Genomic DNA, 56,805 nt, shown 5'->3' on the forward strand with positions numbered 1-56,805 from the left:
CAATTATTACTGGCCTGCAAGCAAACAGCTAATCAATCAGGTAAAGGATTCTTGATAAAATCCCCCTCAGAACGTTTTATCAATGCGATTGAATTATTAGGAATGAAGGAATTGCTTAATTTGGCGGACTCTTCTGAATAGACACCCCACATTTGAGTTCACTCCTAACTCGGCCTACCCTTTTTTGTCACTGACGGCAATGAATAAGATGGAAAAAGAGCGCGAATTTGAATATTCTCGGGAAGATTTTAATTTCCTCAGAAGCTTATCAAATAATTATTCAGGCATTATAGCGAATGACGATAAATTCGATATGTTTTATTCACGTTTGGCAAAGCGCCTAAGAGTTTTACAGTTCAAGACATTTAAGCAATATTGTCAATATCTTGAAAACAATCATGAGCAGGAATTCAGTGAATTCATCAATGCCATTACGACTAATTTAACCGCTTTTTTCCGGGAAAAACATCATTTCGATTATCTGAAAAAGGTGTTGATTCCTGAATTGATTGTAAAAAAACAGACCAATAAACAGATTAAAGTCTGGTCAGCAGGCTGCTCAACCGGTGAAGAAGCGTATTCGCTCGCCATTACCTTATTGGAAAATCTGCCTCAGGATTTTCAAATTAAAATTCTTGCGACCGATCTCGATACTCAAGTTCTAAATGTTGCGAAAAACGGTGAATATCCACTTGAGCGAAGCTCGGGGCTTTCTGAAGAAATGTTGAAAAAGTGGTTTAAAAAAGGTATCGGCAAAAATCAAGGAAAAATAAAAGCAAAATCCGAATTACAGCATGTTATTCGTTTTAAACAGCTCAATCTTATGCACGAGTGGCCCATGACCGGGCCATTTGACTTTATTTTTTGTCGTAATGTACTAATCTACTTTGATAGAGACACAAAACAAAAATTAATTCAGCGATATCAGAGTTTATTACCGATCGGAACACGGTTGTTTATTGGGCACTCAGAATCATTGCATCAGCTTGACACCGGATTTGATTTGATCGGTAACACTATATATCAACGCAACCGATAGGATTGGCCATGAATAACAGGGAGATTCCGCCACCATCAGTACCCGGTTTTGAGCATATCAGACGTTATTGGGATCAAGAAAATGATATTGTCGCAGCCAAACTACTCCCCGGCGACTTTTATGTGACACGTGAGAACGAAATGATTACGACGGTGCTAGGTTCTTGTATTTCAGCCTGTATCCGCGATATTGAAACGGGTGTAGGAGGTATGAATCATTTTATGCTGCCACAAACAGGGAGTGCTAAATTACCGATACAGACTGATCCAGTGATAAGCCAGGCTTTACGTTATGGTAACTAGGGGCTGTTGCCGTTTTGAAAATCCCCCTTGAAATTCAATAACTCCGCCACATAGATTGTTTATTTTGACTCAAAAACAAGCAAACTATGCCCCGACAAATGCTTACGGATGAACTTTGGGAGAAACTGAAGATAATTATGTTGAAAATGGGAATTTATGACAAACCTTGTCTTCGAAAAACAGTCGAAGGTATTTTTATCGCTTGCGAGTAGGTTGTCCCTGGAGAGATTTACCCACGGCTTTTGGTAATTGGAATGCGGTATATAAACGATTCAATGACTGGTCTCGTAAAGAAAAACTGATGGGTATTTTTAACGCCTTGGTTGTTGATCCAGACCTGGAATGGGAATTTATTGATGGGAGTATTGTGAAAGCACATCAGCATAGTAGTGGTGCGGCCTGTGAACAAGAAACAGCGATAGGGAAATCTGTCGCCGGGAACACCAGTAAAATTCATATGGCCGTTGATGCCTGTGGTCTTCCTATTCATTTCTCAGTGACAGGCGGCGAAGTTCATGACTGTAAAGAAGCACCGAAATTAGTTGCAGAGCTCCCAAAAGGTGACTATATAGTTGCTGACAGAGGCTATGACAGTGAAGCATTACGTCTTCAAATTAAAGACAAAGGGGCTGTTCCTGTTATCCCAAGAAAAAGAATTCAACTCGGGAAATGATGAAATGGATTGGTGTCTCTACAAATATCGCCATCTCGTTGAAAATGTGTTTGCAAGACTTAAGCATTTCAGAGCGATCGCCACGCGATATGACAAACTCAAACGAAATTTTGAAGGCTCTATCGCTCTGGCTTGCGCCTTTTTATGGTTACCTATGTGAAATGGCAACAGCCCCTATGCGATGGAATATTTAATCCATACGATTTTAAGTTATGGCGGCAAACGGAAAAATCTGGAAGTAAAATTGTTTGGTGGGAGCAAAATTATCGCCTCATTGGGCGATATAGGAGAAAAAAATATTCAATTCGTGCTGGATTGTATTGACGCCGAGGCCTTGCATTTGGTTGCTCAGGACTTGGGCGACATCTATCCACGCAAAATCAATTATTTTCCACTAACGGGGCGAGCCAGGGTCAGAAGGATTAAAAGTCTGCATGAAGACCAGATTGTGGTTCAGGAAACACAGTATCAAAAACGTATTAATAATGAGCCTGTTGAAGGCGATATAGAATTATTCTAAATGACAAGAAAAATAAAAGTATTGATTGTTGATGATTCAGCGCTTATTCGAACATTGCTGACGAAAATCTTAAATGCGTCAGCAGAAATAGAGGTCATCGGGACTGCACCGGATCCGCTGATTGCACGTGAAAAAATAAAAAAATTGAATCCGGATGTTTTAACCCTGGATATTGAAATGCCTAAAATGGATGGCCTGACCTTTCTTGAAAAATTAATGCGACTGCGCCCCATGCCGGTTATTATGATTTCAAGTCTCACTGAAAAGGGAGCGGTGTCAACATTAAAAGCCATGGAACTGGGCGCGGTTGATTTTGTTGCAAAACCGAAGACAGATTTATCAAATGCCCTTACAGCGTATGCGAGTGAAATCGTTGAAAAAATCAAAATGGCGGCTAACGCCCATGTCCAAGCTTACGAATCACTTCAAATTAAACAACAGCCATCGCAACCGAAATTTACAACTGTAAAAAAAACTGGAAAAATCATTGCTATAGGTTCCTCAACGGGGGGAACCGAAGCCATTAAAGAGATTGTTCGAGCATTGCCCGCGACAACACCGCCTATCGTTGTGTCACAACATTTACCTGCAGCTTTCAGTCTTTCTTTTGCAAAACATGTTGATGCAGTGACGGCAATGCATGCATGTATTGCTCAAGACCTTCAGCCGATTGAACCGGGCAATATTTATATTGCACCCGGGGATAAGCACCTGGAAGTTGTACGTCAGGGAACAGAATATCTTTGCCGACTGAATGACGAACCTGCAGTCAATCATCATAAACCGTCGGTGGAAGTCATGTTTAAATCCATCGCGAACAATGTAGGGCCTGCGGCCATCGGTATTATGCTGACTGGAATGGGGGCTGATGGCGCCCGTGCGATGAAATTGATGCGAGATAACGGGGCTTGTAATATTGTGCAGGATGAAAGCAGTAGCGTAGTTTGGGGAATGGCAGGGGAGGCCTATAAATTAGGGGCGGCTGAATATGTTATGTCACTGGATAAGATCGCCAGCCAGATTCTGGCATTAACGTGAAGGTTTTAGAAGGGATATAAAAATGTCTGAATTTGTACGGCAGAACTGGATACCCTTTGTCATGAGCTTGCTGGTTTGGCTTTTCGGATTTTGGCTGCCAGAAAAAATCGTTATTGGGTTGACCGTGCCTGTCTTGATTGGAATATGGCTGATTCATATCCTTTACATACAAAAAATGCAAAATACGTCTATTGATGCCTATGACAGCAATGACGATGTTCAGCAGAATATCGATAGTTATCTGCTTGATATAAAAGATTGTGTGACGCAGGAAGAAGTTTCTTTTCAGCAACAGTTGGAAAATTTGAGTACAGCGTTAATTGATGTTTTATCCGCCTCATCACAAAATTTCAAGGATTTACATGATTTGATCAAGACACAATCGGAAAAAATTCATGATTTAACCCGCGAAAAAAATACCGTCAAGGATGGCGGTAAATCAGAAATAACTGATTTTAAAGAGTTTGTTGGGAAAATTGATACGGTATTCGAATTTTTTGTTGACCATGCTCAAAAAATCAGTCATCAAAGTAGGGAGATGGTAGGATTGATTGACGAAATGAATACACGAATGGGTGAAATTGAAGATTTATTGGGGAGTTTGCAAGAAATAGCCGATCAAACTAACTTATTAGCCTTGAATGCGGCAATTGAGGCAGCTAGGGCGGGTGATGCCGGACGCGGATTTGCCGTTGTTGCCGATGAGGTCAGAACCTTATCTAAAAATTCGGATGACTTCAGCGAAAAAATCAAAAAAGTCGTGACTCATTCCAAGCAAAATATTTCTGCGGCCCAAACGATGATTCAGCAAATATCCACACAAGATATGAACGAAGCGATTGCATCCAAGCGCGATATCGATGTCGTAATAAAAACGATGCAGCAGAAAAATATGGCAATAACGGAGGCGTTAAAATCTCTGTCGGAAGTGACCGCACAAATTGAACGCAAGGTTGATGATACGATAGAGTGTCAGGGTTTTGAAGACATTGCACAGCAAATTATTCGGTTTTCATATGAGACGATAAAAAGCCTTAAGGCTTTGATGGATGAAATGCAGTTTAGCTTAAGTGTTTTTAAAAGTCAGGACGAAAAATACTGGGTTAAGGAGCTGAAACAAGGCCGCAGTCGCTTAAAAGATTTAAAAAATAAAGTGGTGCTTTCAAAAAAATAAATACGATATATCCATATAAATCATTTCCCCGATTACAGTGAATGAATCAAAAGCAGCGTATTGATTAAATGACGCTGTTTTTTATGTCTTGGAGATAGCTCTTTCGGTTTTGAGATTGGCTTTCTTTGCCAGGTTTGATGTGCTAAAGTTGTGAATTGAGTAAGGTTATTATTTTATAATCTTACTTGTAATTATTCTTGAACTTGGACAGTTTAAATGATATAAGAATACTTAAATAAGAAAAATCGCATATACTAATACACTAAAAACAGGAAGGAATTATGAAAAAAATACACATCATGAAGTCTGCTTTAATTACAGTCTTAGGATTGCTGTTTTCTTCTGCTTTATGGGCCCATGGTGGTGCGGCAGGTACCGATACCGACCAATGTAAATTTGAGCTGGAAAAAGATCATTGGATCCACTATACCGCGTATCAGCCTCAAGCCTACCCGGCAGAAGAATTTTGCGGCAATTTACCTGCTCTGAACACATTGACCCAATTGGTTTTCGATTACCAGGACATTCGCTATCGTAACCGGGCTGTTGAATTTGAAGTTACAAAAGAACCCGAAGGCACACGTGTTTTCTTCGAGCCGGCTAAAAAACATAAATCAGGTACTGTTGTTTTATCACTCCCGAATGGCTTGCCCGAAAAAGGCAAATACTTGATCCATATTACCTTAATCAAGGATAACGGTGAGCGTTTAGATGCTCATATGGGCTTCAAAGCCGGTTATGGCGAACAGGTCAGCACAGGTAGCTTAGGCCTTTATGCGTTAATCATTTTAGCGGGTTTATATGTCTTCTATTTGTCAAACGAAGGATTCAAGAAAAAAGTTGATGAATTACTTGGCAAAGCTAAAGATGTTTAACCCTTTTTGAAAAGGTAAAAAAAATGCAGAAACTTTCCCTGAATTTGATTATGGGAACTGCTGTAATGCTGATGCCTTTGATGGCATCAGCTGCGGTGGATTTACCAAAGACTGTAAAAATCAATCCAGGTGTTGCTGAACCGGTTTGTGACAAAAACAACCCAGATTGGCGTAAGGCACAAGTGATTGAAGGTGTCAAAATCCAGGAATCATTGCGTTGTAGTCCTGACAACCCGGCTCAAATAGCCGCAGAGGTTAAAGGAACCAACAATATCTCCATGGAAACCCTGATGAACACCTATTTTGCCGCCGATGCAATTACCAAAAAAAATGACATGGATGGTGACGGTGACCCCGATTTGATTATCATTCGTTTGGAAGTTGCTGAATTAAATGGGCATTCACCTGATTTTGATGGCTTAGTACCTACGTTTGACATTGCGCCGGGTGTGCAGCCTGGCATGTGGGTGTTTGCACCAAAATCACGCGGCATGGCAACCAATAGTTTTGTTGGTACTGATGCGAATCCTCTTTTAAGAGCACCATCACCCGTCATTCGAGTTGAGCAGGGTGATATTGTCTGGATTCAATTGGAAAACAGTCATTACTTTCCACATACCATACATTTACATGGAGTCGACCACCCGTGGGTCGATAGTTCAGGCGAAGGTAATGATGGCGTTCCGCAAACCAGCGATAAATTTGTATTACCAGGGCAAAGTAAAACCTACGAAATTCGTCCAAGACAACCTGGAACTTTTGTCTATCACTGCCATGTTCAAACGCATGTGCATTTAGCCATGGGTTTGGTCGGTATGTTCATCGTCGAAGAAAACCGCCCTAATAACTGGGTGCAAACCTTCAATGTAGGCGCAGGGCAGGTTCGGCACCCTTCTAAAGCCGTTCTGGAAAAATATGATAGTGAATATGATTTACACTATCATGCAATGGATAAAGAATTAAACAATATTATCCAGAAATATAATGATCCTCGCCTGATTGCTAAAAAAATGAACCGGGAATATGATCTCACGGATGCAACCGAAGATTATCATACGCTGAACGGCCGTTCATTCCCTTATACTTTGCGGGAATCCATGATTGTTACCGAGCCAAATCAGGACATCAAAATCCGTATGTTTAATAGTAGCGGTGAATTATTGGCTATCCATACACACGGTCACAAAGCGACGATTACGCATTATGATGGTGTAGAACATAACCCATCGGCTCAAATCATGCGTGATGTCTATGACTTGGCACCTGCGCAACGTAATGACCTTCATATCAGTACTAAAGATGATGGTTTACATAGTTATGGCGAAGGAGTCTGGATTTTTCATGATCACCGCGAGAAAGGGATTACGACCGATGGTCAAAACCCCGGCGGTAATGTCAGTGCCCTCGTTTATAAAAAATATTTAAATGAACAGGGCTTGCCGAAAACAATTGGCGAAAGTATTGGCCCTTTGTTTACCAAAGCATTTTTTCAACGTAAATACCCTGTCTGGCAGGATATTGATGAATGGAATAGTTTAGGTGAAGCCGATGCTCGTGATTACACACCGCCGCCGGCAGCTATTCCTATCCCAGTTGAAGAAGGACCTAAGCCTTTAGGTGCAATGGATAATTCGACGGCTTCTTCAGATCAGGGTGTGAGTCCTTTTATGAAGTTGGTTATCGGTATTTTGTTAGGCATTGCGGCCTATCTGCTGGTTATCAATCGTGAAAAAGTCATGGCACTGATCTCATCATTTAAAGGAGGGAATTGATAATGAATAAAAATTTATCAATGACAGTCCTGGCTTTGCTGATTTCCTTGTCGGCTACGGTACATGGCAAGGAATTTATCAATCACACCAACATGATGAATCATGGCGATGGCCATATGATGGATATGGATGGCGCAATGATCATGGGCAATAATCCGGATACCTTGCCTGGCGGATGTGACAAAATATCGGCAACTAAGGAAATTACCGTTCATGCCGGTCATAAATATGCCAAAAAATTTCCGGGCCGTATCTTTGCATTTGATCAGCAAGAATGGCAATTTAAACCGTGTACCAAACTAACGGTTCATTTCATCAATGATGATGAGATTCGTCATCAATGGATGATGCATGGTTTGCCGAAATATTTATATCCAAAAGGTATGTTTCATCTGGAAGTGACAGGGCCGGGTGAAGTATCTGGAACCTTGATCTTTCCGCCTAATGATAAAACCTACCTCGTGCATTGTGATATTTCACAGCACATGGAAAAAGGCATGAAAGGGCAAATCAAAATTGGCAAGGGCAGTGGGGATTTACCTAGTATTCCGGGGATAACTGCTTATGTCATTCAAGATGACTATAGTGACAGCATTCCTGAGGTAAATCCAAATCCAGCGCCATCAAGTTCGGCAACGTCTGCACAAAATGGTGCAGATAATGCTAATGGTCAAGCTAATGATTCTTTGATCTCGGGACTTACTGTGATTGGAATTGTGCTGGGCTTTGCGATGGCACCGCTGTTAGCTAAGAAATTTAAAGGCATGTCGGCAGGGGAAATTATTGCTTATATTTTTGAGCTAGTGTCTCAAGCTTTGGGATTTGTATTCAATCTTATCGCAGGCTTGATTAAAAAGCTTACCCGTAAAAAAGCAATAGAATTGCCTCAAGACAAATAAAAGAGGTCATAAATCCCCTGGGGTCTTTTTGGCCTCAGGGGATTTTTTTTGCAGAGATGGAATTGGAATCATTCACCTTAACAGGGCTTTTTATTAGCGCCTTTATATCGTCAACGATTGCGCCGGGTGGTTCAGAGGCAGTATTGGCCTATATGGTCAGTAACACACCGGATATATTATTCAGTTTGATTGCTATTGCAACACTAGGGAATACCTTAGGTGCATTAACGACATGGTGGCTAGGCGCCTTTGCAACAAAGAAATTTCCACCTGACAAGATATTTTCAGCAAATAAACAGAAAAGCATTGCTCTCGTGAAAAAATGGGGCGGCTGGGCTTTGTTGTTTTCATGGTTACCCGTTATTGGCGATGGCTTGTGTTTTGCAGGGGGTTGGCTCAGGCTATCCTTCATACCTGCACTATTAGCTATTCTTATCGGTAAAGCGCTGCGTTATTGGTTGGTAGCCTATTCTGTTTCCCAATTTGTATAGACTAAAAAGTAGATAATGGAGAGTAAATAGTGCCTAAAGCAAGCGAATTAAAACAAGGGACAGCGGTCGAGATCAATGGCGAACCGTATACAGTGAGAGCTATCGAAGTCAGAAACCCAACATCACGGGGAGCCTCAACCTTATATAAAATCCGGTTTGCGCATATGAAAACTGGCCAAAAACTCGATGAAACCTTTAAAGGCGATGATTTTCTGAAGGAAGCTGATTGTGTTCGTGTTATGGTGCAATTTTCTTATCAGGAAGGCGATACCTATTACTTCATGAGTCAGGAAACTTACGAGCAATACAGTTTAAATGCCGATGATCTTGAAGGGCAGGTTCTTTATATTACAGAAGGACTAGAAGGTATTATTATGTTGTTACTCGATGATGTGGCATTAGGTATTGAATTGCCAACGTCCATTGTGATGGAAGTTATTGAGACCCCACCGGCCATGAAAGGTGCCAGTGCAACCAATCGGACCAAGCCCGCCAAATTGACGACAGGACTTGAAATTCAAGTGCCTGAATACATTGAAAGTGGGGAAATGATCAAGGTTAATTCAGATACCGGAAAATTCATGTCACGTGCCTGAATATCATCACGCAGCTTATATCAACGGAAGCTACGTTTTTTTTTGCGGGCGGCTTTTTTAGCTGCTTTAGCGGCACGGAGACGCTCGAGTTCAGCCTGTTCTTCGTTGACTATTTCGGGGCTTTCCCAGCTGATTTGGCCTAATTTTCCGCTACGAATTTCCTGTAACAGAATTTTACCGGTTTTATCCATGTCGATTTGTTTACCGGTTTTCAGGCAGCCTCTTTTTTGACCAATGAGAGACATCAATTCAACTTCTGTTTCAGGTAAGTCGTCAATTTGAAAGCGTTGTTTTAAACATTCCGGATACCGTGACAATAAATAGTCTGCGGCAAAAAAAGCCACATCATCATAATGCATGGCGGTATCTTTGATAGCGCCGGTAATCGCTAGGCGATAGCCACTATTGATATTCTCGACATTAGGCCATAACACCCCGGGGGTATCGGACAAAATAACATTTTGTCCTAAATTGATACGTTGCTGACGTTGCGTGACGGCAGGCTCATTTCCGGTTTTTGCGATAGTTTTGCCGGCCAGAATATTGATCAGGGTAGATTTTCCAACATTGGGGATGCCCATGATCATGGTTCGAATCACGCGATTGGCAGCGACTTTGTCGGCGAGCATTTTTCGGCATAAGTCAATAATCTGTTTGATTTTTTCAGGCTGATCGGTGCGAGTGGCCAAGGTCTTGACACCCTGTTCCTGCTCCAGAAAGGTTTGCCAGCGTTCGGTCAATGCCGGATCAGCCAAATCACTTTTATTTAATATTCGAATACACGGTGTCTCCTGTCGCAAATCGGAAAGCACCGGGTTTTGGCTGCTATACGGAATACGCGCATCGAGCACTTCAATGATTAAATCAATATGCGGCAAAGCCTCTTTAATTTCTTTGCTCGCCTTATGCATATGTCCAGGATACCAGTTTATTTTCATTGGCTTGATCGTACGATAAAACAGCTATTTTAGCGTATACTCTTCAAACAAGCTGAAATGATTATGGTGCTGAACATGCGGCACAGCAAATTTTGAGAATTATTTTAGGGTTTTTTCCAAAGCATGGATTAGGTTAGAATCTAGGCTCTTTTACATCAATCACGAGGAATCAAAATGGCACGATATAAATGTAAAACCTGTGGTCATATTTATGATGAAGAAAAAGGTGATCCAAAATCAGGTATTGCTCCGGGTACAAAATGGGAAGATTTGCCAGACGATTGGGAATGCCCGGCTTGCGGCGCAGCAAAAGTGATGTTTACGAAAATGCGCGATTAGCTAAGAATAGCTGAAATTCGGCACAAGGATGTGCATCAGCTGCGTTGTTTTTTATCTAAAAGGCTTAATGCATCCAGTTTTTGTTTAATCTTGATTTCCAATCCACGTTCCACTGGGAAATAATAGCGCTGATCTTTCAAAGCTTCGGGTAAATAGCGCTCACCTGCCGCGTAAGCATCGGGTTCATTATGCGCATAACGGTAATTTTCGCCGTGCCCCAATGATTTCATCAGTTTTGTCGGTGCATTTTTTAAATGGACCGGAACATCCAGCGAACCACTGTTTTTTGCATCTACCATTGCTGCCTTAAACGCCACATAAACAGCATTGCTCTTAGGCGCACAAGCCAAATAAACAACGGCCTGCGCCAGCGCCAATTCGCCTTCAGGCGAACCTAAACGCTCGAAAGCGGCACAGGCATTGGTCGTAATTTCCAACGCTCTGGGGTCGGCATTGCCAATATCTTCAGACGCCATTCTAACCAAACGTCTTGCGACATACAAAGGATCGCAACCCGCTTCAATCATGCGGCAAAACCAATATAACGCGCCATCCGGATTAGTTCCTCGAACCGATTTATGCAGTGCGGAAATCTGGTCATAAAACATATCGCCACGTTTATCAAATCGATTTAACTGTCCTTGCAAGACTTCATCTAGGACATTATGGCTGATCACCACGTCGGCCTCATCGCTGCTTTCACTTAAATCCACACAAAGCTGCAGAATATTCAGACAACGCCTGGCATCACCATCGGCAGCGCGGGCGATCAGATGAATCAACTCTTCATTGATGTGAATGTTTTGCCTTCCAAATCCTTTTTCAGGATGATTTAAGGCATTATGAATCAAATTGACCAGGTCTTTACTCTCGAGACTGCGCAAGACATAAACACGTAAACGTGACAGCAGGGCGTTATTTAGCTCAAAAGACGGATTTTCAGTCGTTGCGCCAAACAATGTGATGGCGCCATCTTCAATCGGAGATAACAAGGAATCCTGCTGATTCTTGGAAAAGCGATGAATTTCATCAATAAATAAAATTGTGTCTATGGCTTGTGCATATTTCAGGTTTTTAGCCTCTTCAACCGCTGCACGTATTTCTTTAACACCCGCGAGAACGGCGGATAACTCGACCATGCGAGCATTCGATGTTTTTGCGATCATGCGTGCTAGAGTTGTTTTACCAACACCAGGCGGCCCCCAGAACACTAAAGAGTGCAGAGAGCCATTGTCGATAGCGCGACGTAAAGGTTTTCCACTGGCCAAAAGATGTTGTTGTCCACAAAACTCATCCAGTGAATCGGGACGCATGCGTGAAGCCAGGGGGGCAAAGTCATTGCTATTGTCGAACAGATCATTCATAAGCTGAATTATATCGAAAAAAACAGAGCTACACGTTTATATGGCATAATATTGCATTCAATAACGGCTTGGAGACCGTTGCTGGTTTTAATTGAAAGAGCAGGTTTAGGCCTGCGGTTATACGATAGCAGACCGTCTCCAAATAAATATTTTTTAGAAAAAAGTACGCTTTTTCTATAAAATTATGCGCTTAACCTTATTGCCTGAAGACATGTCATGGACTTAAAATTTTTAGATTTTGAACAACCGATTGCCGAACTCGAAGCCAAGATAGAAGAGCTCAGAAAAGTTGAAATCGATAATGAAATCAATATTTCCGATACCTTGCAGGAACTGGAAAAAAAGTGTGAGATGCTTACCGAGAGCATTTTTCAGAATCTGACGGACTGGCAAATTTCTCAGTTATCTCGCCATCCTGGACGACCTTATACACTGGATTATATCGATTTGATATTTACTGATTTTCATGAGTTACATGGCGATCGGGCATTTGCCGATGATCCGGCCATAGTCTGTGGTTTGGCGCGCCTCGAAGGGCAACCGGTTATGGTCATAGGGCATCAGAAAGGGCGTGATACCAAAGAAAAAATCTATCGTAATTTTGGTATGCCACGGCCTGAAGGTTATCGCAAAGCCTTACGCATGATGAAAATGGCCGAGCGCTTTAAACTTCCACTCATTTGTTTGATTGATACACCGGGTGCCTATCCTGGCATTGGCGCTGAAGAGCGTGGGCAGAGTGAAGCTATTGCACGTAATCTGTTTGAAATGGCCCGTTTGAAAACACCGATTATCTGTGTCGTTATCGGCGAAGGCGGCTCGGGGGGCGCTTTGGCGATTGGTGTGGGTGATCGCTTGATTATGCTAGAATACAGCACCTATGCCGTTATCTCACCTGAAGGTTGCGCTTCCATTTTATGGAAAAGTGCAGATAAGGCGCAATTAGCCGCCGAAGCTATGGCAATTACCTCGGATCGGATTCGGGAGCAGGGCTTTTTGGACGAAGTGGTCAGAGAGCCTTTAGGCGGCGGGCATCGTGATTTTCAGAAAACAGCGATGAATTTGCGCGAAACCTTGCTGCGTCATTTGGATGAATTAAAACAACAAGCCGAAGATATGGAGCAATTACTGGAAACCCGCTACCAGCGTATTATGCGGCTGGGGTCTTATATTGACGAATCGGTCAAATAGCTCCCGTTCTACATGTTGAGTGGGTGGAAGCGGCAGCTTAAAAATCTATCATTCATACCCATCCTGTCTGTAAATGTACAATAAAGCCGACTCTGTCGGTTTTATTGTACTTACCTTCCATGCTAAACATTGACAGTATTGATCATCTGATTCCAAATTCGGTTGCAACGATTTATATCGGTTATAGCGGCGGCATGGATTCGCATGTCCTGTTGCATCTGGTTTCTCAATCACAATTTAAATCACGATTGTGTGCGATTTATATTCACCACGGCCTGCAACAACAAGCCGATGATTGGGAGCAGCATTGTCGACAACAAGCGCATAACCTCGGCGTTGATTTTCGTGCATTGCGTGTCGATGCCACACCCAGCCACCGGCAAAGCCCAGAAGAAGCTGCACGAGATGCACGTTTCGCCGCATTTGAACGCCTGCTGAATAAGGGCGATGTCTTAATGTTGGCACAACACCGGGAAGACCAGCTGGAAACGGTGTTATTACAGCTATTCCGCGGTGCTGGACTGCAAGGTTTGGCCGGTATGCCGGAGCGTATGCTCTTGGGGCAAGGGGAGGTGCTCCGGCCATTTCTCAATATTCCCGTTCAACGTCTGCGTACTTATGCCATTGACTATCAGTTGCACTGGATCGAGGACCCTAGCAATCAATGTACCGATTTTGACCGGAATTTTTTGCGTCAAGACATTATCCCTAAATTAAAACAGCGTTGGCCAGGTTTGGACAAAACTGTCGCCCGTTCAGCCCGGCATTGCGCCGTTGCCGCCGAACTGTTGCAGGCGGAAACGGCGAAACAGTTTCACAGGCTGTATGATAAAACACAAGCCAGGCTGGATATTGAACAATTAAGCCGGTTGCCAGAACAGCAGCAAATGCTGGTTATTCGCTATTGGTTCAAGCAGAATGGCTTGCACTATCCCAGTCAGAAACAACTGCATAAAATTCTGACCGATATTATTCGAGCGAGGGCAGATGCTAATCCGCAAATGACAATACAGAAACATTGTGTGCGGCGTTATCGTCAGGGCTTGTATCTACTTGAAGATAAGCAGGTTGAGCGTCAAAAAATATGGACGTGGCCCGCTTCTCAATCAGACTTGGCATTAGACAATACCGCACAATTAAAACGTGTGACCGCCGATTGCGGTATTCCAATCGCCGCTTGGGAGGCGGCGAAGATTACCGTGGCTTATCGACAGGGCAGCGAGAAAATTGCATTGCCGAATCGTAAGGGCCGCCATACATTGAAAAAATTATTTCAGGAATATGCGATTCCCCCTTGGGTCAGGGAAAATATGCCGTTGATTTATTTAGACGGTCAATTGGCGGCCGTAGGCGATTTATGGATAAGCGCAGATTTTTTCGGCCAATACGAGCAAGGGTGTTATCAGATCAAGTACAAACTATAATTTTAGCCGTGTTTCATGATGCGGGCCTTATCGCGTTGCCAGTCGCGGTCTTTAGCCGCAGCACGTTTATCATGCAGTTTTTTACCTTTGGCCAGGCCAATTTTGAGCTTGGCACGCCCCCGAACCCAATACATCGATAAAGGAACCAGGGTATAACCCTTACGTTCCACGGCGCCAATCAGTCTATTCAGTTCCTGCCGATGCAATAATAATTTTTTAGGTCGTAAAGCTTCCGGCACAATATGCGTCGATGCGGAAAGCAGAGGCGAAATATGCGCGCCATGCAACCAGGCCTCACCATTTTTAATCTGAATAAAGCTTTCTTTAAGCTGAACCCGGCCTTCACGCAGGCTCTTAACTTCCCAGCCTTGCAGTACTAAACCGGCTTCATACTGATCTTCGATGAAATATTCATGGGTCGCCTGGCGATTGACGGCGATGCTGTTATCCTGCAATTTATTTTTTTTTGATTTTTTCTTGGCCATACGGTTTTACAAGATTTAACCTGACTTCATGCTGATAATTTGTTATTTTACTCGATTTAAGAATAATTTTTCGATTAAAACCAGGACGGACACAAACATGTCAGTAAGCAAAAAATCCATTCATGGGGAATGGTCTTCGCGTTTCACTTTCATTCTTGCCGCAACCGGTTCTGCGGTGGGCTTGGGTAATATCTGGAAGTTCCCTTATATCACCGGGGAAAATGGTGGTGGCGCATTTGTACTGGTTTATCTGCTCTGCGTGTTGGCTATCGGTATTCCAATCATGATTGCTGAAATTATGATGGGGCGACGCGGTCGCCAGTCGCCGATAAATACCATGCAATTTCTGGCTGAAGAGGCGAGTGCGGATAAACGTTGGCATTTTTTAGGTTGGATGGGGGTTTTAGCCGGCTTTTTGATTCTTTCATACTATAGTGTCATTGCCGGTTGGGCATTATCGTATGTGCTCAAGGCCTTTCTTGGGAGCTTTTCCGGTGGCGATAGTGAGCACATAAAAAGTTTGTTTGACCAGTTTATTGCCAGCCCGTGGCAATTGATTTTCTGGCATACGGTTTTTATGGTTGCAACCATGGTTATCGTAGCGCGTGGTGTCAGTGGTGGTCTGGAAAAAGCGGTTCGATTCCTGATGCCGGCGCTGTTCGTTATTTTGTTGCTGCTGGTCGGTTATGCCATGACAACCGGGTTTTATGAACAAGGCCTGGAATTTATGTTTGATCCGGATTTTAGCAAAATTGATGGTGATGCCATCCTGACGGCAATGGGACATGCTTTCTTTACCCTAAGCTTAGGGATGGGAGCAATCATGGTTTATGGCTCGTATTTACCGAAACATGTTTCGGTTGCACAAACCGCGTTATATATTGCCGGGGCCGATACGATTGTCGCCTTACTCGCTGGCATGGCCATTTTTCCAATTGTGTTTGCCAATGGGTTAGAGCCGGGTTCTGGCCCAGGCTTGATTTTTCAAACACTGCCGATTGCGTTTGGTAATATGACGGCGGGCTGGTTGTTTGGCGTGATGTTTTTTGTGTTATTAGTATTCGCTGCATTGTCGTCTTCAATTTCCTTGATTGAACCTGCCGTCGCCTGGTTAGTTGAAAATAAAGATATGTCGCGCAGAACCGCGAGTATCTGGTCGGGTATTGTCACGTGGCTGGTCGGCGTTGCGGTAGCCTTTTCATTTAATATCTGGTCGGAGATTACCGTTTTTGACAAGAGTGTTTTTGATCTTTTGGACTATTTAACCGCAAATTTGATGTTGCCGATCGGTGGTTTCTGCATCGCTGTTTTTTCAGGATGGGTAATGAAAAAAGAACACAGCCAGGAGGAATTGGAATTATTCGGCTTGACTTATGATTTATGGCACTACCTGGTCAAATTTATAGCCCCTGCGGCTGTGTTTATTGTCTTTCTGCATGTTTTAGGGGTATTCTGAATATGGCAGAGGTTCATAAAAGTGCCCTGGTCAAGTTTTCCGCGCAACAAATGTTCGACTTAGTTGCCGATATTGAAGCGTATTCGGAGTTTTTACCATGGTGCAGCGGCAGTCGCGTTCTTCGGCGCGACGGCGATATTGTCGATGGCGAAATTGAAATTTCCAAGGCAGGGTTCAATAAAACCTTTGCGACGCGAAATCGCAATGTTCCCTATGAAAAGATTTACATGCATTTATTGAACGGACCTTTTTCTTCACTGGAAGGCGAATGGACTTTTTTACCTTTACGCGAAGACGCCAGCAAAATATCACTGGATTTAAATTTCGAAATCTCTGGCAGTTTGGCTAATCTGGCTTTTGGCCCGGTATTCAATCAAATTTGCAATACGATGGTCAGTTCGTTTATTCAGCGCGCAAAAGATGTCTATGGCTCCCGTGCTTGAGGTTGAAGTGGCCTATGCCAAGCCGCAGACGCAAGCGCTGATCGCCGTCACATTAACTGCCGAAGCAACAGTAGAGCAGGCCATTATAGCGTCCGGTATTTTAGAACGCTTCCCAGAAATTGATCTGAATACGACTAAAGTGGGTGTTTTTGGCAAAATCTGTCGGTTATCAGATTCTGTGAAAACGGGCGACCGGATTGAAATTTATCGGCCATTATCACAAAATCCGATGGAGGCACGACGACAACGTGCGATGACCGATAAAGTTAGATCAGGACGGGCTTGATTTGTCGCCGGATTTTTCAGATGGGGCTTGTTGCTCGTGAACTTGAAGCTCCGGCTCGTCGCTGAACCAGCCAGTTATGATTTCCCATAAGGTCTTCTCCAGGTCACGCTTAGGTACATCAATGGTGGTTTCTTTAGATTCAAATTTGACCGGTTTTGAGCTAGGTCTGAAATCACCTTGTAAACTACTGAGTTTTTCGTCTTTGAAAAACAGGGTTAAGCGTTTCTGAACCCGCGCCTGGCCACCAGGTTGTTTGGAATAAATATAGTCCCAGCGGTTTTTATGCAGGGCATCCACTAACATGGGCGAGCCCATAATATAGAGAACCTGGCGCTTGTTCATATTGGGACGCAATTGGTCCACCATGTCTTGATTGACAATATTGCCTTGTTCAATATCCAGAGTATAAACACCCGGCAGATTTTCCAAAAGTGTTGAGCAGCCAGGCAAGGCTAAGAAAAGCAGCAAGACAAAAACGGATTTTTTCATAGTGCAGTTAAGCAAAACTATCGATTTAAAGCTCTAATAATACCGTATGTGATACAAATATCCTACAAAACCACGCCATCGTGCTGCGATTAAGATTAAAAATCGTTACAATGCAGCATATGTTTAAATACAGCCATCGTTTTAAGGAGAATAAGCTTTGGAAAAACAGGATTTAAGAGATGCAGGCCTGAAAGTCACTTTACCAAGAGTCAAGATACTTGAAATTCTGGAGAAACAATCTGCTGAGGATCGTCATTTAACTGCGGAAAAAGTCTATAAAATTTTATTGAGTGAAGATGAAGAAATCGGCCTGGCAACAGTGTACCGTGTATTGACGCAGTTTGAAGCCGCAGGCTTGGTTACGCGGCACCATTTTGAAGGCGGCAATTCTGTTTTCGAATTGAATAAAGGCACCCATCATGATCATATTGTCTGTATGAAATGCGGTCGGGTAGATGAATTTACCGATGATGTGATTGAACAGCGGCAAAAAGCGATTGCCAAACAACTGCACTATGAATTGACCGATCATAGTCTGTATTTGTACGGAATTTGTCAGCAGTGTCAGAAAACGGGCTGATGCCTTCGAAATAGTATGGCAAAAATGGTGAATGGTGAGCAATACTCTGGAAAGAATAAAAAAGACTTGCCAAGGAAGAAAAAATTAAGATTTCTGAGCATGGCTATGATGAACTGACAAACGATGATCTTACTGCGCGTGAGATTATCGAGGGCGTTCTGTATTCCATATTGTTAGAAGATTATCCTGGCTATCCGAAAGGCCCTTGTGTACTCGTATTACAGAGCGCTAGAAATGGTGATCCTGTTCATGTGGTTTGGGGAATACCAAAAAATCACGTTCACCCAGCAATACTGGTAACTGCATATAGACCAGATCCAGAATTATGGGATGAAGAATTTATGAGGCGAAAGCAATGAATAAAATCAAACGAAAGAAGAAACTTATCCATGAAGGCAAATATGTAGCTGAAGTAGATGTGCAAGTTGTGGTAGATGATACAGAGTGGACTCCCTATCTTAGCTTGGAAGATGCTTATAAATTGGATGATATTCGTGATGCTTTGAAAAGAGGCGATATCAAAGAGGCATCAAAACAAGCAAGAGTATATGAATTACATCCTGTGGCAGTATAAAAACCAACAAGTCGTTTCACCTGACTGCAGTTCTGCTGGAGATCCACCGCAGCAGGTGAGCTTAAACGTTTTCGCTATACTTTATTTAAGCTCTTTTTGCCGGACACCCCATGTTTAAACCGCTTATTTTTTATATTGGCTTACGATATACCCGTGCAAAAAAGCGCACGCAATTCATTTCATTTATTACCCTAACATCTATCTTAGGCATTGCCTTGGGCGTGACAGCCCTGATTACGGTATTGTCGGTCATGAACGGCTTTCAGGATGAATTGCGCCAGCGTATTTTAGGGATGACAGCACACGCGACCATTACCGGCCGCAATGGTCAATTGCAGGACTGGTCTTTGTTAAAACAAAAACTCAAAAACACACCGCATATACAAGGTATGGCGCCTTTTGTGCGTGGCCAGGTCATGCTTAATTTTGACCGCCGCGTCAGTGGGTCTGTATTACGTGGCATCTTGCCAGATCAGGAACCACAGGTATCTGATGTCGGCAATAAAATGAAACTGGGGAATTTATCCAGCCTGACGGCGGGTTCATTCAACATCGTTTTGGGTAAAGAACTGGCAAATTACCTCGGCGTAATGCCTGGCGATAAGGTAACTGTCATCAGTCCACAGGTTAATTCCACACCGGCCGGTATCATTCCGCGTCTTCGTCGCTTCACTGTTAGCGGTGTATTTGAAGTCGGCATGTATGAATATGACCGTAATATGGCATTGGTACATATGCAAGATGCCGCTAAACTGTTTCGCTTAAGGGAGAATGTTTCAGGATTGAGACTCAAGCTAGATGATCTTTTTAATGCGCCGGTTATTAGCAAACAACTGGCCAATCAACTTTACCCCGAATATCGTGTCAGCGACTGGACGCGTGCACACAGCAACTTCTTTCGAGCTATACAGACCGAAAAACGAGTGATGTTCATTATTTTATTACTGATTGTTGCCGTTGCAGCCTTTAATATTGTTTCAACCTTGGTCATGGTTGTTACCGATAAACGGGGCGATATTGCCATTTTAAAAACTCAGGGCTTGTCTAATCCTGCGGTGATGGGGATTTTTATTGTGCTCGGCTGTGTTATCGGCATTATCGGCACTTTACTGGGAACTGCTGGCGGCGTATTGCTGGCTTTGAATGTGGAAACCATTGTTCCCGCCATTGAACAGCTATTTGGCGTACATTTTATGTCGGCTGAGGTTTACTACATCAGTGAAGTCCCGTCTAAGCTGGACTGGAATGATGTCTATCAGATTGCGGGTGTTGCGTTTTTACTTACACTAATCGCAACGCTTTATCCTGCCTGGCAAGCATCCCGAATCAACCCGGCCGAGGTATTACGTTATGAGTAAGATTATTTTACAAAGCCGAAATTTGCGTAAAACCTATCAGCAAGGTGATTTGCATGTTGAAGTATTAAAAGGCATTGATTTAGCCATTCAAAGTGGTGAACGGGTTGCCATCATGGGTGCTTCCGGTTCCGGAAAAAGCACATTGCTACATTTATTAGGTGGCTTAGAGCAACCGACAGCGGGTGAAGTTATTTTGGATGGCCAGAATCTCAACACAATCAATTCCAGGCAATTGAGCCGATTACGCAACCGCTCACTGGGTTTTATTTATCAATTTCATCACTTACTGGCTGAATTTACGTTGCTGGAAAATGTCGCGATGCCTTTATTGATTGGCGATAAGTCGGTCAAATTGGCACAAAACCAAGCCACTGAACTACTCAAACGGGTGGGTTTAGGACACAGAATACAGCACAAACCGGCGGAATTATCCGGCGGTGAACGACAACGGGCCGCCGTTGCCCGAGCGCTGATTAACACGCCGCATTGCGTGTTGGCCGACGAGCCGACTGGCAATCTGGACAGTAAAACTGCCGAACACATCTATCAACTGATGCTTGAATTAAATCAGGAACTCAATGTCAGCTTTCTAATCGTCACTCATGATCAGGAATTGGCCGCTAAAATGGATAAAACATTACACATGGAAGATGGCGTAATTTGTGATTGATTTTCACAATGAGAAAAGGGGGCGATAAAGATGAGAGCCAGTTTTATTATCACTAGTCTTCTCCTGTTGATCGCTGGCTTTTATCGTTATTATTTCTACCATATTACTCCGTGGTATCTGTTTTTTGCGTTACCATTCATTCTCTTAGGCCTATACGATATCATCCAGACTCAACACAGCATTCTACGAAATTATCCGATCATAGGGCATGTCCGCTGGCTGATGGAAAAAATCCGGCCGATGATGCAACAATATTTTGTCGAATCAGATCTCGATGGTGCCCCCATCAATCGCGTATTTCGCTCGGTGGTTTATCAACGCTCAAAAAAGCAAGTGGATACCATTCCTTATGGTACCAAATTTGATGTTTATCGCGTGGGTTATGAATGGATTGGGCATTCCATGGCGGCCGAAGAGCCTGCAAAAATCAATGATGATATTCGCATATGGATTGGCGGGAAAGCATGTCAAAAGCCCTACCACGCTAGTGTGCTGAATATTTCAGCCATGAGCTTTGGTGCCTTGAGTAGCCATGCTGTCATGGCGTTGAACAAGGGTGCAAAAAAAGGCCATTTTGCCCATAACACGGGAGAAGGGGGTATCAGTTCGTACCATCTAAGTGCCGGGGGGGATTTAATCTGGCAATTGGGTACCGCTTATTTTGGTTGCCGTCGCAGCGACGGTCAATTTGACCCCGAACAATTTTCTCGACAAGCTCGCTTGTCGGTTGTCAAAATGATTGAAATAAAATTATCTCAAGGGGCAAAACCTGGCCATGGCGGTGTATTACCAGCCTGTAAAAACACCCCAGAAATTGCCGCTATCCGTGGTGTTAAAGCTTATACGGAAATTATTTCACCAGCTACACATTCCGCTTTTTCGACGCCGCTAGAGCTAATGGCCTTTATTGAGCAGCTCAGAACCTTATCCGAAGGAAAACCCATTGGTATTAAATTATGCATCGGCCAACGACATGAGTTTATTGCGCTGTGTAAAGCCATGCACGAAACCGGAATTTTGCCTGATTTCATTACCGTAGATGGTGCCGAAGGAGGTACTGGTGCGGCACCATTGGAATATGCCAATTCCATTGGTATGCCGTTAATGGACGCCTTGAGTTTTGTTGATGATTGCTTGACCGGGTTTGATTTACGCAAAGATATTCGTATCATCGCATCAGGGAAGGTCTTTACAGCATTCCATATTATCAAAAGAATCAGTCTTGGTGCTGATTTATGCCATAGCGCTCGTGGCATGATGTTAGCGTTAGGCTGTATTCAATCGTTGCAATGCAATACCGGAAAGTGTCCGACGGGCGTAACATCACAACACCCTTCTTTAGTCAAAGGCTTGGCGATTGACGACAAAGCGAGGCGGGTAGCGAATTTTCATTATGAAACGGTGAAAGCCGTTGCCGAGATTCTGGGTGCGGCGGGGGTCGAAAATATCGAATCTTTAAATCGCCAGCATGTTTTTCGGCGTGTTAGCACTGCACGCATTAAATCCTATCAGCAGATTTATCCACCTTTACCACCTGGTAGTCTGTTAGAGCCACCTTATCCTAAAGATTATGCGGAAGATATGGCTAAGGCCCGTATGGATCGTTTTAGGTGGGATGGATGCGACTGCAAAGAGAAGTTACCAAGAGCGCTAGTGTAACTTGTCAAAAACGAACGTGAAACAGCTTAACCTAAGCAGAATATCTAAAACATCAGAGCACGTAACATCAGTTAATCAAGATGAATGTCTGAGACCATTGTAAGGTTTCCCTATTTTCAGCGACTACTCAGCATAGTCAATTTTCAGGAGGCGTCATGTTAGAGGTGATAATGAGGAGCGCTTGGTTATGAAAGCCGGGAAAGTTTTACTGACCAGTGGCGTAATTATTGCCGTTGCCACTTTTTTTTATTTTGATTTACAGCATTATTTAAGCCTTGACATGCTGAAATCTCAAAAACAACAGATTTTACAATCTGTCAGCCTACATCCTTATTTGACTGCGCTGGCGTATTTTTTTATTTATATTATCGCGACCGGCTTGTCTTTGCCCGGTGCGACCATTTTAACCCTGGCAGGCGGTATGATTTTTGGTTTGCTTTGGGGTACACTGCTGGTTTCATTTGCCTCGACTATCGGTGCAACGCTGGCTTTCTTAATCGCCCGTTATTTACTTCGGGATTGGGTTGAAGCGCGCTTTGGCAAACGCATGGCGTCAATCAATGATGGCTTGAAAAAAGATGGTGCATTTTATTTATTAAGTCTGCGTTTGATTCCGGTTTTTCCTTTTTTCATGATCAACCTAGTCATGGGCATTACCGAAATTCCATTATGGACCTATTACTGGGTCAGTCAGTTGGGCATGTTGCCGGCTACACTGGTATACGTTAACGCCGGAACACAACTGGCCGAAATTCAGAGCTTGTCGGATATTGCCTCTCCTGGCCTGTTATTGTCATTGGTATTGGTCGGTCTGTTTCCACTCATCGCAAAATTTGTGCTTTTTAAGCTTAAACATTATCGGCTTTATAGCCGTTTCTCAAAACCTGAGTCATTTGATAATAATCTGCTTGTGATTGGCGCCGGTTCAGGTGGTCTGGTGACAGCCTATATTGCCGCTGCAGTCAAGGCTAAGGTAACGCTGGTCGAAAAACATAAAATGGGCGGCGATTGTTTGAATACCGGTTGTGTGCCATCGAAGGCCTTGATTCGGTCAGCCAAATTCCTGGCACAGAGTAAACGCAGTCAAGAATTTGGTATCCGTCATGCGAAGCTTGAGTATGACTTTGCCGATATCATGCAGCGCGTGCATCAGGTGATTAAACAGATTGAGCCGCATGACTCGGTTGCGCGTTATCGTGAACTAGGCGTTAATGTCGTGCAAGGTGAGGCTCGCATTAAAACACCCTGGGAAGTCGAAATTATCACGCCGAAAGGGGTTAAAGCGGTCACCACAAAAAATATCGTGATTGCGACCGGTGCCCAGCCATTTGTGCCACCTATTCCTGGCATTGAACAAGTTAAACGACTGACCTCAGATACGCTTTGGCAACTGACAGAATTGCCTAAAACCTTGTTGGTGTTGGGTGGTGGTCCGATTGGCTGCGAATTGAGTCAGAGTTTTCAACGGCTGGGTAGCCAAGTTATTCAGGTTGAAATGGCCTCTCGTTTATTGATTCGAGAAGATGAGGATGTTTCAGAACAGGTCTTAAAGCGGTTTATACAAGAGGGTGTGGATGTGCGTTTATCGCATACCGCCAAAGCCTTCAAGCTTGAACAGGGGCAGCAGATTATGCTGGCCGAACATCAAGGTAAAACGGTTGAAATCGTGTTTGATCAGGTTTTAGTCGCAATTGGGCGCAAGGCCAATGTCAAAGGGTTTGGTCTGGATAACCTGGAGATTGAATTGTCGCCCCAGCAAACCATCCAAACCAATCTATTTCAGCAAACCAATTATCCCAATATCTATGCCGTGGGCGATGTTGCAGGTCCATATCAGTTTACCCACACCGCCGCACATCAAGCCTGGTATGCGGCAGTTAATGCCTTGTTTGGAAAATTCTGGAGATTTAAAACCGACTACTCGGTGATTCCGTGGTCAACCTTTATCGACCCCGAAGTAGCTCGCGTCGGATTGAATGAGCAAGATGCTCGCCAGCAAAATATTGCCTATGAGGTCACGCGTTATGATATTAGCGATCTGGATCGTGCCATTGCAGATAATTCGGCAGAAGGTTTTATTAAAGTGTTAACCCCGCCGGGCAAGGATAAAATCCTAGGGGTCACCATTGTCAGTGAACATGCGGGGGATTTATTGGCCGAGTTCGTTTTAGCGATGAAACATGGCCTTGGACTCAATGCGATTTTATCCACTATTCATATTTATCCAACGCTGGCTGAGGCGAATAAATATGTCGCCGGTAATTGGAAACGGCAGCATGTTTCATCGCGGCTTTTACACTGGCTACAGAGCTATCACCGCTGGATGAGGAAATCCTGAGTGAGTGCAAATAAACACGAATTTTCTTTCGATTTTTAGTGTTTATTCCCGCCCATTCTCGGTTCATAATAACTGATGTTACGCAGAGACTCTTCCCTCATTCCACATATAGACACTTCAGGCCACTGAGAACACAGAGAATAAAACTGTGCAGCAAGGATAAACAACAGATATTTCAACAGAATCGTTGATAACGTCATGAATCCAGACCAGTTAGGGCATTAAACGATACAAACTATAACTCTGTGATCTGAAGTGTCGATAAGAGAGAGACCAGAGATGATTTTTTCTTTCACGGTAATGATGAACGGAGAATCAGGGAAATGAAATTAAATAGCCGCTGCGTAACAATCAGTTATTAACCCAGCAGCTTCGCATGAAATTTTCAACTAGGAGCCAAACAAAATGAATATCACATTGCCATTAAAGCAGATGACCACAGAGGAAAAATTACAGATAATGGAAGCCATCTGGGATGATCTGTGTCAGCATGCCGACAAGTTACCCTCCCCAGAGTGGCACCGCGAGCTACTTGTCGAACGAGAAGAAGCAATCGCCCGTGGAGATGAGCAGTTCGAGGAATGGGAGGTTGCCAGGAAGAAAATTGAAAAGGATATTCGGTGAAAACAATCCATATTTTGCCAGCAGCACGCCAGGACCTCGTTGATGGCTTTCACTTTTACGAGATGCAGGCTGACGGCATTGGTCGTTACTTCCTTGATACATTGTATTCAGACATTGAATCTCTGCGCATAAATGCTGGTGTTCACCCATTAAGTATGGGCAGTTATCACCGATTGTTATCCAAACGCTTTCCGTATTCCATCTACTACCGGATCGAAGAGAATATCGTGTTGATATACGCTATCCTTGACAACCGTAGAAATCCGGAATGGGTTAAAAAACGAATTGAAAGGGACAGACAATAAATGCGATTCAGGATGTTAACAGCCTTGTGATCTTCGAAGGTTCTGAGAATTACAGACGACACATTGGATTGCAGTTTCTCTTGAAGATTTACCTGGTTTTTTATTAGCGTTTATAACACAAGACGCTATGCCGTTGGCATGGTTTGTGATTAAATCATGTTTTATGTATCAGGGCTTGATGCGTGCTAACGAGGTATTTCAATGACAGACAGTGTAATAACAAAATCGGTTCAAGACTATTATGGCAAGGTGCTTTCATCCTCAAAAGATTTGAAAACCAGCGCCTGTTGTACGTTAGATACGATGCCTTTGCATCTTCGACGGTTATTAAAGGATTTACATCCTGAAGTCCTGGAGCGCTTTTATGGCTGTGGTTCTCCTTTGCCTCCAGCATTGGAAGGCTGTACCGTCCTGGATTTAGGCTGTGGCAGTGGACGTGACTGTTTCTTGCTATCCCGTTTGGTAAGGGAGCAAGGTAAGGTCATTGGCATTGATATGACAGATGAACAATTAGCGGTTGCCCGGCGTCACCTTGATTGGCATCGTGAGCGTTACGGTTATCAGTCAGCGAATGTGGAATTTGTGCAAGGACAGATCGAAGAACTGGTTGCGGCAGGTATCGCCGAAAACAGTATGGATGTGGTGGTATCTAATTGCGTCGTTAACCTTGCGCCTGATAAGGTACGGGTGATGCGGGAAGTGCTGCGCGTCTTAAAACCAGGGGGTGAGCTTTATTTCTCAGATGTGTACGCCGACCGCCGCATTCCTGATACACTGAAAACTGACCCGGTTTTGTTAGGCGAATGTTTAGGGGGTGCATTGTATTGGGAAGATTTTCGTCGTCTGATGCACGATTTAGGCTGTCCTGACATTCGAATTGTCGCCGAAACTCCTGTTTCATTAGATGACGAAGAAGTGATTGCAAAAATTGGTATGGTTAATTTTCGTTCGGTCACGGTTAGAGTCTTTAAAATGCCGTTAGAAGACCGCTGTGAGGATTATGGCCAGATTGCGACCTATCGCGGTACCATTGAACAACACCCGCATGCGTTTGATCTGGATAATCATCATCATTTTGAAACCGGTCGTCCGCTTAGAGTCTGTGGCAATACCGCCGATATGTTAAGTAAAAGTCGTTTTGCACAACATTTTGAAATCATTGGCGATAAAACCACTCATTTTGGCTTGTTTGACTGCGAGCCTAGCCCTTCAGTAGGCGAGGCCAGCAATACCTGCTGCTAAGCCATTGATGAACCTGAGCATTATTATTCCGGTCGGACCTGGCGATAATGCCTGGCAGACCCTGCTTCCCGAGTTATTAGCCCACAACAGAATTAATGAGATTATTCTGTCGGCCTGTCAGGAGCCGCCTAAAAATACCTTGCTCCAGGATGTCCGGGTGCAGTGGCTCTCAGGGCAACAGGGCAGGGCGCATCAATTAAATGCTGGCGCCCAGGCGGCCAAGGGTCAGTTGCTTTGGTTTTTACATGCTGACAGCCAGTTATCTGACGAGGTCTGGCCTCAGATAGCCGCATTTGGCCAACAAAATACCGATGCTTTGGCTTATTTTGAGTTATCTTTTGCGAGCGATGGTCCGTGGCTGACCCGCGTTAATGCACAGTTTGCCAATTTGCGTGCGCGTTATTTAGGATTGCCATTTGGTGATCAAGGATTTGTGTTGAAAAAATCACTCTTTAACGCTTTGAACGGCTTTGATACACGCCTGAAGCGGGGCGAAGATCTGGATTTTGTTGTGCGCGTCAGACACGCAGGTTACGCCCTGATGCCATTACCTGCTATTTTACAGTCCAGCGCTCGACGCTATCATAGGCAAGGCTGGCTAAAAACCAGCCTGGAACACATATTTTTAACCCTGTTGATGACATGGCAGGCCAAGCGACGTGTTAAACAATCATGAATAACGGTGTGATTGCAGTGTTTGTAAAAACGCCCGGTTTATCGCCAGTTAAAACACGTTTAGCCGTACGCATTGGACAATCGCAAGCCGAGCGGTTTTATCGGCTCGCGGTTGATGCCAGCCGTGAAGTCGTAACTGCGTTTGCCCGGCAATACCCTGTTCGGGCGATGTATGCCGTTGCTGAACACGCTGCCATAGCACACCCCATCTGGCAAGATTTACCCTGTATCTGGCAAGGTGAGGGGGGCTTGGGTGAACGCATGTCACGGGTGTATCAGCAATTATTGATGCATTATGCGTTTGTTATTCTAGTGGGCTCTGACATTCCACAAATGCGCGAGACTCATTTTCAACAGGCCGTAGCGGCTTTGCAGGATTATCCGGTGGCTTTAGCGCCGAGTTTAGACGGGGGCTTCTGGTTATTTGCCGGTCGCTGTCAGTTGCCCGATACGGTTTGGAATCAGGTTTCTTACAGCCAGCCCGATACCGCTAAACAATTTGTCGCACAATTGACGCCTTTAGGCGCAATCAAAATGCTCAATGTATTACAGGATGTCGATACCTTTGAAGACCTCGAACCTTTGGCACAAACATTGATAGCTTATCCACGACGCACTCCTGCCCAGCAAAGATTATTAAATTTTTTACAGCACATCATTTAAGCCGATGCGTAATACTCAAGCTTTATTACTCGAAACCGATTTTCCAACGATTTTTCGTAGCACATTAAATACTTTGCAGATGAATCTCGGTTATTTATGCAATCTGAGTTGTCAGCATTGTCATGTCAATGCTGGGCCTAAACGTACCGAATTGATGGATAAGGACACCATGAAAACTGCGCTGGCCGTTATTGAGAAATATCAGTTGGAAATATTGGATGTTACCGGTGGTTCACCTGAAATGAATCCGCATTTTAAGTGGCTGGTCAAACAGGCACGCGCATTGGGCGTCAAAGTCATCGACCGCTGTAATCCAACCATTCTACTGGAGCTAGGCTATGAAGATTTGGTTGATTTTCTGGCTACCGAACAGGTCGAAATTACCGCGTCATTACCCTGCTATCTGGAAGATAATGTCGATGCGCAGCGTGGTAAAGGCGTGTTTAAAACCTCTATAAACGCATTGAAAAAACTGAATGAGGCCGGCTACGGAAAAACCGGTTCTGATCTTGTGCTTAACCTGGTTTTTAATCCACAAGGCCCTACTTTACCGCCAGAGCAAACCAGTTTGGAAGCGGCATATCGTGAGTTCTTACAGCAAAACTTTGGTCTGGAATTCAATCATTTATTCACCATTACTAATATGCCGATTCAACGTTTTGGTGCAGTTTTGTTGGCAAAAGGTCAGTTTGAAAATTATATGAATGTCTTGAAACACGCATTCAAACCTGAAAATCTGAATCAAGTGATGTGTAAAACCTTGTTAAGTGTCGATTGGCAAGGGTTCGTTTATGATTGTGATTTTAATCAAATGTTAGATTTACCGATGGCAGGGAGGCAACGGCATTTGTCGGATTTATTGCATCATGACTTTTCCGGGCAACGCATTGAAACCGGTGATCATTGTTATGGCTGCACGGCGGGACAAGGCTCAAGCTGTACAGGTGTCCTGCAAAAATAATTACCTAATGTTGTGCGGCCAGCCCATATTTTTTGTAAGCTGGTCGATTTTGAAAGAATAAGGTATAGTCCACATAAAATAATAATTAAACCGGCCTTACATGTCTTCACCTTCTGTGGAATATTCATCTGCTACGTATTGCAAAAAATTTATCCGGCGTTTTCTGCCCAATGAACAGGCGGTTATATTAGCCATTATCCTGATTGTCAGCACCTTATTGATCTATTGGTTGTCGAATCTGCTGATGCCGGTTATTTTTTCGATCATCCTGGCCTATTTGTTGGAAGGCTTGGTACAAAAGATTGAACACAAAGGGATTCCGCGTTTAATTTCAGTTTATATTGTTTTTTCGACCTTTATGGGCGTTTTAGGCTATATTCTGTTTGTCTTGATGCCAATGGTGACTCAACAGGCCATGCAGTTGGTACAAAATATTCCACAAATTATTAAACGCGCCCAAGCGGAGGTGATGCGTTTACCTGAGTTATACCCACAATTTGTCACTGAAGACAGGATCCGTGACATCATGTTTAAAGTTCAGCAAGAGCTGTTAAATTATGGCCAGGATTTGATTTCTAGTTCGGCGGAATCGGTCGTAACCATGGTTTCCGCTATTGTTTATTTGTTTTTAGTCCCGTTAATGGTATTTTTCTTCTTAAAAGACAAAGAAATATTATTGAACTGGTTTATTCGTTTCTTACCGCGTGACCGGCATTTAACCGTTAAAGTGTGGCGCGAAGTCGATATGCAAATCGGCAATTATGTACGAGGGAAATTTCTGGAGGTGTTCATTCTCTGGTTTGCCAGTTATGTGGCATTTTCCAGTTTGCATTTGAACTATGCCATGTTATTAGCTGTTTTTATGGGGCTTTCGGTTATTATTCCCTATGTTGGTGCTACACTCGTAACCTTCCCGGTGTTAATTGTCGCCGCCGTACAATGGGGTGTCAGTTCAGACCCCTTTATGTATGTGGTGATTGTTTACGGCATCATCCAAGCCATTGATGGGGTTATTCTGGTGCCGTTATTATTTTCGGAAGCGGTCAATTTGCACCCCGTTGCCATTATCGTCGCAATCTTGTTTTTTGGAGGGCTGTGGGGCTTCTGGGGGGTGTTTTTTGCCATTCCTTTGGCCACGCTGGTCAAAGCCGTTATCAATGCCTGGCCGCGCTTGGAAGAACCCGAGTTGTTAAACGAAATGTGATACGACCTGGCTACAAAATGTCGGAAGCATAATCGGCCAGGCGTGAGCGTTCACCTTTGCGCAATGTAATATGGGCACTGTGACTCCAATTTTTAAATCGGTCGACCACATACGTCAAACCTGACGTTGTCGCGGTAAGATAAGGTGTGTCGATCTGCGCTAGATTGCCAATACAGATAATTTTACTGCCAGGGCCCGCCCGGGTAATCAAGGTTTTCATCTGTTTAGGCGTCAGATTCTGTGCTTCGTCAATAATCAGATAACGATTTAAAAAAGTTCGACCCCGCATAAAATTAAGCGAGCGAATCTTGACCCGGTTCATCATGACATTGTGCGAGGCATCTTTTTCCCAGTCATCATCACCGCTGCGGCTGCCTAACAATTCAAGATTATCCATCAAGGCTCCCATCCAGGGTGCCATTTTCTCTTCTTCCGTTCCGGGTAAAAAACCGATGTCTTGACCGACGGGAACGGTTTCCCGCGTCATGACAATTTCCTGATAAAGTTTATGCTCTAAAGTTAAAGATAAGCCAGCGGCTAATGCTAATAAGGTTTTCCCCGTTCCTGCTGTCCCTAACAAGGTGACGAAATCAATTTCAGGATCGAGTAACACATTTAATGCAAAGTTTTGCATCCGGTTTTTTGCGGTAATTCCCCACACACTGTTGTGACGATTGTAATAATCTTTTGCCAATTCCAGCGTGGCATTTTCGCCATCACATTGACGAACGATCGCTTCAAAATTATTACCCTCTTCAATATAAACAAACATGTTCGGATACCAGTCTTTAACAGAAGGACTGGTTACTTTGTAGAATGTCCGTCCTTGTTCAATCCAGGAGGTCATGTTTCTCCCCTGTTCGTTCCAGAATTCCTTCTCCAGTTGCGTTGTTCCGGTATAAAGCAAATCAATATCATCCAGTGTTTGATCGCTATGGTAATCTTCCGCACATAAGCCTAAAGCCGCCGCTTTAATGCGCATATTGATATCTTTGGAAACCAGAATAACGTTTTGTTCAGGATGTTCCTTGCTGAGCGCCATGACCACGCTGAGAATCGAATTATCGGCAATTTGCCCCGGCATGGAGTCTGGCAGCAGATAGTTAAGCTGGCGTGTTTGCAGAAACAAACGGCCGTTGCTTTTACCATTACCATTCGGTGCGTGTTCAATACGCGATAAAGGCAAACCATTTTCAATCGTGCTCTGATCCGCGCCTTTAACCAGTTCATCCAAAAAACGACTGGCCTGACGAACATTACGAGCCACATCGGACAAGCCTTTTTTGGCATGGTCAAGCTCTTCTAGCACCACCATCGGAATAAAAATATGATGTTCCTGAAAATGGAATAGGGCGGTTGGATCATGCATCAAGACATTGGTATCTAACACGAACAATTTGCAATGGTGGTCGGCTTGCTGAGTCATGATTATGAGGCGCCCTCAAGTTGCTTCAAGTAGTCCAGAACATCCTGAACATGCGTTTTGACTTTGACCTTACGCCATTCCTGGCGTAATTTACCCTCTTCGTCGATCAAAAATGTACTGCGTTCGATGCCACGTACTTGTTTGCCATACATATTTTTCATTTTAATGACATCGAATAACTGGCACAGCTTTTCATCTTTATCGGCTATCAGATCAAACGGAAAGGCATGTTTACTTTTAAAACCCTCGTGGACTTTGACACTATCGCGAGAAACGCCGAATATGACGACATTGTGCTTTACAAACTCATCACAATGATCGCGAAAGTCTTTGCCTTCCTGCGTACAGCCGGGCGTATTGTCACGCGGATAAAAATACAGTAAAACCTTTTTGCCACGAAAGTCTGAAAGTTTGATGGTTTTTGCGCCGGTCGCTTCGGCTTCAAAATCGGGTACAGTCTGGTCAATTTCTACAGTCATTTTTATTTTAATGTTGTTTAACGGGTTCAAAAATAGCATCTAAATTGATATTGTCGCAAAATTCCAATAATTCTTCCCGTAACGATAAAATCCGGGTTTCGGGGCGAATGACGACAATCATGCGTATGATCAGCATCTGACTGCTGGTATAAGAGGAAATATGACAGAACGAGGTCGCTTCTTCAATATGCACATCATGACTTTCAATAAACTTGAAAAGGTCTTGCAGGATATCGTCCCGGTAAAGCGATAATGTTTCCAGCACATACGCAATGCCTTCAACCGGCGCGAGTTGTGCTGGGCGATGGGTATGAAGCGTAATGTCCGGATTGTGATCAAAATGCGCCAGAAAGCTTTCCAATTTAGCAATATGGTTCCATTCGCCTTCGGCTAACACATAACAGAAAGGGGTTGTTGAAAGCTGCGAGGTTCGAAATTCGATAATATGGCAGTCACAATTGGTAACGGCTGAAACCAGATCGGTTAAAAATTTTTGTGAGGTTCGACAGACTGCAGTAATGGCAAGGCGCATAAAATGATTTTTTCTTTCTATTCTAGCGAATAACTTAAAATAAAAAAAAGTAATTTTTAAATTTAATGTGAAATTTTATCTATACTTTACCGAAAGGCATCTCATTACGGCTTCTCTTTAATTTTTTTAGATTTAAAACAATACCAACTATGGCAGAATCATCTGAAAACAACAATCAATTAACCAGCAATACCGGCGATGAATTTGATGACATGCTGAATGAAGCCAGCGCTTCTTTGAATGATGAAACGGAAGCTATGGTTGACGATGAAGATGCCATTGATAAATTGTTGATGGATAACGCCCTAGAAGATAATAACGCTGATGATGATTTTGCCGAAATCGATAAATTATTTGATGGTGATGATACAGAATCAGCCGGTACGCCGCTAAAAGACACCGATATTGTCGATGAATTTGCCGATGATGAATTTTCTGATGATTCAGATGTTCCTGAGGATGACACGCCTGAAACACAGCCCGACAACAACGATCAAGAAGACATTATTGCCGATTTTGATATTACCGCTGACGATGATAATTCAGATGAAGACGCTGATAATACGCCTGCCGCTGAATCGTCAGCCAATGAGTCCGTCTCTGAAACGCCGGCAGAGCAGGGGAGAGATGCTGACGAACAACAGAATATTGCACTTGCAGCACTCACCTCACAACTCACTTTGTTGCAGAATGCACAAGACAGTCTTCGCCAACAACTCGATGAAGTCAGCCAAAAAGATGTTAGTGCTGAATTAAAACAGCAGATTGAGACGCTGGAGTCCGCACAAAAGTCGCTTAAACAAAAAATATCAAAGCTGGAAAGCAACAAGCCAACCTTGGTTTATGCCGCATTAGGCGTTGCCATCGTGGCATTATTGGTGAGCGGTGGTTTGGGTATGATGGGAATGTCGGCCAATTCAAAAGTGGACGAATTAACCGAAACGGTCGTTTCAATTGAGGAGCAAGTTGATTTTTTGATGCAGCAAAATTTAGTTAAAAAGCTGGAAAGCGCCAACAAACGCATGGACAAAACCGGTTCGGATATTGCTTATCTGAAATCACAGTTGAGTGACATTAAAGAAACACTGAAAAAACAGGCGGATGCCAAAGAATTTGAGAAACTGAAATCACAACTGACTGAAATCCAAACGCAAAATTTGCAAATGGGTGAATTGGTTGAAGATTTACAGCAGCGGCTGGATAGATTGCAAAGCAGTAGAAAACGTTTGGCTCAAAAAAGCCGTAAACGAATCAAAAAGATTCAAAATTGGGAAGTCAGTCTGATTGCTTATCGACAAGAATGGTATGCTCGGCGTAAAGCGAAAGAATTCAGCAAGCAGGGTGTGCCTGTTCAAGTCGTAAAGATACGCAATAATGGGGAGACCTGGTATCGTTTAAAAGTCGATGGCTTTAAAACCAAATCAGAGGCTTTAGCTTATGCTGATAAGGTGAAAAAAACACTGAATCTGCCTTCTGTCTGGGTAAAAAAACAATAGGTAACTACTCACCCCTTCAGAAACACTGGGCGTAGGGTATTGATTTTTCAGGCTTGTGCAACAAGGATGTTGCACAGAGCTACATGGATGTATCTACGCGTCCTTAAAAATCAATACCCTACGGCCACTAAATGATTACCGTGCGAGTAATAGTTTTAAAGATTTCCGCTCTCAAGGATGGAAATCTTATAACGCATCAGATAAGGCGTGTATTCGATTAAGGTAAGCAACATGATCGTTTTATCCGCAATTTTTATCTGATCTCCAGGTTTCATTTTACTATTTTGAATTAATATCTCAGGTTCATCTGTATGCTCATTGAGCAGAATAATATTGATATCGCGTTCATTTTTCGGATTATGGTATGTGTAGCAATTGTTCAACTCCGATTGAATCATCTGAACCAGAACCCGTTGCATTCCAAGATGAGGTAATGTTTTTTGTTGTCGGCTTATTCCCAATCGTATGGCGTTTCGTTTATTCGCCAAAATAATAAGCTCACCATTATTAAGCGATAAACTTTTAGCCTCAATCAGGAAAAAGTCTGGATCTGTTGTCGGCTGAAATTTAACCGGTGTCAGATTGTTTTTGCTGTTGTGAATGTGACTATTTTTAATGCTGATTATTTCAGTTTGCTCAATCAAACCCTCCTCAAAATCCAAAGGTTCAAGCCCAAGATCTAAAACGTTATTTTCTACAGTCGCAGAGCTTATCTGTCCAGAACCATGGCTGAGTTGTTGGATACGGAGTATTTTTTGGCGATCTTTCAAATATTGAAAACAAGGCTCAAAGCCTGCGACCATATTAAAAATAATCGGGGCAGAAGGGCGGTTATCAATAATCAGTTTTTGATAACCGATTAAATACCGAAACAAACTTTTTTGCTTTGTTTCTGCGATATCGAGGTGAATTTTATTATTTTCAATGACTTCTTTTAATGCCTGTGTATCAATAAAAATATCCTGAGGTGTAATGCTTTGATCCAACTTATTTATTTGCCTTGGAAGCCCCTCCAGAGTATCCCAATAAAAATTGATTGCAGTGGGAAGATAAGAAGACAACGCCAGCAAATCACCAAATTGATTGGCGAAATTAAAAATAACCCGACATTCTTGTTCGCTATGGTATTGAACAGTACAAAGTGCAAACAAAATATTACGTTTAATCACCGCATCAATTGTTTTTTGAGGAAGGAAAGCGGGGATTTTGGTGCTAACAGAATCCGTTAAATAGTGCTGGCTAAGTGCATATTTATAAAGTTCAGCGCTGATCGTTCCTAAAGTATCCGATAAGGGTGAATGAAGGCGATGTCGAAAAAACATATCTTGCCCCGCCATTTGCAAGGCGAAAAAAATTGCGAGTCTTTGTTCATCCGCCGTTAACGCCTTTTGCGTATGAAGACGATAAAACCCTAAACAAAGATACCGATACAGTTGTAAGCATAAACGCTGGGTTTTACGCTGTTTTGCTCCGTTTTGTGATTTAGAAATTTCGATAATCTCATCAATAATCCGTAAGATTAGTGGCGTCAACTGCTGCAATAATACTAGGTGATCACGCGCATGGCCTTGGTAATCTTTTGCTTGTTTCAGTGTTTTATACAGCTGATTGCCGGCCTGGACAGGATTAACCGATTGAATTGAATCTAGTATTTGTTGCAGAATTTTTTGATTGAATGATTCTGAGAATGGCTCGGTCATACTGATTTGCAACGCTTCAGACTGCATTCCCCATTGTGTTTTCTTCAATTACCTTCTCTAACAACGTATTTATTTCAAGACTATACTTCTCAAGCCCTTTAAAATCCTCAATAATCTGTTTTTGAATTTCAGGACTTGTTTGCCAAGTGTCTCTGAGATGCTCTAGTGCAGAAATCATGTAGCGATGTACCTGTTCATGAGGCTGCTTGATCTTGGCATACGTGGTCAGATGACCATAATGCTGTTGCCCAGCACCGTGATCTAACCATTGTCCGAGTTCACATTCAGAGTCTGTTACATTGACATAATTTGCCGCCTCGGAGTCAGGCCCGGTTTCAACTGCCCGATAGCCTTGCTGGACATAAATCATTTGATTGACTTTAGCCAGTGCAATCTCGGCCACCATTTGGGTGTAATGGACTTTTTGATAGGTTTCTTGTGATATTTCACTGACTTGGTCTATATTGCGCTCAAACTCACTGATTGCAATTTTTGACTCATCGGTCATGCTAGCCATATTTTCGGTGTCATCCACAATCAACTGAGTGGCTTGAGTAAACTTTTTAATCGTTTCATTGATGGATTCTGTTGCATTTTTGGTATTTTCGGCCAAAGTGCGTACTTCGTCGGCGACGACAGCAAAACCGCGCCCATGCTCGCCGGCGCGAGCCGCTTCAATCGCGGCATTGAGCGCCAATAGATTGGTCTGATCAGCAATTTTGGCAATTAAGGAGGTAACATCGGTAATCGCCTTACTACTTTGGCTTAATTCCAGCGAAGAATCTTTCATGGTGTCAATTTTCTCGATGATATTGGTTAATTTATTAATCACCGAACTCAAAGAGGCTTTGCTGTCGATAGCAATGCTGGAAGCCTGGCTGGAAATGGTTTCAACTTGTTGCATCTGATCGGTAATGGTTTTCAAATCGTTTTCGGTACGATCCAGGCTGGAGAGTAAATTTTCTGTTTTCATCTGGCCTAATTCAGAAAACAACTCATCGCGCATCGTACGACGGTAATTATTTTTCATTTCCTCCAGAGAAATATCAATATTCTTTAAGCCTTTGGCAAACAAGCCATTCAAGCCTTGTGACTGGGTATGCCGATAAAATTGTTTATTGCGTGCTGCATCAAAACAATTATTTGCCTCACGCATATAAGTTTCGATTTGGTCTAGTGCTTCGTTCAGGTTCCAGGCTAGGTCTTTTAATTCAGCATCCTCTGGAATACCTGTTACCCGGTATTCCAATCTCCCATGTACAATTTCATTACACATTTTAAAGAGTGAATGAATCAAGCCTAGCTCTTTCTTGGATTGCCTAAAAAACATAAACTGTACGAACAGAGCAAACAGTAGGCCAATCAAGGGGGGCAACTCAAAGCCATGCTGATAAAGGCTCCAGGCTGATAAAACAATAATGCTGCCAGTCAGCAATAAGGTGGTATTTTTAGCATTAAAGAGAAAGAATGTATTCACGGTAGTCTTTTCCTGTCGGTTGAATCACATTGTCAAGAACTTGTCTGCCTGCGGCAATGGCATGACGGCTTCCCGCCTGTTTTTCCGCCATCAACATGTCATGATAGAGAGCGTCGATGATTTGCAACTTTTGGGGGTCAGGCTTACGCCGCACAGAAAAAAAGCCGATGATGTTATTTTGCTCGCCATAACTGGGGGTTACCGTGGCAAACACCCAATAAAAAGAGCCATCCTTATGCATGTTTTTGACATAACCGAGAAATTCATTACCCGATTTAATCGTTTCCCAAAGTAACGCAAAAACCGAGCGGGGCATATCGGGGTGGCGTACAATATTATGTTGTTGTCCTAGCAATTCGGCTTCGCTATAGCCTGAAAATTCAATAAAAATCTGGTTGCAATAGGTCAGCCGGCCGGACGGGTCGGTTTTGGAAACAATGAAATCCTGTTCCCGCATAATGCGTTCTTTATTTGTGGGTGTGATTTTATTTTTCATTTAATGTTCTCGACACATAAAGAAATCAGCTGTTTTAAAAGGCAATCATGATATTGTGCATTTGAGTATAGTTTATGAATTTAAATTTACAAGGTAACTGCTCACCCGGTTGTGTTTTAGCCGGAGTAGGCCATTGATTTATCAGGACACGTGAATACATCCATGTAGTTCTGCATAACATCCCTGTTATGCAAGCCTGATAAATCAACAACCTACACCTGCTTTTTAGAGGGGGGTGAGTAGTTACTTTACAAGATAAGAGACACAGATGAGAACAGGATATAGCCAGTTACCTTTACATGGCGGCAGGGCACCACGTTGGTTGTTTGAGCGTATGACGCGTCTAGCACGCGAAATTATCTGCCATCTGGTTTATGAATATGGCGCAGAGGGAGCTTTAAAGCGTCTTTCCGATCCATTCTGGTTTCAAGCCTTTGGTTGTGTATTGGGATTTGACTGGCATTCTAGCGGTTTGACGACCACGACCTGTGGTGCGCTAAAAGAAGGAATTAAAGATATGCAGCACGAGCTAGGGTTCTTTGCTGCAGGCGGAAAAGGCCGCGTTGCACGCCGCACACCTCAGGAAATTGAGCAAATTTGTATTCGAATGGGTTACGATGCCAATACGCTAATTCGCGCTAGCCGCTTATCGGCAAAGGTCGATAGTTCGGCAGTTCAGGATGGTTATCAGATTTACCACCATGCGTTTTTCTTTACCCAATCAGGGCAATGGTGTGTCGTGCAACAAGGGATGAATGAAGACTCCGGCATGGCCAGGCGTTACCATTGGCTGGGAAATGAACGGACTGATTTTATCAATGAACCACATTTAGCCGTGTGTTGCGATCACCGTGGCAAGGTACTGAATTTTGTTGCCCGGGAAAGTAAAATTTCGCGCGAGCGCGTTACACAACTGGCCGCACAGCCAGAAAAAGAACTGGAAACGCTATGGCTGAAACAGCCGGAATTGATCATGCCACGCCGTCACTGGGTGCGCCGTGAAGACATCAACCCCAAATATTTGCAGCGCATTCTGTTAAAAACCTATGAACACATGCCGCAAGATTTTGAAAGCCTGTTGTCGATTCAAGGTGTCGGTTCAAAAACCTTACGCGCGTTAGCGTTAACCGCCGAATTGATTTATGGCACGAAAACCAGTGTACGTGATCCAGCACGTTTTTCGTTTGCACATGGCGGTAAAGACGGAACACCTTTTCCAGTCGACAAAGAAAGTTATCAACATACGATTGATATTTTGCACTCAGCATTGAATCGAGCGAAGGTCGATCACAGTGAAAAACGAGAAGCCTTCAAGAGGCTGGCGCGGTTTTAGAGTTTTACGTAAAGTAGTGAATGATGAATGGTAGATTTCAAATTCGCATAATGTATATTATGTTAAATAATGTAATATCAATCTTAGCCTTGTCCAGCTAACACATAAATGTTTGTGAAACTCGATCCCGTCGCATTGAGCTGCATAAATTCCGCAGCTTTAATGCCGTTCTGGTTGACATAGTACAGCACCAGGCTGTGTTCTCCGGTCAGCACCTCCAGAACCTGGAATTTTAGAGTAGGATAGGCTTCAACCTTTGATAAAATACCGTCTGACCGCATCCTTTCCTTTCACTTCTGCCTGGTCTAGCAATTTTGCCGCGATCGGTGACACCAACACAATATCGTCGGCATAGTGCTGCATAATATTGTCGATGTCATGAGAATTCCAGGCATGTTCGCATTCTCTGGCAAACTGTTGTGCAAATAAATTATCCATCGTAGTTTTTCCAGCTTGATATCTCATAGGCTAATAAGCCTTCCCCGTGCAGTGATTTCATTGATCATTGTGCTTTTTTGATCAAATAATCGATAATGTCAGTTGTTTTGCTATTTATCCATCCGTTTCATGTCTCCACACCTTCTTACTTCGGGACATTTGATAATAAGCGAATGAGAACAGTAAAAACACAGCTAAACTGCTAATAGCAATATTCATTGTTAAAGGAATTAAAAGCAGTGAACTTAGCAATTCAATTGCGATTAAAAATAATAAAATGGACACAATGTGTTCATTGCGCATGCGGTTGCAAAGATAAACGCCTAAAGGTGCCCCAATGACCACAACCGGGATAGCCGCCAGCCAGTACATTTTTACAGTACTATTAAAGCTATCTGTTACGAAATAATGCAACATAAATCCCGCAATGGCATTTATTGCCATCAGGATCACGGATGTCGGTGTCGATACTTTCTCGGTAAGCCTGAAAAGTAAAACCATAACTGAAAAACAAATAATATCGATACCGCTGCCTACTAGCCCTGTCATGGTGCCACCGATAAAGCCGCTAAACACGATTATGCCTTTTTCTGTGCCATAAAGTTTCGGCAGATACTGACTATAATGTCGCTTTTGCGTATTGAGCAATAACAATGCGAGCGCAAAACTAACAATCATGGCGGTAAACAACATTTTTACTAAAGCGGCAGAAACAAGTTGTGCAATCACAAGCGATCCGACACATAACCCAGGCAAACCGCCTAAACTCGCCCACAAGATAAAGCGCCAAGCTACATTAATACGCAGCACGATAATTGTTAGGCTAGCCGCTGTCATACCAATGCTTTGGATGGCAAGAGAAAATACCTTGGCATTTTGAGGATCAATATGCAATGCTTTGGTAAACACGGGAAAAGCAATTGCTCCCCCACCCTCGCTGGTTGCACCGGCAATGAATGAACCAACCGTCATGGTCAGCGTAATCGGCCAATTTTGCAGCAAAACAGCTTTAGAATCAGGTTGGGTATACAACCACCAAGCGATCCATACCAGTAAGGCTAAGATAACATTTATCGCCAGTGTTTTCTGGTAGAGGTTCTGATTGGCGTAAGAGATGTCCGTATTCAATGTCACTCAATCGTTTTGATCCAACGGCAACGCTCTGCAACCGCTTTTGCAATCTTGTCTTTTTTATCGCTGATGCCTTTGGCAATCAAGCCAACGACTCGGTCATCACTGTCATAGCCAATATGCGCTTCAGCTGGATTGGCCAGAGAACCTAAGCCAAAAACATCATATATTGGAGCTACATTGATTTGTATATTGGTGACATCAATGCATAAGCGAGAATCCAGATACTGCTGAACAAATTCCACTGGAATGGTGTAGCTTAATAAATCGTTCGGATCGCTAAACGCAATAATGGATGTTTGTTTTAACATTCTGGCCTGATATTTTTCGCCTTCGGGGGTGCAATAAGCTTGCCGCTGGTTATGTATTTTTGGAACCTTGCGCCCTAATTGCAGCATCGGCAACTGATTAGACATCATATAAATCGGGATGCTTTTCTGTTTTAAGGCTTCAACTAAGCGTATTTGTTTTGGGTTACTAGAATCTTGTGCTAATACGGTCGCAATACGTTGCAAGCCATCGATAACAATGCGGCTTCCTAGGCTATGGGAAACGAAGGCAAAACTATCCTGATGGAGTGATTCGATATTCAAGAGCTTACATTCTTGCTCCACATCATCTGGCAATGATGCCCAATCACCATTGATCATCCAGCAAAAGGATTGAGCAAAGGCGCGTAGAATATCATCGCGTTTTTGCCCTAGGTAAATAATCGGATCAGGACCTGACGATTACCTGGTTAACATGATTCGCTTGAAAAATGCCGCCGGAAACCTGTCTGAAGCCGATATTGATGCTATCAATCAGCTTTTAATTGCTGTCAAGCCTATCTCAAAGTGATTTGAAGGCAGTGACGCGGGCATTGACTTGATTACGATGGTCTAACCGAATCGACTCAAAGCCGTATGACTGTAATTGCGCGAGGGCTACCGATTCACGCATGACATGATTTTCGGATTCATCGCTGAATAAATGAATAATCCAGTGTTCTAATAAATCCAGTCGTTTCAGTTCAGTCAATACCGAAAAATACCCCTGCACTTCGTGTTGAATCAAGCGGGTATGCGCATCAACATCATCGAGCCCGTAACGATCGCCATTCACAAACAGCCCGCCCGGCTTTAATACTCGATGAACCTGGTGAATAACTTCTTCCCGGTAACTGTGTTCAAAATTATGCAAGGTGTAGGCACTGGCAACAATATCAACGCTATTTTCCTCAGTATTTTTAAGGGTGTGCAATACGTCTGCTAATACAAATTCTAATCTTCCTTCTTGTTGCCATTGCTGCAAGCTTTTACGGGCTTGGCTTTGCATAGTTTCGGCATTATCGACAGAGGTTATTTTCAAGCGCTCATTGGCCGCTAAAATAGCCAGCGTGGTAATGCCGGTTCCACCGCCTAGTTCCAACACCGACAAGTCATCATGTTTTTGTGTACAATACTCCCCTACTCTCTGCCCGACTAAATGGCTCATTTCTGCCGCTAACGGACAAATCAGCCGAAGCATATCGTATTCCTGGCCAATTATGCCGGAAAACATGCTATCAAAAGAGTGTTGTATGGTCATGATGAGGTATTTTTCTGTGCTTGTTTTTCCTGATAGGCCTTCATCTGTTCTTCAGTTGCCGGCAGTTGAAACTTTTCTTTCCATTCCTTATAAGGCATACCATAAATAATTTCCCTGGCCGCTTCATAATCAACTTCAACACCCTGTTGTTTCGCGCCTTCAACATACCATTTAGCCAGGCAATTACGACAAAAATCGGCCAAAATCATCAGTTCAATATTTTGTACTTCAGTATGCTTTTGTAAATGTTCAACCAGCTTGCGGAATGCTGCCGCTTCAAATTCAATGGTTTTATTGTCTGACATCGTTTTCTCCATAAAATTACCATTTTAACAGAAACCCTTAGCAGGCCATGTACATTCATGCTTGAAGGTTCTACAATTAAGCGATTCTTGTTTTTGTATCGTTGATCAATGGAAGTTTTACCGATTCGGTCGCCTGTTGTTTCATCACATGTCCCCTCACCGCCCAAAGGTTTTCAAAACTTACGGGAACTCGAAGCGGTTACGGCAGACAAAGATGCGCGTAACCAAGGCTTTTTGATCGAAGTCGTCGATCTTAGAATGCTGGCGAGCAAACGCGAACAATTTAAAACACAACAAAACCAGCCGCTGGATTTAAAAACCCAGCGTGCACTAAAAAGCTATCTTGACACCCATTTTCAATCCAGAAACAATGTGCAACTGGATTTATACGTTTAATATAAATATTCTAATATGAAACAACTGCTTGAATTTATCCCCATTATTTTATTTTTTATCGCTTACAAGCTTTACGATATTTATATTGCGACAGCCGTCGTTATCGTCGCTACCATTATCCAGGTCGCAATCAGCTGGATGCTCTATAAAAAAGTAGAGAAAATGCAGTGGGTTACGCTAGGTTTGATTGTCGTTATGGGCGGTGCGACCATTTATCTGCGCGATGAAAACTTTATTAAATGGAAATTGACCATTATTGAATGGCTTTTTGGAATTGTCTTTCTGGCCAGCCAATTTATCGGACAGCAACCTCTCGTGCAACGGATGATGGGTGCTAACCTTGAACTGCCGGATCATATCTGGCGACGTCTGAATATGATTTGGGCGGGTTTCTTTATCACCGTTGGCAGCGTCAATCTCTATGTCATGCATGCCTTTGATACCGATGACTGGGTGACATTCAAAACCTTCATTGTTCCAGGCTTTATGTTGGTGTTTATTATTATACAAATGATTTTTCTCTATCGTTATATTCCAGATGCTGGCACAGAAATGGAGGAAGATTAATGTTATATGCCATCATTTGCGAAGATGAGGCTGGCAGCCTGGAAAAACGCCTCAAAACACGTCCCGCTCACTTAGAACGCTTGCTCGCATTACAAGATCAGGGGCGACTGGTTTTGGCCGGCCCCTTCCCCGCTATCGATACTGAAAATCCTGGTGAGGCCGGGTTTAGCGGCAGCTTGATTGTGGCTGACTTTCCTAGTTTAACAGAAGCAAAAAATTGGGCGGAACACGACCCTTATCGTCAGGCCGGTGTTTATAAAAACGTAACCGTAAAACCCTTTAAACAAGTATTTCCACAATGACAGCAGAACATATAAAACAAAAACTAAATCAAGCATTACAACCCGACACGCTTGAAATTATCGATAACAGCGCCGCTCATGCCGGACACGCGGGCACACAAAGTGGCGGCGGACACTATCATGTCACCATCGTTGCCGAAATCTTTAACGGTAAATCACAAGTTCAGCGCCATCAATTAATTTATAAAGCCTTGGGCGATTTGATGAAAAATGAAATTCATGCCTTAGGTATTCATGCTCTAACCCCTTCGGAAAAAACAAAAGGAACGCAATAAATGAAAAAAACGCTCATCCCCGTTATTTTAGTCAGCTCTTCCCTGCTACTTTCAGGCTGTATTGAACAAAAAAATAATACAGATTCTACGCAAAATGCATCTGTCGTTAAAAAAGAAGATGCGGTTGCCGTCGTCAATGGTAAATATATCAGTAAACAGGAACTGGACCGCTTAAAACAGCAAATTTCCCAGCGTATGCAAGGTCAGTCAATTTCTGATCAGCAATTACTCGAAGAATTGATCCGTCGGGAAATTATTGTCCAGCAAGCTGAAAAAGAAGGACTGGATAAAACGCCTGAGTTTCAAGCCAAGTTAAATGAAATTAAGACTTCATTACTGACCCAGGCTTATTTACAGGATTACCTGAAAAAACATCCGGTAACCGACGAGGAATTGAAAGCCGAATACGATGCGATGATTGGCCAGCAAGGCGGCACAGAGTTTAAAGCGCGTCATATTCTGGTCAAAAGCAAAGACGAAGCCGATAAAATCATCGCTGAACTGAATAAAGGCGCCGATTTTGCCAAATTGGCCAAAGAAAAATCAACCGGACCTTCCGGCCCACAAGGCGGCGACTTAGGTTGGTTTACAGCAGACAAAATGGTCAAACCTTTCTCTGATGCTGTAATGGCGCTAGAAGATGGGAAATACACGACTGAGCCGGTAAAAACTCAATTTGGTTGGCATGTTATTTTGCGTGAACAATCCAGAAAACAGACGCCACCGCCTTTTGAAGCGGTAAAAATGCAACTGCAACCTATGTTGCAACGTAAAAAAATTCAACAGTTATTAGAGGATTTGAAAAAACAGGCTAAAGTTGAAATATTGCTGCAAGAACCGGTTAAGCCGAAAAGCATAGAAGAGACAGCCAAAACAGCTGTTGAACACGTTGAATCGGCAACCAAAGAAACGGCCGATAACGTAGAGAAAACGGTAGCCGAGTCTGCCGACAAGACTAAAGCAGCGGTGACTGATGCGGTCGAGTCAGCTAAACAAGGTGCTGAAAAATTAACCGAAAAAGCTACTGATTCGATAAAAGCTGTTACCCAATAATTTTCCCGCCCTTTAGAATCCACCTATCTGTTTAAGCCTCGTAAGAAGTTCTTACGAGGCTTGATTTTAATCCCAATAACCGCCATTATCAGAACAGCTTACAATTTATAAACACTAAACACGCAGGGAGAAAAATATGACTGTTCTGCACGAAGACCCTACCGAAGCCATGACTAGCCGTTTGAAAACAAGTGGCATCTTACTGATGATCTTAGGCCTCTTAGGGATATTTGTTCCACAAATGCTCTCATTATTTGTCGAGGGCTTTCTGGCTGCGATTATGCTAATTGGGGGCGCAGTTTCGGCCTACAATACCTATCATTTTAATCGTACAAACTTCACGGATTGGCTAAAGCCACTGATTTTAATTGTCGGTGGGTTTTTATTGCTGGTTTATCCTAGTTCAGGCATTGCGGCAATTATTTTGGTGCTGTCATTTTATTTTTTCACCGATGCATTCGCCAGCTTTGCCATGAGCTATGACCGTTACCCGCAGCCCGGTTGGTTTTGGATGACGCTGAATGGTGTCTTGTCCGCATTATTGGCGGCATTGATTCTGGTCGGCTGGCCCGAAAGTTCGTTGATGTATCTGGGGGTTTTCATTGCCATCAGCCTGATTTTTGATGGACTGGTTTTATTTATGCTGTCACGCGCAATGCAAATAGATTAAACCTGTTTATACTTTTACCCGGAAACTGAAGCCATGTCTAAGTCTCGCTTTATTGTCATTACGGGTGTTTTGATTGCATTAGCGATAATGTTTTATATTATTTCAACGCAATCATCCACGCAGAATAATGTAATAACCTTATACGGAAATATTGATATTCGTCAGGTTGAACTCACCTTCCACGACCCGGAGCATATTCAAAAGATGTGGGTTGAAGAAGGCGATAAGGTAACGCAAGGACAATTATTGGCCGAGCAGGATTTAGACAGGTTTCAGTACCTACTGGAAAAAGCTCGGGCGCAAGTCGAAGCGCAACAACAAGTTGTACTGCGACTGGTTAATGGCTCACGACCGGAAGAAATACGACAAACTCGAAACGATGTTAAAGCACTGGAAGCTCAGGTCGAATTTGACCAAAAAGAATATAACCGGCTCAAAAAACTGCTTAAACGCCATTTGACTTCAGCCGAATCGGTAGACCGAGCCTATGCACGATTGCGTACCGACCAGAAAAAACTAGCGGCATTAAAAGAACAATATCGCTTAGCCGTCATCGGCCCGCGCAAAGAAGATATTGCAGAGGCAAAAGCACGCCTGAAAATCTATCAGAACGATCTGAAACTGGCCCAAAAAAATCTCCAGGATGCACATTTATATGCGCCACATGCCGGCATTATTCAGGATAGAATTCTGGAACCTGGCGATATGGCTGATTTACGCACACCTGTCTTTACATTAGCACTGACGAATTCGGTTTGGGCACGGGTCTATGTTTCGGAAACGCGGCTTGGCCAAATCAAATATGGCATGCCGGCCCGGATATTCTCAGACAGTTATCCTGATAAACCCTATATCGGTTGGATTGGTTTTATTTCACCCACCGCCGAATTCACCCCAAAAACTGTCGAAACGCCGGAGCTTCGTACCAGCTTGGTTTATCAAGTTCGCATTTTCGCCTGTGATGCTCATGATGAGCTACGCCTAGGCATGCCGGTAACGGTTAAAATCGATACCACTGTCACAACACGCATAAAACAAGCCACGGATTGCCCAGTAGCATCATGACGGCAAACCGGCCGCTACCGCTGGATTTTCAGCATGTCAGCAAAACCTTCAGTATCGAAAAGCGTACGGTTGAGGCGTTAAAGCAACTCAGCCTTACGATCGAAGAGAATTCCGTTACCGCCCTGGTTGGGCCCGATGGCGCCGGCAAAACCACCCTGTTAAGGTTGGCAGCAGGATTGTATTTGCCAAATACCGGCCAAATTCGTATTTTTGGCTATGACACACGCCAATATAGCGATCAAATCCATGTCATGATCGGTTATATGCCCCAGCGTTTTGGTTTGTATGAAGACTTAACTGTGGCCGAAAACCTCAACCTTTATGCTGACTTACATCATGTTTCCATGGCGGACCGGCAATATCGGTTTGATGACTTAATGGTCATGACCGGCCTTTCAGCATTTACCGACCGCCTGGCAGGAAAACTATCAGGTGGTATGAAGCAGAAACTAGGCCTAGCCTGCACCCTGTTGAGTGAACCCCGTTTATTACTGCTCGATGAACCGAGCGTGGGGGTTGACCCAGTTTCAAGGCGTGAATTATGGCGTATTATTCAGCATCAGGTTAAACAGAAAGGCACCACAGTCTTATTGAGTACCGCCTACATGGATGAAGCTGAACGTTGTGACAAGGTGGTGCTGGTCGATGATGGCGAAATACTGGCGCAGGACACACCGGAACATTTTAAAGCGCATTTGAGCGGTCATTGCTTTCGATTGCAGCATACCCGCTTGACCCATCGGCAATTACAGAGCCGTCTGCACGCCTTTGAGGATATTATTGACTCGATTATTCAAGGGGAATCTGTTCGGGTTGTGTGCAGACAAACGAAATTACCTGATTTTCCAGCTGATATCGCTGAACACTTGAAGATCAGCCCTGCCGAGGCTGGCCTTGAAGATGCCTTCATCAGTCTGTTACGCAGGCGTCATCCCACCACGCCTCAACCCCCTTTACAACTCAATCATATAAACAGTAAAAATCATGCACTTGATGTGATTCGTGTCGAACAGGTCGACCGTTGGTTTGGTCAGTTTCAGGCAGTCAAAAAACTCAATTTCAGTGTAAAACGCGGGGAGATTTTCGGTTTACTGGGGGCAAATGGCGCAGGGAAAACGACAACATTCAGGATGTTATGCGGCTTGTTGCCCGTGTCTAATGGGCAGCTCAGTGTGGCCGGCGTTGATTTACGGACCGCCGCCGCTAAAGCACGGGCAAAAATCGGCTATATGTCACAAAAATTTTCGCTTTACGCCAATCTTAGTGTGCAGCAGAATCTGGATTTTTTCAGCAGTGCCTATGGATTGAAAAACCAGCGCCGCAAGCAGCGTATTCAGTGGGCTGTCGAACAATTTGACTTAAAAAAAGACCTCAACAGTAATAGTGGCGACCTGCCCTTAGGCTATAAACAACGTTTAGCAATGGCATGCGCCTTGATGCATGAACCTGAAATTTTATTTCTGGACGAGCCGACCTCGGGCGTCGACCCCTTGGCACGGCGCGAATTCTGGGCCCGAACCAATCAACTTGCCGCTAATGGCGTCACCGTCTTGGTGACCACACATTTTATGGAAGAAGCCGAATATTGTGACCGCCTGGTGATTATGGTTCAAGGGGAAGTTCTGATGACAGGTTCGCCTGCTGAAATCAAACAGCAGGCGATCACGGCCGAATGCCCTGAACCCACGATGGAGCAGGCCTTTATTCACCTGGTGGAGAAAAATCAATCATGAAAATAAGTCGTATGCGCCTTAAAGGATTGGTGTTAAAGGAGTTCCTGCAAATCTGGCGCGACCCCAGCAGCTTGGCCATCGCCTTCGTGTTACCTGTTTTTTTGTTATTGTTGTTTGGTTACGGTGTCTCACTTGATGCCAAACATGTCCCCATCGGTTGGGTGATAGAAAAAACGACACCGACAAGCAGCAGTTTTATGGCTGCCTTCGGTCATTCTGAATATTTTGAAAATCATCAGTATTCCAATATGGCAGAAGCTGAACGCGCGATGCAATATCGTAAAATCAATGCCATCATTCATTTAAGGTCTGATTTTAATCGCCAGGTTTTTAAACAGAACTCGCCAGCGATTCAGGTTATTGTCGATGGTATCGACGCCAATACCGCCCGTCTGGTTTCCGGTTATATTCAAGGTACCTGGTTCGAGTGGCTCAATCATTTGGCCATTATCAAAGGAATTCCGCTATCTCAAACGGTCGGGATTCAGCAGCGCATCTGGTATAACAGCCAGGTTTTAAGTAAAAACTTTTTAGTCCCTGGCCTAATTGCCGTCATCATGACCTTGATCGGCGCATTATTGACGGCGATGGTGATGGCACGTGAATGGGAACGAGGTACATTGGAAGCGATGATTGCAACGCCGGTCAATTTAATCGAGGTTTTATTGGGTAAACTCATCCCTTATTTTATTTTAGGCATGGGCGGCATGTTACTCTCCATCGGCATGGCAGTATTTTTGTTTGAAGTGCCACTACGCGGCAGCCTATGGTTACTGTTATTATGTGGTGTTTTATTTTTACTGGTGGCATTAGGGATGGGCTTATTGATTTCCATTGTCGCCAAAAATCAATTTGTGGCCGGTCAAATCGCGATTATTGTCACCTTCTTACCGGCCTTTATTTTATCGGGGTTTATTTTCGATATTGGCAGCATGCCGGAAGTCGTTCAGGGCTTTACCTTCTTGATTGCCGCCCGTTATTTTGTCGCCATTTTACAAACCCTGTTTTTAAGCGGCGATGTCTGATGTCTGGGGTGTGGTTTTGCCGAATATGGCGGCATTATTGCTCATGGCACTGTTCTTTTTCCTGATGACCTTAAAAAAATCTCCCCGGCGCTTGGAGTAAATGATGCTTTTTGCCCTGATTATCAAGGAATTTCTAGCTATCCTCCGAGACCCTAAAAGCCGCTTTGTATTGATTGGTCCACCGATTATCCAGCTTTTTGTGTTCGGCTATGGCGCAACCTATGATTTAAACCATGTGCCGATTGCTATTTATGATGAAGCAAACAGTGTTGAATCCCGGCGGCTGATTGCACGATTTGATGCCTCACCCGCATTTAGCCGGGAAATAACCCTGACTCATCAGCAGCAAATTGCAGAGGTACTAGACAACAAAGATGTTCTAGCTGTTATTCATATTCACCCCCAATTTGATCGCGATTTGGCACGTGGAAAAACGGCTAATATACAAATTATAATCGATGGCCGCGACTCAAATACGGCTTTAATTGCATTAAATTATATGCAAACCATTCTGGCGAAATACAACTTGGCAATGGCACAGAGGCACCATACCCCATTGCCAGCAGCTCGCTTACAGATTCGTGCCTGGTTCAATCCTAATCTTAACAGTCAGTGGTTTATCGTTACGGGGATTATCGGTTTGCTGACACTGGTTGTGACTGTTCTTGTCACAGCTCTATCTGTCGCTCGTGAACGTGAGCAAGGTACCTTTGATCAACTCCTAGTAACGCCGCTGACACCCTTTCAGATTCTGGTCGGTAAAGCGGTTCCGGGTTTGGTTGTCGGCCTACTTGAAGCCAGTTTTATTATCTTTATGGCGGTTTTCTGGTTCAACATTCCCTTCGTAGGGCATTTAAGTGCATTATATTTGGGGATTTTTCTGTTTGTTTTTTCGGTTATCGGTATTGGCTTGATGATTTCGTCAATTTGTGTCACTCAGCAACAAGGGCTGCTCGGTGCATTCTTGTTCATCGTTCCGGCGGTTATTCTTTCGGGCTTCGCCACCCCGATTGCTAATATGCCGCCACTGGTTCAGGACCTGACCCTGATCAACCCGTTACGCTATTTTCTGATTATTGTACGAGGTGTTTTTCTGGAAGGATTACCGGCTGAGGTTTTATTCAATCAATATTGGCCACTGGCCATCATCGGCTTGTTGACATTGAGTCTTGCGGCTTGGCTATTTCGGCATCGCATGTATTGAATTGTGCGATTTATCTCACAATCTATATAAATTCATATTGCAAGATATGAGTTTAAGCTTCTATTATTACGATTGATTAAAAAGACTTCTGGAGTCTGTTATGAATATTACACCGACCAATAGTGCTCTTAACTTATTCAACAGTTCGCAGCAAAAAGCGACTGACGCTGCGCAAACTATCGCTCAGGCTAGTGTTAGCAAAAATGAAGTCGGCGGTAGCAAAGATGTCAAATCCGGCGATCTCTTTAAACCAGTCACTCAATTAAAAGAAGCCAAACTTGAGGCGCAATCGGCCACTAAAATCCTGCAAACCGATCAGGAAACGCAAAAAGCTATTATCGATTTATTTGCCTGATATAAACGCGCGACGTAGTGTTTTCTTTTGCACCTTAACCAACCTAAAGCCCCAGGTTGACAGTCTCACCCAGGGGCTTTGCCAATTCCTATAATCCAGGCGGCTGCGCTCAGGTTCCGCATTCCAGCCTCCACCCCGAACAGCAATAAATTCAGGATTATCTTTCAAATTGACACAGCGTTGCTCTTGCCCCGCATAATCAGGCTTAAATTCCGAACACGTCCACTCCCAAACATTACCGATCATATCGTATAACTGATAAGGATTCGGCAAAAATGTTTTAACCGGTGCCGCATATACAAAACCATCATCACAATGGTATGAAACAATCCCTTTAGCATTAAAAAACAATGCATTATTTAAATCAAAAATATTGCTATATCGACAGGCCAAATCCGGGTTATTCCCCCAAAAATAATCGTTATTTCGCCCTGCCCTTGCCGCATATTCCCATTCGGCTTCGGTGGGCAGGCGGTAATGTTCACCAGTTTCTGCATTCAACCAGGTGATATAGGCCTGAATATCATAATAATTGACGCAACTGACAGGTTGTCTGTCATCAATTTCCCCTTGCACCGGCTGCCGCCAGTTTGCCCAGCTCCACCATCCCCACTGTTGTTTGTTTTCATCATACGACCAGCAACCAGGCTTAAGATAGTCAATTTCGGCATCGGAAATATAGTTTGTCTGGGCAACAAAACGCTTAAATTCTGCAATTGTGACTTCATGCACTCCCATTTCAAAATATCGCCGGAAGCAAATCCGCTGCCCACTTCTTAACTTCTGTTCTTGTTCGAGAGAAGCAATCCGCATCTGAAAACATCCCGCCGGAATACGTTGCAGCTTAGGCTTTAGCAGGATATCTAAAGACTTAGCATTCAATGATGATGGTGTTAAACTAACAAACAAAATCAGTCCAAAAACAAATGCAATCATAAACGGGATCACCTTAAAGCCCATGAAGCAAACACAAAAAATTGAATATATTACGCACTCTGACTCAGTGATTCCATCAATTCCTGACAATGAGGGTCACTCTTTTTCCAGAGTAAAGGTGTTTTTACTGACCTTTGGTATCAGTTTACTGATTGGATTGATGATTAATTTTTCGCGGCCTGCCGTTTATCAAGCCGAAGCGACATTACTGACCTCGGCGCCGACAGCCATTGATCAACAAAGTCTGGAGGCTGATGTGCAACATGTCGCCATTCAGCGACAAAAACTATTAGGCTTTGAATTACTGAGCGAAACCTTATTACGCTTGAAAAAAATCTCGACTATGGCCGACATCAGCTTAGCCGATATTCGTCAAATGCTCGATGTCAAACCCATCCCGGAAACGAACCTACTCAGCATGACAGCAACCGGTGATCATCCTGATTTTTTGCCCACCGTTATCAACACCTGGATCGATGTCTACTTAGAAGCGCGTCAGCATAATACCGCGGATGCCTCACAGCAGACACTGGATAAACTTCGGAATGAATTACAGCAATTAGAAAACCAAATCAAAGCTAAACAACAAGCGATCGCCTTGTTTCGAAAACAATATCATATCAATTCCAGTGAACGGGTTGAAAATGAGCACCTCGCTGGCTTGAATGCTTTAAATAAAGCGTATAACGATGCTAAAGAGGAAGAAGTTAAAACCAAGGCTAAATTAGATGCGATAAAACAAGCCATTGCCGAAGGCCGAACCGTCGTTCCGCAACAAGAACAACGTAGTTTAAGTCATTTAGAACGTCGTTATCAGGAACTGAAAGAGAAACTAGCTGAGTTCGATAAACGTTACACGCGCGATTATCTCTACTTACAACCGTCCTTGAAATTTATTCCCGAACAAATAAAAAAGTTGGAAAAAGAAATCAGGATCAAGCGGAAAGTCGGGCAAAACAGTGTGCTGACTGAAGCCTATCAGGCCTATCAAGCTGCCAAGCAAGTGACAAAAAACTTGCAAAAAAAGCTGGCCGAACAACAAAAAAAGGCCGCCGAATTCACCACCCTATTCGCAAAGTACGAACAGTTAGTCGAAGATTTGAAGGCATTGGAAGAATTATATCGGGATACACAAGTCAGGCTGGTTAAAATTGAAAGCAGTCAATTTGAAAAATATCCTCAAGTCGATGTTATTGAAAGAGCCAGTTTTAATGATGTGCCAATTGGGCCAGATTATACCTTAGGTAGCCTAATCGCTTTTGGTGTTGCGTTATTTCTGGCTTTTTTTAGCCTTTGGCTGATTGACTTCCTAACGGTCAAAGACAAAAAACAGGCCGATAAAGGCTTCCATTTCCCTGTTTCTGTCTGGTTCAATCCCCCACCTGCTGCTGAAAAACTAGAGCCAGTTTCCGATACTGGCCGAGTCGAACAAAAACACGATACGGCATCGTTACCCTTTAAAGTACCGGAATATTCACCTTTAAAAAATGATACCCTTGAGTATTTATTTCAACTCAGCAACCCTGACACACAACAGCTCATTTTATTATTACTTTCTGGGCTGACACCAGCAGAAATCAGCCAATTGAAGACTGAACAGATTGACTTGGAAACAGGACTGCTGCATCTTCCCTCGCGTACAATACCGTTGGGAAAACGATTACAGCAGCTATTGGAAAATGCCATCAAGACAAAAACACTGTGGCAAAACCAGACTCATTTAAGCGAAGATGATATTGATGCACTGCTGTATTGCGCCTTCGTTGATGCCGGTATTGAATCCCAGCAGCAGGCGCCGGCTGCCGTGCTACGGCAAACTTATATTATTTACCTGGTGCGACAAGGCTTACGTTTAAATCTTCTGGAAACCCTGGCAGGCTCTCTGACGCCTATTGAAATGGCCGCTTTCAGTCGGTTTGCTCCAGAGCAACGCGGTAAACGAGTCGATCAGGTCAACCCGATTTATCCGCTATGTGATGAAAAAATATGCTCGCCTGAAGATTAAGATCAGGACTATGATTCCAGTAATTTCTTGCGTACTGAGCGCGCTAGAGCATCGACGTAATCATCAATATTTTCATACGATTGGTGCCGTGCAAATTCAACACAGTCCATCACCAATTTTTTCATTTCGGCAATTTCTTCATGCGAACGACCACAGCCTTCGCAGTGTGTACCTTCATGGGTACATTCTGAGTTACAAGGTACAAATTTCATAGCGTCTCCAGTTCTGCATTAAATTGACGTGGCCAATCATGGTAATTAAAAACCTGGCCGTTTTCTCTGACCTGGATCATTTTTTCAAGATTTAGGTCAGCATATAGCCATTGCGTTTGATTGTACTCCCCGATGGCGAGTATGCCATCATACGGAAAGCCCTTATCGACCGGCGTATAAACCGCTGCCGCACCGCAGTTTATATCAACCGCCTCTGACCAGGGCGCTTCCCCGACCAGCGGTGACTGCACGACATAACATTGATTTTCCAGCGCACGGGCTTGGCAACCTATTCTGACGCGGTAATAGCCGGCTTTGGTATCGGTACAACTCGGTACTAAAATCAATGCCGCACCCTGCTCTGCCATGTGCCGGGCATAATGTGGGAATTCGCTGTCATAACACACCGCAATCCCCAGTTTGCCAAAGTCTGTATCAAATAACTTTATGATTTGTCCGGCTTTAATGTGCCATTGCTCATTTTCAAAGCGCGTCATCATCAGCTTTTCCTGAAAATCATAGCCACCGTCGGGGGTGAATAAATAAGCCCGGTTACGATATTCACCGATTTCATTCAAAACAGGAAATGTCCCCGCCTGAATATAGACGCCATACTGTGTTGCCAGTTGCCGATACAACGCTAAAAAATCGGCCAATAATCCTTGCATTGCATCGAGCTGTTTAGTCAATGACCGATAAATTGATTCATCAAACAAAGATGCCAGCTCCATGCTGTGATATTCGGGAAACACCAACAACTGCGCCTGTTGCTGGGCGGCCTGGCTAACCCATTGCTGGATTTTTTTCTCGTAAGCCGCCCAGCTATCCAGAAAACTCACATCATATTGTGCAACGGCCAGTTTAAGCATACTCTTCTTTCAACCAGAATGTCATCGATTTCGCCGTTTCCTTATCTTCATCCAGGTCTTTCCAGCTATAAGTCGTGGTTAATTCAGGATGTTTGACATAGCCACGTTTATTCCAGAAGGCATCCAATGGTACATAATCTTTTGGACGGCGTGGATGATCGGCTGGCCTCTCCACACAGCAAAAACAAATGTGTTTAAAGCCGCCTAAATCGTCGGCATGCGCTTCGCGTTCTTCAAAAAAACGCACCCCGATACCTAAACCGCGATAGCGTTTATCCAGTACCGATTCCCCGCAGTAAAATATTTCATCTGGATTATAGCCATGTTCGATAAAAGGCTTTTTAACCTCATCGGTTTCATATTTCATTGGAATCGCAGTCGATGCACCGATAATATCATCGCCTGCAAATGCTAATACGATAACGCTATCAGGACAGTCGATATAGGTTTTCAGGTATTTTTCTTCATAAGCATAATCGCCATCATAAAGATAAGGAAAGTCTCTGAAAACCTCGATTCGCAAACGGGCTAAATCTGGAATATATTGTCGTAGCGGCTCACCGCTCAAACGTTGAATACGAATATCGTTACTCATTTTTCTATCAACCTGTGTTATAGATTAATCTCTTGAGTTTTCTCATATTTTTTACCTGATTCGCAGACAGCGCGACTGGTCGGCGATTCACAATGCACATCGGTGAACTCAGCTTTTAATTCACCTTGACCTTTCGGTATAAAATAAAAGCGGAAATTTGGATCCTGACTGATGGCGATATCGGTTTTGGCAATCAAAACCGGCTTACCGTTGTATGTTACTGTCAGCTTGTCCATAAAATGGGGTTTGCGCACGAAACGCGTCACCTGATCCATTTGCATGCCGGTAATATTAGGATGGCTGATCAGTAACTGTGCTTCAGCCAAGCCATCTTTAGCTTCGGGTTTTAAACGGAATTTCATTTTTCCCAAGCGCTTCATTGCCGCGTCCAGATCGGTGCCAATCGGTGCCGAACAGCCACCACTGGCTTTGACGAATTTTTTTGTCATCAACATGTCGCCATTATTCATCTCGGCAATGGCCCGTACATAACTATAGGTATTCACCCGTATCC

The 56,805-nt window shown here is 43.5% G+C and carries 64 protein-coding genes and 3 pseudogenes (2 of these 67 only partly in view); 46 read left to right on the plus strand and 21 right to left on the minus strand.

All coding sequences use genetic code 11. From position 1 onward, the window contains the following. The 12 genes and pseudogenes from JEU20_RS01540 to efpL all read left to right on the plus strand — a co-directional run. A protein-coding gene (locus JEU20_RS01540) for an STAS domain-containing protein (RefSeq protein WP_198243337.1) crosses the window boundary here: on the plus strand, positions 1-141 show its final stretch. Its footprint begins 408 nt before the window's first position; only the last 141 of its 549 coding nucleotides appear in the window; its start codon lies off the left edge, out of view; the stop codon is at positions 139-141. Positions 142-199: 58 nt separating this feature from the next. Then, positions 200-1,039: a CheR family methyltransferase gene (locus JEU20_RS01545; protein ID WP_198243340.1), complete on the plus strand. Its 840-nt coding sequence runs from the start codon at positions 200-202 to the stop codon at positions 1,037-1,039. A gap of 8 nt (positions 1,040-1,047) precedes the next feature. Then, positions 1,048-1,341, plus strand: a complete 294-nt coding sequence (locus JEU20_RS01550; protein ID WP_198243342.1) for a hypothetical protein — start codon at positions 1,048-1,050, stop codon at positions 1,339-1,341. 86 nt (positions 1,342-1,427) lie between these two features. After that, a pseudogene (locus JEU20_RS01555) lies at positions 1,428-2,174 on the plus strand (IS5 family transposase). Positions 2,175-2,195: 21 nt separating this feature from the next. Next, complete coding sequence (locus JEU20_RS01560; RefSeq protein ID WP_198243344.1) at positions 2,196-2,534, plus strand: hypothetical protein; 339 nt, start codon at positions 2,196-2,198, stop codon at positions 2,532-2,534. Then, on the plus strand, positions 2,535-3,572 hold the full coding sequence (locus JEU20_RS01565; protein WP_198243346.1) for a protein-glutamate methylesterase/protein-glutamine glutaminase: 1,038 nt from the start codon (positions 2,535-2,537) through the stop codon (positions 3,570-3,572). 22 nt (positions 3,573-3,594) lie between these two features. Beyond that, positions 3,595-4,746 (plus strand): methyl-accepting chemotaxis protein, encoded by a 1,152-nt coding sequence (locus JEU20_RS01570; RefSeq protein ID WP_198243348.1) that lies wholly within the window; start codon positions 3,595-3,597, stop codon positions 4,744-4,746. 281 nt (positions 4,747-5,027) lie between these two features. Next, positions 5,028-5,621 carry a hypothetical protein gene (locus JEU20_RS01575; protein WP_198243350.1) on the plus strand — a complete coding sequence of 198 codons (594 nt, stop codon included), beginning with the start codon at positions 5,028-5,030 and terminating at the stop codon, positions 5,619-5,621. Between the two features lie 23 nt (positions 5,622-5,644). After that, positions 5,645-7,393: a multicopper oxidase domain-containing protein gene (locus JEU20_RS01580; RefSeq protein WP_198243352.1), complete on the plus strand. Its 1,749-nt coding sequence runs from the start codon at positions 5,645-5,647 to the stop codon at positions 7,391-7,393. Between the two features lie 2 nt (positions 7,394-7,395). After that, positions 7,396-8,292: a cupredoxin domain-containing protein gene (locus JEU20_RS01585; protein WP_198243355.1), complete on the plus strand. Its 897-nt coding sequence runs from the start codon at positions 7,396-7,398 to the stop codon at positions 8,290-8,292. 152 nt (positions 8,293-8,444) lie between these two features. Further along, entirely contained in the window at positions 8,445-8,783 is a 339-nt protein-coding gene (locus JEU20_RS01590; protein WP_342590495.1) for a YqaA family protein, read from the plus strand. Between the two features lie 29 nt (positions 8,784-8,812). Next, entirely contained in the window at positions 8,813-9,379 is a 567-nt protein-coding gene (efpL, locus tag JEU20_RS01595; RefSeq protein WP_198243359.1) for an elongation factor P-like protein EfpL, read from the plus strand. Between the two features lie 20 nt (positions 9,380-9,399). Here efpL and ylqF read toward each other — a convergent pair whose 3' ends face one another. Continuing rightward, a complete protein-coding gene (gene ylqF, locus JEU20_RS01600) occupies positions 9,400-10,317 on the minus strand; it encodes a ribosome biogenesis GTPase YlqF (protein WP_198243361.1) in 918 nt (305 codons plus the stop codon). Positions 10,318-10,491: 174 nt separating this feature from the next. Between ylqF and JEU20_RS01605 the strand changes: the two genes are divergently transcribed. Next, a complete protein-coding gene (locus JEU20_RS01605; protein ID WP_198243363.1) occupies positions 10,492-10,656 on the plus strand; it encodes a rubredoxin in 165 nt (54 codons plus the stop codon). Positions 10,657-10,691: 35 nt separating this feature from the next. Here the strand turns inward: JEU20_RS01605 and JEU20_RS01610 are convergent, their stop codons facing one another. Beyond that, the gene (locus JEU20_RS01610; protein ID WP_198243365.1) at positions 10,692-12,020 is read right to left on the minus strand and encodes a replication-associated recombination protein A; all 1,329 of its coding nucleotides are present in this window, start codon (positions 12,018-12,020) and stop codon (positions 10,692-10,694) included. A 216-nt stretch (positions 12,021-12,236) separates the two neighbouring features. On the opposite strand from JEU20_RS01610, the gene accA reads away from it, so the two are divergent. Next, positions 12,237-13,211, plus strand: a complete 975-nt coding sequence (accA, locus tag JEU20_RS01615) for an acetyl-CoA carboxylase carboxyl transferase subunit alpha (protein WP_198243366.1) — start codon at positions 12,237-12,239, stop codon at positions 13,209-13,211. Between the two features lie 119 nt (positions 13,212-13,330). Next, positions 13,331-14,635, plus strand: coding sequence for a tRNA lysidine(34) synthetase TilS (gene tilS, locus JEU20_RS01620; protein ID WP_198243368.1), 1,305 nt, complete (start codon positions 13,331-13,333; stop codon positions 14,633-14,635). 2 nt (positions 14,636-14,637) lie between these two features. Here tilS and smpB read toward each other — a convergent pair whose 3' ends face one another. Then, positions 14,638-15,120 (minus strand): SsrA-binding protein SmpB, encoded by a 483-nt coding sequence (gene smpB / locus JEU20_RS01625; protein WP_198243370.1) that lies wholly within the window; start codon positions 15,118-15,120, stop codon positions 14,638-14,640. 97 nt (positions 15,121-15,217) lie between these two features. On the opposite strand from smpB, the gene JEU20_RS01630 reads away from it, so the two are divergent. Genes JEU20_RS01630 through JEU20_RS01640 form a run of 3 tightly spaced genes read left to right on the plus strand, consistent with a single transcriptional unit; the run spans position 15,218 to position 17,305 of the window. Next, positions 15,218-16,576: a sodium-dependent transporter gene (locus JEU20_RS01630; RefSeq protein ID WP_198243372.1), complete on the plus strand. Its 1,359-nt coding sequence runs from the start codon at positions 15,218-15,220 to the stop codon at positions 16,574-16,576. A 2-nt stretch (positions 16,577-16,578) separates the two neighbouring features. Then, positions 16,579-17,019, plus strand: coding sequence for a type II toxin-antitoxin system RatA family toxin (locus tag JEU20_RS01635; RefSeq protein ID WP_198243374.1), 441 nt, complete (start codon positions 16,579-16,581; stop codon positions 17,017-17,019). Next, complete coding sequence (locus tag JEU20_RS01640; RefSeq protein WP_342590437.1) at positions 16,997-17,305, plus strand: RnfH family protein; 309 nt, start codon at positions 16,997-16,999, stop codon at positions 17,303-17,305. The genes JEU20_RS01635 and JEU20_RS01640 overlap by 23 nt, the downstream gene beginning before the upstream one ends. Here the strand turns inward: JEU20_RS01640 and JEU20_RS01645 are convergent. Beyond that, on the minus strand, positions 17,291-17,794 hold the full coding sequence (locus JEU20_RS01645; protein ID WP_198243376.1) for an outer membrane protein assembly factor BamE: 504 nt from the start codon (positions 17,792-17,794) through the stop codon (positions 17,291-17,293). The genes JEU20_RS01640 and JEU20_RS01645 overlap by 15 nt on opposite strands. Positions 17,795-17,951: 157 nt before the next feature. Between JEU20_RS01645 and fur the strand changes: the two genes are divergently transcribed. From fur to JEU20_RS01715, 14 genes are all read left to right on the plus strand, one after another. Further along, positions 17,952-18,374, plus strand: coding sequence for a ferric iron uptake transcriptional regulator (gene fur, locus JEU20_RS01650; protein WP_198243378.1), 423 nt, complete (start codon positions 17,952-17,954; stop codon positions 18,372-18,374). A gap of 146 nt (positions 18,375-18,520) precedes the next feature. Next, entirely contained in the window at positions 18,521-18,733 is a 213-nt protein-coding gene (locus JEU20_RS01655; protein ID WP_245395196.1) for a DUF4258 domain-containing protein, read from the plus strand. Next, the gene (locus JEU20_RS01660) at positions 18,730-18,948 is read left to right on the plus strand and encodes a hypothetical protein (RefSeq protein ID WP_198243380.1); all 219 of its coding nucleotides are present in this window, start codon (positions 18,730-18,732) and stop codon (positions 18,946-18,948) included. Before JEU20_RS01655 ends, JEU20_RS01660 begins: the two co-directional genes overlap by 4 nt. 110 nt (positions 18,949-19,058) lie before the next feature. After that, complete coding sequence (locus tag JEU20_RS01665; protein WP_198243382.1) at positions 19,059-20,306, plus strand: lipoprotein-releasing ABC transporter permease subunit; 1,248 nt, start codon at positions 19,059-19,061, stop codon at positions 20,304-20,306. Beyond that, positions 20,299-20,976: a lipoprotein-releasing ABC transporter ATP-binding protein LolD gene (gene lolD, locus JEU20_RS01670; RefSeq protein ID WP_198243384.1), complete on the plus strand. Its 678-nt coding sequence runs from the start codon at positions 20,299-20,301 to the stop codon at positions 20,974-20,976. The genes JEU20_RS01665 and lolD overlap by 8 nt, the downstream gene beginning before the upstream one ends. Positions 20,977-21,006: 30 nt before the next feature. Next, positions 21,007-22,635: an FMN-binding glutamate synthase family protein gene (locus JEU20_RS01675; protein ID WP_198243386.1), complete on the plus strand. Its 1,629-nt coding sequence runs from the start codon at positions 21,007-21,009 to the stop codon at positions 22,633-22,635. A 187-nt stretch (positions 22,636-22,822) separates the two neighbouring features. Then, on the plus strand, positions 22,823-24,973 hold the full coding sequence (locus tag JEU20_RS01680; RefSeq protein WP_198245783.1) for an FAD-dependent oxidoreductase: 2,151 nt from the start codon (positions 22,823-22,825) through the stop codon (positions 24,971-24,973). Between the two features lie 405 nt (positions 24,974-25,378). After that, positions 25,379-25,597: an addiction module protein gene (locus JEU20_RS01685; RefSeq protein ID WP_198243388.1), complete on the plus strand. Its 219-nt coding sequence runs from the start codon at positions 25,379-25,381 to the stop codon at positions 25,595-25,597. After that, a complete protein-coding gene (locus tag JEU20_RS01690) occupies positions 25,594-25,902 on the plus strand; it encodes a type II toxin-antitoxin system RelE/ParE family toxin (RefSeq protein WP_198243390.1) in 309 nt (102 codons plus the stop codon). The genes JEU20_RS01685 and JEU20_RS01690 overlap by 4 nt, the downstream gene beginning before the upstream one ends. A 201-nt stretch (positions 25,903-26,103) precedes the next feature. Then, positions 26,104-27,144 (plus strand): methyltransferase domain-containing protein, encoded by a 1,041-nt coding sequence (locus JEU20_RS01695; protein ID WP_198243392.1) that lies wholly within the window; start codon positions 26,104-26,106, stop codon positions 27,142-27,144. Between the two features lie 7 nt (positions 27,145-27,151). Continuing rightward, on the plus strand, positions 27,152-27,820 hold the full coding sequence (locus tag JEU20_RS01700; RefSeq protein ID WP_214657275.1) for a glycosyltransferase: 669 nt from the start codon (positions 27,152-27,154) through the stop codon (positions 27,818-27,820). Beyond that, positions 27,817-28,482: a TIGR04282 family arsenosugar biosynthesis glycosyltransferase gene (locus tag JEU20_RS01705; RefSeq protein WP_198243395.1), complete on the plus strand. Its 666-nt coding sequence runs from the start codon at positions 27,817-27,819 to the stop codon at positions 28,480-28,482. The genes JEU20_RS01700 and JEU20_RS01705 overlap by 4 nt, the downstream gene beginning before the upstream one ends. Positions 28,483-28,486: 4 nt before the next feature. Next, positions 28,487-29,443, plus strand: a complete 957-nt coding sequence (gene arsS, locus JEU20_RS01710) for an arsenosugar biosynthesis radical SAM (seleno)protein ArsS (RefSeq protein ID WP_198243396.1) — start codon at positions 28,487-28,489, stop codon at positions 29,441-29,443. Positions 29,444-29,543: 100 nt separating this feature from the next. Next, positions 29,544-30,647: an AI-2E family transporter gene (locus tag JEU20_RS01715; RefSeq protein WP_198243397.1), complete on the plus strand. Its 1,104-nt coding sequence runs from the start codon at positions 29,544-29,546 to the stop codon at positions 30,645-30,647. 10 nt (positions 30,648-30,657) lie between these two features. Here JEU20_RS01715 and JEU20_RS01720 read toward each other — a convergent pair whose 3' ends face one another. Genes JEU20_RS01720 through JEU20_RS01730 form a run of 3 tightly spaced genes read right to left on the minus strand, consistent with a single transcriptional unit; the run spans position 30,658 to position 33,084 of the window. Further along, positions 30,658-32,073 (minus strand): PhoH family protein, encoded by a 1,416-nt coding sequence (locus JEU20_RS01720; RefSeq protein ID WP_198243398.1) that lies wholly within the window; start codon positions 32,071-32,073, stop codon positions 30,658-30,660. A gap of 2 nt (positions 32,074-32,075) precedes the next feature. Continuing rightward, positions 32,076-32,552, minus strand: coding sequence for a peroxiredoxin (locus JEU20_RS01725; protein WP_198243399.1), 477 nt, complete (start codon positions 32,550-32,552; stop codon positions 32,076-32,078). Between the two features lie 7 nt (positions 32,553-32,559). Then, entirely contained in the window at positions 32,560-33,084 is a 525-nt protein-coding gene (locus JEU20_RS01730) for a glycine cleavage system transcriptional repressor (RefSeq protein ID WP_198243400.1), read from the minus strand. 149 nt (positions 33,085-33,233) lie between these two features. On the opposite strand from JEU20_RS01730, the gene JEU20_RS01735 reads away from it, so the two are divergent. Continuing rightward, entirely contained in the window at positions 33,234-34,580 is a 1,347-nt protein-coding gene (locus tag JEU20_RS01735; RefSeq protein WP_198243401.1) for an SPOR domain-containing protein, read from the plus strand. A 155-nt stretch (positions 34,581-34,735) separates the two neighbouring features. On the opposite strand, the gene JEU20_RS01740 is transcribed toward JEU20_RS01735, so the two are convergent. From JEU20_RS01740 to JEU20_RS01750, 4 genes and pseudogenes are all read right to left on the minus strand, one after another. Then, positions 34,736-36,112 carry a hypothetical protein gene (locus tag JEU20_RS01740; protein WP_214657276.1) on the minus strand — a complete coding sequence of 459 codons (1,377 nt, stop codon included), beginning with the start codon at positions 36,110-36,112 and terminating at the stop codon, positions 34,736-34,738. A 184-nt stretch (positions 36,113-36,296) separates the two neighbouring features. Continuing rightward, on the minus strand, positions 36,297-36,686 hold the full coding sequence (locus JEU20_RS15745; RefSeq protein ID WP_425356699.1) for a CZB domain-containing protein: 390 nt from the start codon (positions 36,684-36,686) through the stop codon (positions 36,297-36,299). Beyond that, positions 36,678-37,610: pseudogene (locus tag JEU20_RS15750) on the minus strand (methyl-accepting chemotaxis protein); the annotation flags it as partial. The gene JEU20_RS15745 and the pseudogene JEU20_RS15750, both read right to left, overlap by 9 nt. Before the next feature lie 124 nt (positions 37,611-37,734). After that, entirely contained in the window at positions 37,735-38,253 is a 519-nt protein-coding gene (locus JEU20_RS01750; RefSeq protein ID WP_198243403.1) for a PAS domain-containing protein, read from the minus strand. 268 nt (positions 38,254-38,521) lie between these two features. Here JEU20_RS01750 and JEU20_RS01755 point away from each other — a divergent pair, with 268 nt between their 5' ends. Then, positions 38,522-39,586 (plus strand): DUF763 domain-containing protein, encoded by a 1,065-nt coding sequence (locus tag JEU20_RS01755; RefSeq protein WP_198243404.1) that lies wholly within the window; start codon positions 38,522-38,524, stop codon positions 39,584-39,586. Between the two features lie 249 nt (positions 39,587-39,835). Here JEU20_RS01755 and JEU20_RS14895 read toward each other — a convergent pair whose 3' ends face one another. The 5 genes from JEU20_RS14895 to JEU20_RS01780 form a co-directional block, all read right to left on the minus strand. Further along, positions 39,836-40,024, minus strand: a complete 189-nt coding sequence (locus tag JEU20_RS14895; protein WP_245395054.1) for a YybH family protein — start codon at positions 40,022-40,024, stop codon at positions 39,836-39,838. A 114-nt stretch (positions 40,025-40,138) separates the two neighbouring features. Further along, positions 40,139-41,152 carry a sulfite exporter TauE/SafE family protein gene (locus JEU20_RS01765; protein ID WP_245395055.1) on the minus strand — a complete coding sequence of 338 codons (1,014 nt, stop codon included), beginning with the start codon at positions 41,150-41,152 and terminating at the stop codon, positions 40,139-40,141. Positions 41,153-41,154: 2 nt separating this feature from the next. Next, entirely contained in the window at positions 41,155-41,769 is a 615-nt protein-coding gene (locus tag JEU20_RS01770) for a hypothetical protein (protein WP_198243405.1), read from the minus strand. A 217-nt stretch (positions 41,770-41,986) separates the two neighbouring features. After that, positions 41,987-42,724: a class I SAM-dependent methyltransferase gene (locus JEU20_RS01775; protein WP_198243406.1), complete on the minus strand. Its 738-nt coding sequence runs from the start codon at positions 42,722-42,724 to the stop codon at positions 41,987-41,989. Beyond that, positions 42,721-43,029 (minus strand): DUF1244 domain-containing protein, encoded by a 309-nt coding sequence (locus JEU20_RS01780; protein ID WP_198243407.1) that lies wholly within the window; start codon positions 43,027-43,029, stop codon positions 42,721-42,723. Before JEU20_RS01780 ends, JEU20_RS01775 begins: the two co-directional genes overlap by 4 nt. Positions 43,030-43,137: 108 nt before the next feature. Here JEU20_RS01780 and JEU20_RS01785 point away from each other — a divergent pair, with 108 nt between their 5' ends. The 11 genes and pseudogenes from JEU20_RS01785 to JEU20_RS01835 all read left to right on the plus strand — a co-directional run bounded on the left by JEU20_RS01785 (position 43,138) and on the right by JEU20_RS01835 (position 51,674). Further along, positions 43,138-43,425 (plus strand): hypothetical protein, encoded by a 288-nt coding sequence (locus tag JEU20_RS01785; RefSeq protein WP_198243408.1) that lies wholly within the window; start codon positions 43,138-43,140, stop codon positions 43,423-43,425. A 15-nt stretch (positions 43,426-43,440) separates the two neighbouring features. Continuing rightward, entirely contained in the window at positions 43,441-43,992 is a 552-nt protein-coding gene (locus JEU20_RS01790; RefSeq protein ID WP_198243409.1) for a septation protein A, read from the plus strand. Then, entirely contained in the window at positions 43,992-44,294 is a 303-nt protein-coding gene (locus tag JEU20_RS01795) for a YciI family protein (protein WP_198243410.1), read from the plus strand. Before JEU20_RS01790 ends, JEU20_RS01795 begins: the two co-directional genes overlap by 1 nt. Next, positions 44,291-44,569, plus strand: a complete 279-nt coding sequence (locus JEU20_RS01800; protein ID WP_198243411.1) for a BolA family protein — start codon at positions 44,291-44,293, stop codon at positions 44,567-44,569. The genes JEU20_RS01795 and JEU20_RS01800 overlap by 4 nt, the downstream gene beginning before the upstream one ends. Then, a complete protein-coding gene (locus JEU20_RS01805; RefSeq protein WP_198243412.1) occupies positions 44,570-45,622 on the plus strand; it encodes a peptidylprolyl isomerase in 1,053 nt (350 codons plus the stop codon). A 136-nt stretch (positions 45,623-45,758) separates the two neighbouring features. Further along, positions 45,759-46,292 carry an HdeD family acid-resistance protein gene (locus JEU20_RS01810; RefSeq protein WP_198243413.1) on the plus strand — a complete coding sequence of 178 codons (534 nt, stop codon included), beginning with the start codon at positions 45,759-45,761 and terminating at the stop codon, positions 46,290-46,292. A gap of 33 nt (positions 46,293-46,325) precedes the next feature. Then, positions 46,326-47,357 (plus strand): HlyD family secretion protein, encoded by a 1,032-nt coding sequence (locus JEU20_RS01815; protein WP_198243414.1) that lies wholly within the window; start codon positions 46,326-46,328, stop codon positions 47,355-47,357. Beyond that, on the plus strand, positions 47,354-49,090 hold the full coding sequence (locus tag JEU20_RS01820) for an ATP-binding cassette domain-containing protein (RefSeq protein ID WP_198243415.1): 1,737 nt from the start codon (positions 47,354-47,356) through the stop codon (positions 49,088-49,090). The genes JEU20_RS01815 and JEU20_RS01820 overlap by 4 nt, the downstream gene beginning before the upstream one ends. Beyond that, positions 49,087-50,215: pseudogene (locus JEU20_RS01825) on the plus strand (ABC transporter permease). The gene JEU20_RS01820 and the pseudogene JEU20_RS01825 overlap by 4 nt, the downstream one beginning before the upstream one ends. Next, positions 50,216-51,319 (plus strand): ABC transporter permease, encoded by a 1,104-nt coding sequence (locus JEU20_RS01830; protein WP_198243416.1) that lies wholly within the window; start codon positions 50,216-50,218, stop codon positions 51,317-51,319. A gap of 100 nt (positions 51,320-51,419) precedes the next feature. Beyond that, on the plus strand, positions 51,420-51,674 hold the full coding sequence (locus JEU20_RS01835) for a hypothetical protein (protein WP_198243417.1): 255 nt from the start codon (positions 51,420-51,422) through the stop codon (positions 51,672-51,674). Here JEU20_RS01835 and JEU20_RS01840 read toward each other — a convergent pair. Next, positions 51,663-52,610, minus strand: a complete 948-nt coding sequence (locus JEU20_RS01840; RefSeq protein ID WP_198243418.1) for a formylglycine-generating enzyme family protein — start codon at positions 52,608-52,610, stop codon at positions 51,663-51,665. The genes JEU20_RS01835 and JEU20_RS01840 overlap by 12 nt on opposite strands. A gap of 22 nt (positions 52,611-52,632) precedes the next feature. On the opposite strand from JEU20_RS01840, the gene JEU20_RS01845 reads away from it, so the two are divergent. Further along, positions 52,633-54,615, plus strand: a complete 1,983-nt coding sequence (locus tag JEU20_RS01845; RefSeq protein WP_198243419.1) for a GumC family protein — start codon at positions 52,633-52,635, stop codon at positions 54,613-54,615. Positions 54,616-54,623: 8 nt separating this feature from the next. Here JEU20_RS01845 and JEU20_RS01850 read toward each other — a convergent pair whose 3' ends face one another. The 4 genes in view from JEU20_RS01850 to JEU20_RS01865 are tightly spaced (at most 17 nt apart) and all read right to left on the minus strand, a layout consistent with a single transcriptional unit that may run on beyond the window. After that, entirely contained in the window at positions 54,624-54,827 is a 204-nt protein-coding gene (locus tag JEU20_RS01850; RefSeq protein ID WP_198243420.1) for a DUF1289 domain-containing protein, read from the minus strand. After that, complete coding sequence (locus tag JEU20_RS01855; RefSeq protein ID WP_198243421.1) at positions 54,824-55,696, minus strand: carbon-nitrogen hydrolase family protein; 873 nt, start codon at positions 55,694-55,696, stop codon at positions 54,824-54,826. The genes JEU20_RS01850 and JEU20_RS01855 overlap by 4 nt, the downstream gene beginning before the upstream one ends. Then, entirely contained in the window at positions 55,689-56,291 is a 603-nt protein-coding gene (locus tag JEU20_RS01860) for a GNAT family N-acetyltransferase (protein WP_198243422.1), read from the minus strand. Before JEU20_RS01860 ends, JEU20_RS01855 begins: the two co-directional genes overlap by 8 nt. Before the next feature lie 17 nt (positions 56,292-56,308). Next, positions 56,309-56,805: the 3' portion of a quinoprotein dehydrogenase-associated SoxYZ-like carrier gene (locus tag JEU20_RS01865; RefSeq protein ID WP_198245789.1), read on the minus strand. Its footprint extends 322 nt past the window's final position; the window shows 497 of its 819 coding nt (coding positions 323-819); its start codon lies beyond the right edge, outside the window — the gene reads right to left on this strand; it ends in the stop codon at positions 56,309-56,311.

This window comes from methane-oxidizing endosymbiont of Gigantopelta aegis (assembly GCF_016097405.1).
Lineage (GTDB): Bacteria > Pseudomonadota > Gammaproteobacteria > Methylococcales > Methylomonadaceae > Methylomarinum.

Coding starts and splice junctions, on each gene's coding strand:
- JEU20_RS01545 (WP_198243340.1), top strand. CDS start 200: ATGAATAAGATGGAAAAAGAGCGCGAATTTGAATATTCTCGGGAAGAT.
- JEU20_RS01550 (WP_198243342.1), top strand. CDS start 1,048: ATGAATAACAGGGAGATTCCGCCACCATCAGTACCCGGTTTTGAGCAT.
- JEU20_RS01560 (WP_198243344.1), top strand. CDS start 2,196: ATGGAATATTTAATCCATACGATTTTAAGTTATGGCGGCAAACGGAAA.
- JEU20_RS01565 (WP_198243346.1), top strand. CDS start 2,535: ATGACAAGAAAAATAAAAGTATTGATTGTTGATGATTCAGCGCTTATT.
- JEU20_RS01570 (WP_198243348.1), top strand. CDS start 3,595: ATGTCTGAATTTGTACGGCAGAACTGGATACCCTTTGTCATGAGCTTG.
- JEU20_RS01575 (WP_198243350.1), top strand. CDS start 5,028: ATGAAAAAAATACACATCATGAAGTCTGCTTTAATTACAGTCTTAGGA.
- JEU20_RS01580 (WP_198243352.1), top strand. CDS start 5,645: ATGCAGAAACTTTCCCTGAATTTGATTATGGGAACTGCTGTAATGCTG.
- JEU20_RS01585 (WP_198243355.1), top strand. CDS start 7,396: ATGAATAAAAATTTATCAATGACAGTCCTGGCTTTGCTGATTTCCTTG.
- JEU20_RS01590 (WP_342590495.1), top strand. CDS start 8,445: ATGGTCAGTAACACACCGGATATATTATTCAGTTTGATTGCTATTGCA.
- ylqF (WP_198243361.1), bottom strand. CDS start 10,317: ATGAAAATAAACTGGTATCCTGGACATATGCATAAGGCGAGCAAAGAA.
- JEU20_RS01605 (WP_198243363.1), top strand. CDS start 10,492: ATGGCACGATATAAATGTAAAACCTGTGGTCATATTTATGATGAAGAA.
- JEU20_RS01610 (WP_198243365.1), bottom strand. CDS start 12,020: ATGAATGATCTGTTCGACAATAGCAATGACTTTGCCCCCCTGGCTTCA.
- accA (WP_198243366.1), top strand. CDS start 12,237: ATGGACTTAAAATTTTTAGATTTTGAACAACCGATTGCCGAACTCGAA.
- tilS (WP_198243368.1), top strand. CDS start 13,331: ATGCTAAACATTGACAGTATTGATCATCTGATTCCAAATTCGGTTGCA.
- smpB (WP_198243370.1), bottom strand. CDS start 15,120: ATGGCCAAGAAAAAATCAAAAAAAAATAAATTGCAGGATAACAGCATC.
- JEU20_RS01630 (WP_198243372.1), top strand. CDS start 15,218: ATGTCAGTAAGCAAAAAATCCATTCATGGGGAATGGTCTTCGCGTTTC.
- JEU20_RS01635 (WP_198243374.1), top strand. CDS start 16,579: ATGGCAGAGGTTCATAAAAGTGCCCTGGTCAAGTTTTCCGCGCAACAA.
- JEU20_RS01640 (WP_342590437.1), top strand. CDS start 16,997: ATGTCTATGGCTCCCGTGCTTGAGGTTGAAGTGGCCTATGCCAAGCCG.
- JEU20_RS01645 (WP_198243376.1), bottom strand. CDS start 17,794: ATGAAAAAATCCGTTTTTGTCTTGCTGCTTTTCTTAGCCTTGCCTGGC.
- JEU20_RS01660 (WP_198243380.1), top strand. CDS start 18,730: ATGAATAAAATCAAACGAAAGAAGAAACTTATCCATGAAGGCAAATAT.
- JEU20_RS01665 (WP_198243382.1), top strand. CDS start 19,059: ATGTTTAAACCGCTTATTTTTTATATTGGCTTACGATATACCCGTGCA.
- lolD (WP_198243384.1), top strand. CDS start 20,299: ATGAGTAAGATTATTTTACAAAGCCGAAATTTGCGTAAAACCTATCAG.
- JEU20_RS01675 (WP_198243386.1), top strand. CDS start 21,007: ATGAGAGCCAGTTTTATTATCACTAGTCTTCTCCTGTTGATCGCTGGC.
- JEU20_RS01680 (WP_198245783.1), top strand. CDS start 22,823: ATGAAAGCCGGGAAAGTTTTACTGACCAGTGGCGTAATTATTGCCGTT.
- JEU20_RS01685 (WP_198243388.1), top strand. CDS start 25,379: ATGAATATCACATTGCCATTAAAGCAGATGACCACAGAGGAAAAATTA.
- JEU20_RS01695 (WP_198243392.1), top strand. CDS start 26,104: ATGACAGACAGTGTAATAACAAAATCGGTTCAAGACTATTATGGCAAG.
- JEU20_RS01700 (WP_214657275.1), top strand. CDS start 27,152: ATGAACCTGAGCATTATTATTCCGGTCGGACCTGGCGATAATGCCTGG.
- JEU20_RS01705 (WP_198243395.1), top strand. CDS start 27,817: ATGAATAACGGTGTGATTGCAGTGTTTGTAAAAACGCCCGGTTTATCG.
- arsS (WP_198243396.1), top strand. CDS start 28,487: ATGCGTAATACTCAAGCTTTATTACTCGAAACCGATTTTCCAACGATT.
- JEU20_RS01715 (WP_198243397.1), top strand. CDS start 29,544: ATGTCTTCACCTTCTGTGGAATATTCATCTGCTACGTATTGCAAAAAA.
- JEU20_RS01720 (WP_198243398.1), bottom strand. CDS start 32,073: ATGACTCAGCAAGCCGACCACCATTGCAAATTGTTCGTGTTAGATACC.
- JEU20_RS01725 (WP_198243399.1), bottom strand. CDS start 32,552: ATGACTGTAGAAATTGACCAGACTGTACCCGATTTTGAAGCCGAAGCG.
- JEU20_RS01730 (WP_198243400.1), bottom strand. CDS start 33,084: ATGCGCCTTGCCATTACTGCAGTCTGTCGAACCTCACAAAAATTTTTA.
- JEU20_RS01735 (WP_198243401.1), top strand. CDS start 33,234: ATGGCAGAATCATCTGAAAACAACAATCAATTAACCAGCAATACCGGC.
- JEU20_RS15745 (WP_425356699.1), bottom strand. CDS start 36,686: ATGGTGGCCGAGATTGCACTGGCTAAAGTCAATCAAATGATTTATGTC.
- JEU20_RS01750 (WP_198243403.1), bottom strand. CDS start 38,253: ATGAAAAATAAAATCACACCCACAAATAAAGAACGCATTATGCGGGAA.
- JEU20_RS01755 (WP_198243404.1), top strand. CDS start 38,522: ATGAGAACAGGATATAGCCAGTTACCTTTACATGGCGGCAGGGCACCA.
- JEU20_RS14895 (WP_245395054.1), bottom strand. CDS start 40,024: ATGGATAATTTATTTGCACAACAGTTTGCCAGAGAATGCGAACATGCC.
- JEU20_RS01775 (WP_198243406.1), bottom strand. CDS start 42,724: ATGACCATACAACACTCTTTTGATAGCATGTTTTCCGGCATAATTGGC.
- JEU20_RS01780 (WP_198243407.1), bottom strand. CDS start 43,029: ATGTCAGACAATAAAACCATTGAATTTGAAGCGGCAGCATTCCGCAAG.
- JEU20_RS01785 (WP_198243408.1), top strand. CDS start 43,138: ATGGAAGTTTTACCGATTCGGTCGCCTGTTGTTTCATCACATGTCCCC.
- JEU20_RS01790 (WP_198243409.1), top strand. CDS start 43,441: ATGAAACAACTGCTTGAATTTATCCCCATTATTTTATTTTTTATCGCT.
- JEU20_RS01795 (WP_198243410.1), top strand. CDS start 43,992: ATGTTATATGCCATCATTTGCGAAGATGAGGCTGGCAGCCTGGAAAAA.
- JEU20_RS01800 (WP_198243411.1), top strand. CDS start 44,291: ATGACAGCAGAACATATAAAACAAAAACTAAATCAAGCATTACAACCC.
- JEU20_RS01805 (WP_198243412.1), top strand. CDS start 44,570: ATGAAAAAAACGCTCATCCCCGTTATTTTAGTCAGCTCTTCCCTGCTA.
- JEU20_RS01810 (WP_198243413.1), top strand. CDS start 45,759: ATGACTGTTCTGCACGAAGACCCTACCGAAGCCATGACTAGCCGTTTG.
- JEU20_RS01815 (WP_198243414.1), top strand. CDS start 46,326: ATGTCTAAGTCTCGCTTTATTGTCATTACGGGTGTTTTGATTGCATTA.
- JEU20_RS01820 (WP_198243415.1), top strand. CDS start 47,354: ATGACGGCAAACCGGCCGCTACCGCTGGATTTTCAGCATGTCAGCAAA.
- JEU20_RS01830 (WP_198243416.1), top strand. CDS start 50,216: ATGATGCTTTTTGCCCTGATTATCAAGGAATTTCTAGCTATCCTCCGA.
- JEU20_RS01835 (WP_198243417.1), top strand. CDS start 51,420: ATGAATATTACACCGACCAATAGTGCTCTTAACTTATTCAACAGTTCG.
- JEU20_RS01840 (WP_198243418.1), bottom strand. CDS start 52,610: ATGATTGCATTTGTTTTTGGACTGATTTTGTTTGTTAGTTTAACACCA.
- JEU20_RS01845 (WP_198243419.1), top strand. CDS start 52,633: ATGAAGCAAACACAAAAAATTGAATATATTACGCACTCTGACTCAGTG.
- JEU20_RS01850 (WP_198243420.1), bottom strand. CDS start 54,827: ATGAAATTTGTACCTTGTAACTCAGAATGTACCCATGAAGGTACACAC.
- JEU20_RS01855 (WP_198243421.1), bottom strand. CDS start 55,696: ATGCTTAAACTGGCCGTTGCACAATATGATGTGAGTTTTCTGGATAGC.
- JEU20_RS01860 (WP_198243422.1), bottom strand. CDS start 56,291: ATGAGTAACGATATTCGTATTCAACGTTTGAGCGGTGAGCCGCTACGA.